General features: G+C 39.6%; 46 protein-coding genes and 1 tRNA gene (1 of these 47 cut by a window edge). 23 read left to right on the plus strand and 24 right to left on the minus strand.

The window, feature by feature from the left end; all coding sequences use genetic code 11:
- The 3 genes from QXL17_00260 to QXL17_00270 form a co-directional block, all read left to right on the plus strand.
- On the plus strand, positions 1–669 hold the 3' portion of the coding sequence (locus QXL17_00260) for an ATP-binding protein (protein ID MEM4257573.1). The gene continues 615 nt to the left of window position 1, outside the view; 669 of the gene's 1,284 nt are visible here — the last part of the coding sequence; its start codon lies off the left edge, out of view; its stop codon occupies positions 667–669.
- Between the two features lie 279 nt (positions 670–948).
- On the plus strand, positions 949–1,374 hold the full coding sequence (locus tag QXL17_00265) for a DUF86 domain-containing protein (GenBank protein ID MEM4257574.1): 426 nt from the start codon (positions 949–951) through the stop codon (positions 1,372–1,374).
- Positions 1,347–1,721 carry a nucleotidyltransferase domain-containing protein gene (locus QXL17_00270; protein MEM4257575.1) on the plus strand — a complete coding sequence of 125 codons (375 nt, stop codon included), beginning with the start codon at positions 1,347–1,349 and terminating at the stop codon, positions 1,719–1,721. Before QXL17_00265 ends, QXL17_00270 begins: the two co-directional genes overlap by 28 nt.
- A gap of 47 nt (positions 1,722–1,768) precedes the next feature.
- Here QXL17_00270 and cysC read toward each other — a convergent pair whose 3' ends face one another.
- Genes cysC through cysD form a run of 4 tightly spaced genes read right to left on the minus strand, consistent with a single transcriptional unit; the run spans position 1,769 to position 5,516 of the window.
- Positions 1,769–2,302: an adenylyl-sulfate kinase gene (gene cysC / locus QXL17_00275; GenBank protein MEM4257576.1), complete on the minus strand. Its 534-nt coding sequence runs from the start codon at positions 2,300–2,302 to the stop codon at positions 1,769–1,771.
- Complete coding sequence (locus tag QXL17_00280; GenBank protein ID MEM4257577.1) at positions 2,299–3,312, minus strand: DHH family phosphoesterase; 1,014 nt, start codon at positions 3,310–3,312, stop codon at positions 2,299–2,301. Before QXL17_00280 ends, cysC begins: the two co-directional genes overlap by 4 nt.
- A 24-nt stretch (positions 3,313–3,336) precedes the next feature.
- Entirely contained in the window at positions 3,337–4,602 is a 1,266-nt protein-coding gene (locus tag QXL17_00285) for a GTP-binding protein (protein MEM4257578.1), read from the minus strand.
- Positions 4,603–4,604: 2 nt separating this feature from the next.
- A complete protein-coding gene (cysD, locus tag QXL17_00290; GenBank protein ID MEM4257579.1) occupies positions 4,605–5,516 on the minus strand; it encodes a sulfate adenylyltransferase subunit CysD in 912 nt (303 codons plus the stop codon).
- Positions 5,517–5,659: 143 nt separating this feature from the next.
- Here cysD and QXL17_00295 point away from each other — a divergent pair, with 143 nt between their 5' ends.
- From QXL17_00295 to QXL17_00315, 5 genes are all read left to right on the plus strand, one after another.
- The gene (locus QXL17_00295; GenBank protein ID MEM4257580.1) at positions 5,660–6,385 is read left to right on the plus strand and encodes an A24 family peptidase C-terminal domain-containing protein; all 726 of its coding nucleotides are present in this window, start codon (positions 5,660–5,662) and stop codon (positions 6,383–6,385) included.
- 58 nt (positions 6,386–6,443) lie between these two features.
- Positions 6,444–7,547 carry a molecular chaperone DnaJ gene (gene dnaJ, locus QXL17_00300; protein MEM4257581.1) on the plus strand — a complete coding sequence of 368 codons (1,104 nt, stop codon included), beginning with the start codon at positions 6,444–6,446 and terminating at the stop codon, positions 7,545–7,547.
- Between the two features lie 183 nt (positions 7,548–7,730).
- Positions 7,731–8,237: an ArsR family transcriptional regulator gene (locus QXL17_00305; protein MEM4257582.1), complete on the plus strand. Its 507-nt coding sequence runs from the start codon at positions 7,731–7,733 to the stop codon at positions 8,235–8,237.
- A gap of 51 nt (positions 8,238–8,288) precedes the next feature.
- On the plus strand, positions 8,289–8,882 hold the full coding sequence (locus QXL17_00310) for a CDP-2,3-bis-(O-geranylgeranyl)-sn-glycerol synthase (GenBank protein ID MEM4257583.1): 594 nt from the start codon (positions 8,289–8,291) through the stop codon (positions 8,880–8,882).
- Positions 8,883–8,940: 58 nt separating this feature from the next.
- Positions 8,941–9,279 carry a hypothetical protein gene (locus tag QXL17_00315; GenBank protein ID MEM4257584.1) on the plus strand — a complete coding sequence of 113 codons (339 nt, stop codon included), beginning with the start codon at positions 8,941–8,943 and terminating at the stop codon, positions 9,277–9,279.
- On the opposite strand, the gene QXL17_00320 is transcribed toward QXL17_00315, so the two are convergent.
- From QXL17_00320 to QXL17_00330, 3 genes are all read right to left on the minus strand, one after another.
- Complete coding sequence (locus QXL17_00320; protein MEM4257585.1) at positions 9,248–10,660, minus strand: CoA-binding protein; 1,413 nt, start codon at positions 10,658–10,660, stop codon at positions 9,248–9,250. The genes QXL17_00315 and QXL17_00320 overlap by 32 nt on opposite strands.
- A 115-nt stretch (positions 10,661–10,775) precedes the next feature.
- Complete coding sequence (locus QXL17_00325; protein MEM4257586.1) at positions 10,776–11,291, minus strand: DUF367 family protein; 516 nt, start codon at positions 11,289–11,291, stop codon at positions 10,776–10,778.
- 3 nt (positions 11,292–11,294) lie between these two features.
- Complete coding sequence (locus QXL17_00330) at positions 11,295–12,131, minus strand: class I SAM-dependent methyltransferase family protein (GenBank protein ID MEM4257587.1); 837 nt, start codon at positions 12,129–12,131, stop codon at positions 11,295–11,297.
- Between QXL17_00330 and QXL17_00335 the strand changes: the two genes are divergently transcribed.
- The gene (locus QXL17_00335; protein ID MEM4257588.1) at positions 12,111–14,225 is read left to right on the plus strand and encodes an ATP-dependent DNA helicase; all 2,115 of its coding nucleotides are present in this window, start codon (positions 12,111–12,113) and stop codon (positions 14,223–14,225) included. The genes QXL17_00330 and QXL17_00335 overlap by 21 nt on opposite strands.
- Here QXL17_00335 and QXL17_00340 read toward each other — a convergent pair whose 3' ends face one another.
- From QXL17_00340 to hsp20, 3 genes are all read right to left on the minus strand, one after another.
- The gene (locus QXL17_00340; protein ID MEM4257589.1) at positions 14,226–14,396 is read right to left on the minus strand and encodes a methytransferase partner Trm112; all 171 of its coding nucleotides are present in this window, start codon (positions 14,394–14,396) and stop codon (positions 14,226–14,228) included.
- Positions 14,397–14,399: 3 nt separating this feature from the next.
- A complete protein-coding gene (locus tag QXL17_00345; GenBank protein ID MEM4257590.1) occupies positions 14,400–15,491 on the minus strand; it encodes an HD domain-containing protein in 1,092 nt (363 codons plus the stop codon).
- A gap of 106 nt (positions 15,492–15,597) precedes the next feature.
- A complete protein-coding gene (hsp20, locus tag QXL17_00350; protein MEM4257591.1) occupies positions 15,598–16,158 on the minus strand; it encodes an archaeal heat shock protein Hsp20 in 561 nt (186 codons plus the stop codon).
- Positions 16,159–16,299: 141 nt separating this feature from the next.
- On the opposite strand from hsp20, the gene glnA reads away from it, so the two are divergent.
- Positions 16,300–17,595: a type I glutamate--ammonia ligase gene (gene glnA, locus QXL17_00355; GenBank protein MEM4257592.1), complete on the plus strand. Its 1,296-nt coding sequence runs from the start codon at positions 16,300–16,302 to the stop codon at positions 17,593–17,595.
- 14 nt (positions 17,596–17,609) lie between these two features.
- Here the strand turns inward: glnA and QXL17_00360 are convergent, their stop codons facing one another.
- Complete coding sequence (locus QXL17_00360; GenBank protein ID MEM4257593.1) at positions 17,610–19,046, minus strand: hypothetical protein; 1,437 nt, start codon at positions 19,044–19,046, stop codon at positions 17,610–17,612.
- Positions 19,047–19,224: 178 nt separating this feature from the next.
- Between QXL17_00360 and QXL17_00365 the strand changes: the two genes are divergently transcribed.
- Together QXL17_00365 and QXL17_00370 are read left to right on the plus strand one after the other, a co-directional pair.
- Positions 19,225–19,812, plus strand: coding sequence for a hypothetical protein (locus QXL17_00365; GenBank protein ID MEM4257594.1), 588 nt, complete (start codon positions 19,225–19,227; stop codon positions 19,810–19,812).
- Entirely contained in the window at positions 19,784–19,975 is a 192-nt protein-coding gene (locus tag QXL17_00370) for a hypothetical protein (protein ID MEM4257595.1), read from the plus strand. The genes QXL17_00365 and QXL17_00370 overlap by 29 nt, the downstream gene beginning before the upstream one ends.
- 218 nt (positions 19,976–20,193) lie before the next feature.
- On the opposite strand, the gene QXL17_00375 is transcribed toward QXL17_00370, so the two are convergent.
- The 6 genes from QXL17_00375 to QXL17_00400 all read right to left on the minus strand — a co-directional run bounded on the left by QXL17_00375 (position 20,194) and on the right by QXL17_00400 (position 26,283).
- The gene (locus tag QXL17_00375) at positions 20,194–21,501 is read right to left on the minus strand and encodes a right-handed parallel beta-helix repeat-containing protein (protein MEM4257596.1); all 1,308 of its coding nucleotides are present in this window, start codon (positions 21,499–21,501) and stop codon (positions 20,194–20,196) included.
- A 59-nt stretch (positions 21,502–21,560) separates the two neighbouring features.
- Positions 21,561–21,635, minus strand: a tRNA-Arg gene (locus QXL17_00380).
- A gap of 218 nt (positions 21,636–21,853) precedes the next feature.
- Positions 21,854–22,630 carry a TraB/GumN family protein gene (locus tag QXL17_00385; protein ID MEM4257597.1) on the minus strand — a complete coding sequence of 259 codons (777 nt, stop codon included), beginning with the start codon at positions 22,628–22,630 and terminating at the stop codon, positions 21,854–21,856.
- Between the two features lie 239 nt (positions 22,631–22,869).
- The gene (gene ahcY / locus QXL17_00390) at positions 22,870–24,288 is read right to left on the minus strand and encodes an adenosylhomocysteinase (protein MEM4257598.1); all 1,419 of its coding nucleotides are present in this window, start codon (positions 24,286–24,288) and stop codon (positions 22,870–22,872) included.
- Positions 24,289–24,312: 24 nt separating this feature from the next.
- Positions 24,313–24,969 carry an acetate--CoA ligase family protein gene (locus QXL17_00395; GenBank protein MEM4257599.1) on the minus strand — a complete coding sequence of 219 codons (657 nt, stop codon included), beginning with the start codon at positions 24,967–24,969 and terminating at the stop codon, positions 24,313–24,315.
- Between the two features lie 3 nt (positions 24,970–24,972).
- The gene (locus QXL17_00400) at positions 24,973–26,283 is read right to left on the minus strand and encodes a phenylacetate--CoA ligase (protein ID MEM4257600.1); all 1,311 of its coding nucleotides are present in this window, start codon (positions 26,281–26,283) and stop codon (positions 24,973–24,975) included.
- Between the two features lie 228 nt (positions 26,284–26,511).
- On the opposite strand from QXL17_00400, the gene QXL17_00405 reads away from it, so the two are divergent.
- Positions 26,512–27,099 carry a 50S ribosomal protein L15e gene (locus QXL17_00405; protein MEM4257601.1) on the plus strand — a complete coding sequence of 196 codons (588 nt, stop codon included), beginning with the start codon at positions 26,512–26,514 and terminating at the stop codon, positions 27,097–27,099.
- A gap of 31 nt (positions 27,100–27,130) precedes the next feature.
- Here QXL17_00405 and QXL17_00410 read toward each other — a convergent pair whose 3' ends face one another.
- Entirely contained in the window at positions 27,131–27,538 is a 408-nt protein-coding gene (locus QXL17_00410; protein ID MEM4257602.1) for a universal stress protein, read from the minus strand.
- A 3-nt stretch (positions 27,539–27,541) separates the two neighbouring features.
- The gene (gene cysS, locus QXL17_00415) at positions 27,542–29,038 is read right to left on the minus strand and encodes a cysteine--tRNA ligase (GenBank protein MEM4257603.1); all 1,497 of its coding nucleotides are present in this window, start codon (positions 29,036–29,038) and stop codon (positions 27,542–27,544) included.
- Between the two features lie 121 nt (positions 29,039–29,159).
- On the opposite strand from cysS, the gene fbp reads away from it, so the two are divergent.
- The 8 genes from fbp (at position 29,160) to QXL17_00455 (ending at position 37,088) form a co-directional block, all read left to right on the plus strand.
- On the plus strand, positions 29,160–30,275 hold the full coding sequence (fbp, locus tag QXL17_00420; protein ID MEM4257604.1) for a fructose-1,6-bisphosphate aldolase/phosphatase: 1,116 nt from the start codon (positions 29,160–29,162) through the stop codon (positions 30,273–30,275).
- Between the two features lie 97 nt (positions 30,276–30,372).
- Positions 30,373–30,828 carry a 30S ribosomal protein S15 gene (locus QXL17_00425; protein MEM4257605.1) on the plus strand — a complete coding sequence of 152 codons (456 nt, stop codon included), beginning with the start codon at positions 30,373–30,375 and terminating at the stop codon, positions 30,826–30,828.
- A 58-nt stretch (positions 30,829–30,886) separates the two neighbouring features.
- Complete coding sequence (locus QXL17_00430; GenBank protein MEM4257606.1) at positions 30,887–32,236, plus strand: DHH family phosphoesterase; 1,350 nt, start codon at positions 30,887–30,889, stop codon at positions 32,234–32,236.
- Complete coding sequence (locus QXL17_00435; GenBank protein MEM4257607.1) at positions 32,233–32,457, plus strand: KEOPS complex subunit Pcc1; 225 nt, start codon at positions 32,233–32,235, stop codon at positions 32,455–32,457. The genes QXL17_00430 and QXL17_00435 overlap by 4 nt, the downstream gene beginning before the upstream one ends.
- Before the next feature lie 26 nt (positions 32,458–32,483).
- Complete coding sequence (locus QXL17_00440) at positions 32,484–33,986, plus strand: serine--tRNA ligase (GenBank protein ID MEM4257608.1); 1,503 nt, start codon at positions 32,484–32,486, stop codon at positions 33,984–33,986.
- Between the two features lie 80 nt (positions 33,987–34,066).
- Positions 34,067–35,266: a hypothetical protein gene (locus QXL17_00445; protein ID MEM4257609.1), complete on the plus strand. Its 1,200-nt coding sequence runs from the start codon at positions 34,067–34,069 to the stop codon at positions 35,264–35,266.
- Positions 35,267–35,269: 3 nt separating this feature from the next.
- Positions 35,270–36,331 carry an archaeosine biosynthesis radical SAM protein RaSEA gene (locus QXL17_00450; protein MEM4257610.1) on the plus strand — a complete coding sequence of 354 codons (1,062 nt, stop codon included), beginning with the start codon at positions 35,270–35,272 and terminating at the stop codon, positions 36,329–36,331.
- Positions 36,315–37,088 (plus strand): tRNA (adenine-N1)-methyltransferase, encoded by a 774-nt coding sequence (locus tag QXL17_00455; GenBank protein MEM4257611.1) that lies wholly within the window; start codon positions 36,315–36,317, stop codon positions 37,086–37,088. Before QXL17_00450 ends, QXL17_00455 begins: the two co-directional genes overlap by 17 nt.
- Before the next feature lie 16 nt (positions 37,089–37,104).
- Here QXL17_00455 and QXL17_00460 read toward each other — a convergent pair whose 3' ends face one another.
- The 4 genes from QXL17_00460 to QXL17_00475 form a co-directional block, all read right to left on the minus strand.
- Complete coding sequence (locus QXL17_00460; GenBank protein MEM4257612.1) at positions 37,105–38,067, minus strand: lysylphosphatidylglycerol synthase transmembrane domain-containing protein; 963 nt, start codon at positions 38,065–38,067, stop codon at positions 37,105–37,107.
- Between the two features lie 27 nt (positions 38,068–38,094).
- Complete coding sequence (locus QXL17_00465) at positions 38,095–40,029, minus strand: right-handed parallel beta-helix repeat-containing protein (protein ID MEM4257613.1); 1,935 nt, start codon at positions 40,027–40,029, stop codon at positions 38,095–38,097.
- Between the two features lie 179 nt (positions 40,030–40,208).
- On the minus strand, positions 40,209–41,780 hold the full coding sequence (locus tag QXL17_00470; protein MEM4257614.1) for a hypothetical protein: 1,572 nt from the start codon (positions 41,778–41,780) through the stop codon (positions 40,209–40,211).
- A gap of 222 nt (positions 41,781–42,002) precedes the next feature.
- Positions 42,003–42,959, minus strand: a complete 957-nt coding sequence (locus QXL17_00475) for a sulfotransferase (protein ID MEM4257615.1) — start codon at positions 42,957–42,959, stop codon at positions 42,003–42,005.
- A gap of 68 nt (positions 42,960–43,027) precedes the next feature.
- On the opposite strand from QXL17_00475, the gene QXL17_00480 reads away from it, so the two are divergent.
- Both QXL17_00480 and serC read left to right on the plus strand, forming a co-directional pair.
- Positions 43,028–44,467, plus strand: a complete 1,440-nt coding sequence (locus tag QXL17_00480; GenBank protein ID MEM4257616.1) for a hypothetical protein — start codon at positions 43,028–43,030, stop codon at positions 44,465–44,467.
- Between the two features lie 128 nt (positions 44,468–44,595).
- Entirely contained in the window at positions 44,596–45,705 is a 1,110-nt protein-coding gene (serC, locus tag QXL17_00485) for a 3-phosphoserine/phosphohydroxythreonine transaminase (GenBank protein MEM4257617.1), read from the plus strand.
- A 38-nt stretch (positions 45,706–45,743) separates the two neighbouring features.
- Here serC and rnhB read toward each other — a convergent pair whose 3' ends face one another.
- On the minus strand, positions 45,744–46,400 hold the full coding sequence (gene rnhB / locus QXL17_00490; protein ID MEM4257618.1) for a ribonuclease HII: 657 nt from the start codon (positions 46,398–46,400) through the stop codon (positions 45,744–45,746).
- Between the last annotated feature and the right edge of the window lie 145 nt (positions 46,401–46,545).

Here is a 46,545-nt window from a genome sequence, read left to right on the forward strand (position 1 = left end):
ATAACTCTTGAAAGAGATAAAGAAAAGAAAGAAGAATTGTTACGCTTTTACTTTGAATCAATCCTCTATAGAGATGTCGTAAAAAGAAAAAATATTAGAAATGTCGAAAAACTCGACCGACTGGTAAGATGGCATTTGCAAAATACATCTGCCTATGCAAACTATGAGAAACTTGGCAAGTATTGCGAACTATCAACAGATACGACAGGAGAATACACGCGATATCTTGAAGACGCCTATCTCATTTTTGTTGTAAATATTTTTGCTTATTCGCTAAAGAAACAATTCGTTAATCCGAAGAAAGTGTATTGTATCGATCCTGGTATACGAAAAATCGTCGGATTCATCTTTTCTCAGGATAGCGGAAAAATGTATGAGAATATAGTGTTTATACATCTCCGACGGACCGGAAAACAAATTTTCTATTGGAGCGAGAAACACGAATGTGATTTTATCATCCAAAATAAAATGAACATCGAAGAAGTGATTCAGGTTTCATCTGATCTTCAAGAAAACAAAGAACGGGAAGTGAACGGTTTACTCGAAGCCATGAAACATCTCAACGTTCTAAAAGGAAGTATCATTACGAAAGATTACGAATCGAAAGAAATCATCGATGAAAAAGAAATTCGATTTATCCCTCTCTGGAAGTGGCTCCTTCTTCGTTGATCTTTTTTTGTTTCTATATACGACTGCAATCATGGAGACGAAGTACTTTTCAGGACCAGCTAGAGTAGTGTACCAACTCTAGGCATATCGACTGATCTTGTAGATTTCATTCCAAGAGCAAACATGATGGTGACGTCACTTTCCAAAACGTCACCTAAAAAACCATTTTATCCGAATATTACCACACAACAAACCCCGTTATTCCTTGTGAATCTCACCGAAAAAAAACACAGTATTCGAGAGAAAACCATATATCTACGGTAGCAATACTCTCTATAGATGGATACAGAAAGGCGTGATCGATACAAGGATAAGCTTGAACTCATTGAAAAAAGACTCCAAGAAATAGAAGAGTGGACAAACATATCCTCGCAAGAGTTTATCTCAGATGAAAAAACGAAACTCGCAACATATAAAGCGTTTCAAGAACTAGCAGAATCCTGTATGGATATCGTTGCAATGGCATGTAAAGATTTAAAAATTCTGCCGAAAGATGATTACACCAATGTCGAAAAACTTAGTCAAAAACTGAACATCAATAAACGAATGCTCCAAGAAATAAACGGACTTAGAAATAGGTTGATTCATCGATACAACAGCACTGATGATACCGTAGCTTTTGAGAGTATCCACGAGCTAATGATAGAAATCAATACATTTATAGACGTGATTAAACGATGGATAAAAAAATCATTAAAAAAATAAAAAACGATTTCTCACCATTCCACAATAGAGTATTGGGCATAGTACTCTATGGCTCACACCAGAAAAGAACTCAGACAGCTCGGAGCGACATCGATATCTGTATTATAGCCCCCGGTGAAAATCACAAAAGACTGTTTAAAGAGATGCTTCCCCTCAACTATGACATTAAGATTTTTGAAACAATGCCGCTCTTTCTAAAAATACAAGTTATTCACCATCATAAGATACTGTATACAAAAGATCGATATGCACTCTACGAGTATTTCTATATTTTTAGAAAACTCTGGAATGATCAAAAAGAAAGACAGCGTCTCACTAAAAAAGAAGCACTCTACCTCTTTAGTTAAACAAAGAGATGCTGTACCTTTGACTTAAGATTCCTTTGTAATTGATCCTATATATATTTTAATTCTTTGAGTTTTTTTATGACGTTCTGAGTGCTTTCGTCAATTGTTTCTTTATCAGAATAAAGAATCAAATCAGGATGTTTCGGTTCTTCGTAGACATCATCAACTCCAGTAAAATCTTTAAGTTCACCAGTACGTGCTTTCTTATACATCCCTTTTACATCTCGTTGTATACAAACCTCAAGAGGGCATTTAACATAAATTTCAACAAAAGAACCAAGAATACGTCGAGCATACTCGCGATGTGTTTGATACGGAGAAACAAAGCTTGCTACCACAATAACCCCATGCCGCGTTAACAGTTTTGCAACAAAAGTAACTCGTCGTATATTCTCATCTCGGTCCTTTTTTGAAAAACCAAGATCACTGCAGAGCTCCTTTCGAACGTTATCCCCGTCGAGAACCTCAACTGCATAACCATCTCCTCTCAATATATCAGCAACACGATGTGCAATTGTAGTTTTACCAGAACACGGTAAACCAGTAAACCATACTGTAAACCCTCGTTGATTTTCCCTCATCGGTTAACCTCACAACCAGTATCAGTTAAAAAATCTATAATTTTTTCAACAAAAAGATGAGTTTTTTCCTTGGGAACAATAGCACCAAGTACCTCTGCCTTCCCACCGGTTTTAAAACCATACTTCTTTCCAAGTTGAATTAACGGTTCAACATTCTTATGACTCCGAACATAAATCTGATCCATATCTTTAAAAAAACCGGTATTAATAACAAGTGTGTTTTTCCCAGATTGCCATGCAATTTTCCGGGTGATCGTTGAAATAATATTATACGTCGTATCAATTTTTTTAACCACGACGTCTTTAATTATCTCCTGGGGTTGACGAAGACACAATGAAATTTCTTCGTCGAGTTTGATGAGGTTTTTTTTCCATTGTGAATTCTGAAGAATCATATCACCATTGGTATAATCTAATAAGCGGCGGGGCGCTTCCTCGACTTGTTTCTTATCGCCGATCTTATAACACGAATCAAGTAAATACACCATTCGAAGCATCGTATCAAAAGAGATACCATACAAGGAACAATACTGCTCAATACGTGGGTACATTGCGTTATTACCCAGAATTTTCTGTTCATGATCACCGACAACACCAAGTAACGCCCATAACGTAACCTCCTGTTTCAGAAACTCATTCACAATCCAGCTTGTAGATGGATATAGATCAGGATTTTTACCACGACTAATCGGGTTATAATGGTGAACCGCAGGAATGATGTTTTGAAGATGATGATCAAAAATAAATATTTGTGGAATGGTTTTCGACAAACGAAGAATGTTTTCCTCAGGGAGAGCCATATCAACTATGATAAGAAAATCATACTTCGAATAGCAAGTCAATTCAGCCTCCGTAAGAAAATAATTTCCCAACTCTGGAGTAACATTGGTAATGGTTTTATCATGTAAAAATTCTAATATCAGACGTGCTGAACAAATGCCATCGGTATCCCAATGATGGAGTAAAAGCCCCTCCCCCAAAAGATGAATCAAATCCTTTTTTTCACACATACAAAACCTTTTTACTCTTCATGTTTACTCTCTGATCATCCCAGCACCAACTGTCTCATTTGTCTGCTCATCAATAAGAATCAAAGAACCTGTAGAACGATTCCGTCGGTAACTATCAAAGAACAACGGTTGCGAAGTATGAATCTTGATCCGACCGATCTCATTTAAACTAAGCTCCTCAACCTGTTCAACGCGATGCAAGGTGTTGATATCAATTTTATAGTAAATCGACGTAACTATTCCTTTAACCTCTCGAGTTGTATGGCGAATACTATACTTTTTCCCAGAGATCAACGGACGTGTACTCATCCAACATACCAACATATCAATATCTTGACTGACAGTTGGTAGATTATGCTCACGGACAATCATATCTCCACGACTCACATCAATATCATCTTCAAGCTGCATAACAACTGACATCGGTGGAAAAGCTTCCTGAACACACCCAGAAGGGGATTCAATTGTTTTAATTTTAGTTGAAAAACCGGACGGCAATACCTTAACACGATCCCCGGGTTTGAACACACCACTTGCGATTTTTCCTGCATACCCTCGATAGTCATGATACATTTCAGATCGAGGGCGAATCACGTATTGTATCGGAAATCGACAGTCAACCAAATTCTCATCACTACCTATATGGATATTTTCAAGCAGATACATAAGTGTTGGACCTTTATACCACGGCATATTCTTGGAGGGTTCAACAATGTTATCACCATGCAACGCACAAATCGGGATAAAAGAAATATCATTTACCTGAAGTTTTACGACAAAATCCTCAATATCCTTCTTGATCTTTTGATACACTTCCTGTTGATAATCTACTAAATCCATCTTATTGATACAAATCACAAAATGAGGTATCTGCAATAATGCTGCTATGAAAATATGTCGATGAGTTTGCTCAACAACACCATTTCGAGCATCAACTAAAATCACAGCAAGATTTGCCGTTGATGCACCAGTAACCATATTTCTGGTGTACTGGATATGTCCTGGTGTATCAGCGATGATGAACTTACGTACCGGCGTAGCAAAATATCGATAGGCAACATCAATAGTAATCCCCTGCTCACGTTCTGCCCGAAGACCATCGGTTAACAATGCAAGGTTTAATGTTTCTCCGCGCTGCTCACAGAGTCGCTCAAGATTTCTGAGTTGATCCTGAAAAATAGTTTTACTGTCGTATAACAATCGCCCAATCAACGTACTTTTCCCATCATCAACACTTCCTGCAGTGGTAAACCGAAGTAACTCCATTTCAGCATAGTTTCGCTGAGTCATTATTAGAAATATCCCTCCTTTTTCCGATCTTCCATTGAATTTTCAGATCTCAGATCATCACCTCGACTCACCCGTTCTGACTGCCGAGATTGCGCAATCTCATCAACAATTTCTCTGATGGATACTGCTCGTGACTGGATCAAACCAGTACATGTCATATCTCCAACGGTACGACAACGTACAAGCATTGATTTCACATTTTTCTTCTCATGATCATCAAGATGTAGGAACGGAGACAACGCATAAATGACACCGTCTCGAATAATACACTCTCGCTGATGAGCAAAATAAATCTTGGGTACTTCGATATTTTCCCAAAGAATATATTGCCAAACATCAAGCTCAGTCCAATTACTTAACGGAAAGATTCTAAAATGTTCCCCGGCATGTTTTCGTCCGTTGTATAGATCCCAAAGTTCAGGACGTTGATTCTTTGGATCCCATTGACCAAAATCATTTCGATGAGAAAAAAATCGTTCCTTTGCCCGTGCTTTCTCTTCATCTCTTCTTCCTCCTCCAATTGCTGCATCAAACTTATACTGATGGATCGTATCAAGCAATGTCGTTGTTTGTAACAGATTTCTACTCGCATACCGACCTGTTTCCTCATGAACTCGTCCTGCATCAATTGATTGTTGTACTGATCCTATAATCAACCGTACTCCCAGTTTTTTGACGAATGCATCTCGAAACTCTATGGTTTCTGGAAAATTATGACCGGTATCGATATGAACAAAGGGAAAAGGAATGGGTGCAGGATGAAATGCTTTTTTTGCCAGAATTCCAAGGACAATTGAATCTTTTCCCCCTGAAAATAACAAACAAGGGCGTTCAAACTGTGCCACAGTTTCACGAAGAATATATATTGCTTCTGACTCTAGTTTCTCCATATGATTTAAAGTATATCGAGTCATAATTTGCCAGTACTTCAGTATCAACATATTTATATATGTTTGTTTTTTGTAAAAAAAAGCGCATTTCGACAACTGAAAACGTCTTGCCAAGCCCACCTCCAAAAAAGGTATCTTAATAATCCAGAAAAACTATACAAGGACCTATGACAAATGAACTGATGATACTAAACATCATCCGATTTATAACAGGATCGCTCGTACTTCTCTACGCATCGTACACCGATATTAAAACCAGGCGGGCAGCAAATTATCTCTGGGTCATCATCGGAGGGGTTGGAACGATTCTGCTCATCATCCAGTATATCATGATTGGTTTTGACAATATCTTTATGCTCATCTTCATCCCTCTCTTTATCGGCCTTATGTATCTTCTGTTCCAACTTCGAGTAATTTTCGGAGGAGCTGATGCAAAAGCATTTATGGCGCTTGCAATCCTTGTCCCTATTCAACCGGTCATCGCATCATTTCCAATTCTTGATAGCGGGCCAATAACTATGCCAGGATCCTGGATCATCTTTTCAAATTCGGTACTCCTCTTTCTGATAATCCCTATTAGTTTATTGATCTATAATACCATAAAGAGAAATCTCCAATTCCCCTATTGTCTGCTTGGTTATCAAACATCGGTCGAACGGGCACGGCAAACATTTGTCTGGCCTCTCGAGAAAATAGTCGACGGAAAACGAAAATTCTCCTACAAACCACAAGAAGAAGACATTGAGGAACATCTTAAAAAGTTCGACGAACAAGGAATCAAAACACTCTGGGTTACCCCAAAAATACCATTTATGATTCCGATGCTTGCTGGTTTTATCACCACTTTTATCCTTGGAGACCTTCTATCAGCTTTGATATATTCTCTTGTATAACAATAACAACAAGAAGAACATACATATATACCTTTTTTTCATTACCAGTCTGCGAGCTATGACAAAACGAGATTACTATGAAATTCTTGGAATCGACAGAAATGCTTCAAAAGAGGACATCAAAAAAGCATACCGTAAACTCGCATTAAAATATCATCCTGATAAAAACAAAGAAAAAGATGCAGAAGAAAAATTCAAAGAGATTTCTGAAGCATATGCTGTTCTCTACGACGATGAAAAACGAAAAATGTATGATACCTATGGTCATGCAGGAATTGATCAGCAATACACACGAGATGATATTTTCAGAGGTACCGATTTCAGCGATATTTTCAGAAGTATGGGATTTGATTTTGGGTTCAGTAGTTTTGATGATATCTTTGAACAGTTTTTCGGTCAACGCCGGGGATACAGTCGACAAGAACGAGTTCGAAGAGGATCTGATCTCCGGTATGATATCGAAATTACGTTAGAAGATGCATATCGTGGGATGCAAACAGAACTTGATATCCCCCGTTCAGAACCATGCGACACATGTGGCGGAAGTGGTGCAAAACCAGGGACAAGTCCACAACGATGCACCCAATGTGATGGGACCGGGCAGATTCGACGATCCCAGCGTACTGGTTTTGGTTTATTTACCCAGGTCACCGTATGTCCTCGATGCAACGGTCAAGGTACTTTTATTGAACAACGATGCCCAAATTGCCGAGGACGCGGCGTCGTACAAAAGACTCGTAAGATAGAGATTACCATACCTCGCGGTATTGACGACGGCTCGCAACTTCGACTTGCGGGACAAGGAGAAGCTGCACCAGGTAACGGTGTAAACGGCGATTTATACATTGTTGTTCACATCAAAGAGCATCCGTTTCTGACACGAAGAGGATCTGATTTGTATCAGAAAGTAAAAATTAGTTTTCCCCTTGCGGCTCTCGGCGGTAAAAAGATGATTCCTACATTACAAGGTTCTGAAGAACTTCGGATCCCCGAAGGAACTGAGAGTGGAGATATGTTCAAATTAAAGGGAAAGGGCATGCCGTACTTACGGGGCAGTGGTTTTGGTGATATGTATGTTGAGGTTCATATTGAAACACCAAAACGGTTATCCCGGAGAGCTCGTATGCTCCTCGAAGAATTTGACAAAGAGTGTTCTGAATAAAGCAGTTTTCTTTTACACAACGGTTTTCTTGAAGTATATTTTCAGACAGAGCTGTTTTTCGTTATTCTCTATATAAATATAAAATTAAAATAATATTTTTTAAATAAATTTAATATGATACAAAAACTATAAATATGAGAGATAATGATTTACTATCGCAACCAGATATCCAGATGATGAGGTATGATTCGTACAAAAGTGATTAATGATTCTGTTGATCTTGTCTCGATAATTCGAGCGTTTGACTCTCCCGTCAAAAAAGAAGTATTCTACGAAATTTTAAAAGATTGGACCCCGACAAGCATGATTGTTGAAAAATACGGCGAAGAAGGAAGAGATGCTCTAGAATTTTTTGATAAAATGAAACTAGCAGAAACAAAATGGACAACCCCTGATGAAGGAATCGAAGGAAAACCACAAAAGATGTACCGCTCTTTTTATTCCCTTTTCAACATCAACATATCTTGCCCGGTAAACGAGATAAGTGAAATATTTAACATCTCTTCTCTTGACGATAAACAATTCGAAGAACTCGAATCAAAAATCTATGATTTTATCGGAGAAACTGGAGCATTTGGAAATAAAGTTTCAGAGGCATTCAAAATATCAAATACCGCATTAAAAGCATTGGTCAAACGATCAAATAAGTTCAACTATACCGGACTAAAGATAACGAGAAAACAAGAGTGATGCTAATTTTTTTAACAACACTTTTAAAACCATATCTGATTATCCTACGAAATGGATGTAACAACCATACTCATACAAACCTTCTGGATCATCATCCCTGTGTATGTCGCCAATGCAAGTGCTGTTTTGGTCGGTGGTGGAACGCCGGTTGATTTTCACAAAATATGGCGTGATGGAAAACGTATCCTTGGAGATGGAAAAACCTGGAGAGGCTTACTGCTTGGCACCTTCCTTGGGATGATCGTCGGTTTCGCTCTCTCCATAGCAGCATTTTACATCAATCAAACTGAGTACTCCTACTTGCATCTAACTGATTTTTCTGCATTTCCCCTCATGATTCCTATCTTGTTTTCACTTTGTTTTGGTGCGCTCCTTGGAGATATCGTCGAGAGTTTTTTTAAACGGCGACTCGGCAAAGAACGAGGATCCGACTGGATTCCTTTTGACCAACTCGACTTTATCCTCGGAGCATTAACACTCTGTTTTATACTCAGTAGTATACTTGCTATTACGGGAGTCACCAAAGAAAATTGGTTCACGAGCAACCTTACCGTCGGGCATATCGTCATTCTCTTAGTAGTAACACCGTTTATCCATATAACTGCAAATGCACTCAATAAAAAAATACGAACCTCAAAAAAATAAACATAAACTATAAGAGGATGAATACTGTTTTTCCATTGGTACAATTCTCGGGAGGAGTATGAGTAGACAAACGAAAAAAAGCCAGAAAAAGACCACAACAAAACAAGCGATGAACGAAGCATTAAAACAATGGCTCTCTGAAACAGATCAACAAATCCTATCACAGAAAATTGAACATCACCTCGAAGGAAGAAAACCAGAAGGAATGTGTCGGGCTTGCGGAGTTAATCAAGCAAAAGCAATATGTATCAAATGTGGTAACTCTGTGTGCATTTCTTGTTACTATAGCATCATCGGACTCTGCCGAAATTGCATCTCTAAAGAAACCGTAAACCAGTGGAAAGCAAAAAAACCAAACTGGAAAACTATCCTCGGCGTCGACTGGGTGGACGAGTAACACCACGTTCGTGTTTAATTCGTTCGCCTTCTAAAAATAATCCAGTCATCGCTCGAGCACACCGCCATGAAGAAGGATAAATTGGAACACCTGCAGATTTCAAATCAAGGACAAGGTCTTCAAATTCTTTTCCACCAACCCAACAGCCAAGAATTGGTTTCTGATACTCTTCATGGAGTTGCTGTTCTTTAATCATTTTCAAAATCGCACCAGTATATTCACGTGGTCGAGCATACCCCGCATGAACCGATGCAACAATAACACCATCAATATGCGGATCTTGAAGTAAAGCAAGTGTTGATTCATAGTAGCGATAAAATCCTGCATCAGCAACCAGATCAACAGGGTTGTTCGGATTCACCAAGGGTGGCAATATTTTTTGAATTTTCTTATAGGTTTTTGATGAAAGTTTTGGAATCGTTAAACCATTTGCCTCACAAGCATCGGTCAGCATAATCCCAAGACCACCGCCGTTGGTAACAATACCTATGCGGTTTCCCCACGCAGGCGGTTGGCCATCGAGTGCACGTGCCATATCAAAGAGTTCGACGAGATCACGACATCGAATACCACCCGCTTGCTTAATTGCAGCACTGTACAACTCATCGCTACCTGCCATAGAACCGGTATGCGAGGCAGTTGCACGAGCACCCGCCGCGCTCCGTCCTGCTTTCACGACTAAAACAGGTTTGTCACAGGCATGAATACTATTCATGAATTGCCGGCCGTTTTTTACTGCTTCAATGTACATACCGATAACTTTCGTTTCAGGGTCTTTACTGAAATAATCGATAAGATCAACATCATCGATATCGATTTTGTTGCCGACACCGATAATTTTTGAGAGTCCAACGAACTCATTATTGGCAAGGTAGATCATACCCATACCGAGGGCTCCACTTTGACTAATCAAAGCAAGCCTTCCTTTCCGGGGCATACCAAAAACAAACGATACATCCAAACTATCCGAAGCGTTTTTATAACCCATGGTGTTTGGCCCAAGGATACGAATGCCGGTTCCTTCAACGATTTTTTTGATTTCTTCTTCTTGAGCATGGTTGCCAATTTCACTAAAACCTGAGGAGATGATGATAATATATTTTACCTTTTTTTGGACACAATCCCTGACAACATCGGTAACAAACGGAGCAGGAACTGCAATCATAACTAGTTCGACCGGACCTGGAATATCCGTCAATTTTTTGTAACATTTTAGACCAAGAATCTCTGCTTCATTTGGATTCACCGGATAAAGCTTACATGAATATTCTGAAATGAGGATGTTTTTTAAAGATGCATGTCCGATTTTTGTTGGATTTTTTGATGCACCGACAACAGCTACACTTTTTGGTTTAAAGAATGATTCGAGCGGTATTTTCATTACTTGATTTCCTCCTTTGTATCTCGTACACTAAATAACCTAGAATAATTACAAACGACAACAGCTCTTATTACTTAAACATACTGAAAAAAGATATATATTCATATATCTCTGTTTAAAGATATGATTTCATAAGCTGAACAATTTCTGCGCTTGTTTTCGCCCTCCGGTATCCCTCGAGCAACTCATGGTTCAACACCAAAAACTGAGGACCCCATTTGTATAACGAAAGAAGCAACCGAGAAAGATCAACATCTCCAAGAATATACGCTGCTGCAGCAAACGCCTCAACTGTTGATAATTGAAACGGTTTTCCATAATTCACGGGATTCGCAGCAAGAAGAAACGGCAACGCTCGAGAAGTACACCGAACGTCAAGAATAGAAAACGTATCTTCTACATGCTTCCATGAACAATCCACAGCAACAAGACCATGGCGAGCTGCGGCCAAACGATCTTCAGCTGAAAAACATTTCTGCGCAAACGGATTCAACACCACCGCCTTCCGAGGAATACCTGCCATTGTTTTCTCTAATGTAACATACCCAAAACGAGATAGCTTTTTCGCAGTACATTTCTTCGGATCGTCTTCATCTGCATGATACACAATCAGACGGAATGGTTGATTCATAACCTATCGTATCTCCACATCAAGCACACCATGAATAACACCAGGAGCATAGGATTTTACCACATACTGTCCAAGTAACGTTGCTTGTTTATGATTTTGACGTGCAACTTCTTGAATATATGAAAACGGTTTCATAGGTACCTCTTCATCAGAATAAATACCGTGAAAATGAATAACCCCACCAGATGGCTTCAAACAAGACAATGCAACCGACAAAAACCGATGTGTACCATGAAGATACCCCATGATCACACGATCAGCACACAGTCGTGGGGCGCACGTCTGATTATCCCCGAAAACTGGTTTCACAATTTCAGTAACATGATTGAGAACAATGTTCTCACGTAAATACTGAAATGCAATAGGGTTGATCTCACACGCAATAATCCTCCAAGGTTTGCTAAATTTTGCCATAGGTAGTGAAAAATAACCAATCCCTGCAAACAAATCAACAACACATTCTGAAGGGTTTGAAATATATGCCATCCTCCGACGCTCATGCATGTTTCCTGAAGAAAACATAACCTTTTGAGGATCAAGCTTAAAACGGATGCCGTGCTCCCGATGAATCGTCTCGGTATCAGGAACGCCATACAATAATCGTACCTGCGGCTCACGATACACTCCAGATATACCGCCAACGTCATCAAGCACTGTTTTACAGTGCAACACCTCTGCATACACCTTACACACCTGCTCCTCATATCCCTTTAAACATGCAGGATATTTCACGAGCAACACATCACCAATTTTTTCCCATCTCCGAGGTAAACAAGAAATCTGATCATCAGAAAGCTGTGATCGCAGTACCTTTTTAATATGTTCAAACGGAGAATCCATACACTTCAAAATTGCGAATCGAAAACACTTATAAAAAGTCTTCAAAAGAAATCATCACCACCTCCAACAACTCTTATGTATAGCATTACTATTCCACCAAGAGTTATGCAGCTATTTCCCTACCAGTTCCGAAAATATCAACGAGACATCATCAACGATATCAGCAAAGCACTCCAGACAAAAAACCATCTTGTCTTTGAATCAGGAACCGGTTCAGGAAAAACAATATGTGTCCTTGCAGCAACAGTAACCTACGCATTAGAACACCAAAAAAAGATTATCTATACCACACGAACCAATGCACAACAGCAGCAAGTCATCCTCGAAGTTCGAGCAATCAAAAAGAAAAAACCAGCAACCCAGGTATATGCAGTTGCACTCCAAGGACGAGCAAACCTATGTATCCTTGCACAAAAAGATCAAGAACTCAGAAATGGAACATCTGAAGAATTATCGAAGTTTTGTGCAGAACAAAAGAAAAAAACACTTCAAAAAAAGAAAAACACCGGCTGTCCCTATTACAAAACATTTATTGGAAATCAAGAAAAAATCGACGAAATTCTCACCTATACACACCAGCATTTACCTACAGCGGAGGAATTTGTTGCATACTGTGAAAACAAAGGAATCTGTCCTTACGAACTCAATAAACTACTCATTAAACATGCAACGGTTATTGTAGTTCCCTACATCTACATTTTTGATACAGCCATTCGAATAAAACTTTTTGACTGGTTATCGATCTCAGAACAAGATACGATACTCATTGTTGACGAAGCTCACAATCTCCCAGATTATCTACGAGAGCTCTTCTCAGCACAACTCAGCATGAATATGCTCAAGAGCTGTACGTACGAACTCGAAAAATATGGAGATCCAACACTTCTCAACGGATCGATCTCTGTTTCACAGTTCTGTTCAACCCTCCAAGACATCATCAATGATCTCCGTTCAACGTACATCTATAAAATTTTAGAAAACGACCTACGAAAAAACGCTAAATTTGAAAATAAAGATGCTTTTATTCCAACCCATGAACTCGAAGCAGAACTACTCTCCCGGTTCAAAATAACCAGTACGAGCCTGCAGGACATTATCAGCGACCTCATCGCCTATGGAGAAAAAATCCAGGAATACCGACAAAAAGATGGAAAACTCCCACGGTCATATCTCCACAAGCTCGGTATCTTTTTATCGTTTTGGACAACTCTAGAAATGCATCAGTACATCAAACTGATTGTCGATTCAGAGGATGGTTTAAATCCCCACATTGAAGCGTATTGCCTTGATCCATCTCTTGGAACTGAAATCCTTAATCACTTTCATACTTCAATTCATATGTCTGGAACACTCAAACCACTTGAAGAATACCGTGATTCCCTGGGGTTGCCAAAAAACACCTCGCTCATGATCTATCCATCACCCTTTCCGAAAAAAAACCGAAAAATACTCTACACCAGCGATGTGACAACACGGTATGAAGATCTCGCTCGTGATAAAACTATCCTCCCGCGTATCTGGAGCTATATCACTGAAATCTGCAATACATTCCCAAAAAATACCATCGTCTTTTTCCCAAGTTTCAATACGCTTGCAACGTTTAAGAATACAGGTTGTCTAAATGACATCAAACGACATATCTTCATCGAAGAGCAAACCATGTCTCAGTATGCACTTATGGAACTAGTAAGCGAGTTTAAAATCTGCGGACAACAAAAAAGAAACCGAGCAACCATGTTTTCTGTGATGGGAGGGCGCATCAGCGAAGGTATGGATTTTCCTGCGGAACAACTTGAAATTGCAATCCTTGTTGGAATCCCCTACCCAAAACCAACAGCACGGCAACGTGGTTTACAACAATACTATGAATTAAAATTTAGAAAAGGATGGGAGTACACAGTTGAAGCGCCAACGACTCGTAAAATCCTGCAAGCAATCGGCCGACTCATCAGAAATGAACACGATCGCGGTGTTGCAGTCATTCTCGACAAACGCGCAGTCAGATTCAAACGATATCTTGACGATCTCACAAAATCAGAAAACATAACCCAAGAGATCCATGAGTTTATCAATGAAAAAACCCCTAAAAAATGATCAACGGGGAAGAAGATCAGGAATACCGTCAGAAATCGGATACGAAACATTACAGGTTTCACAAAAAAAAGACCCTGACAGTATCTCATCATTTTCCTCACAAGTAACCGTTAATGTAAGATTGCCTTTACAGACCGGACAACACAAGATATCAAGAATCTCTTTTCTCATGTACTACTCTCCTCCTTTGACATCACCGAGGTAGAATGCTCGTTTTTTTCCAAGATCAGAATCAAAAATATACGTCCAGTCTTCATCAGAGTTTTTCCTTGCCTCATCAAGATTTTGCATGAAATTCTTCACTTGGGAATCCATCAGATCAGCATAATGCAACACACAAGCCTCAATGGTTTTCGGTAATCGCGGTGAACCCCATTCATATCGACCGTGATGCGCAAGGATGAGATGACTCAAATGATTTTCTAAATCTTCAGAAAAAACTTTTTTCTGACTTCTGAGCAGAGCTATTTTTTCTCGGATTAACCGATCACCTATGATGATATGACCGATGAAAATCCCCTGATCTGATTTATCAATCGCTGCACCATACTTATATTCCTTTATTTTTCCAACATCATGCAGAATCGCACCAGTAATCAATAAATCTTTGTTTATGCTGGGATACATATCAACAATATGTTTACATAACTGGAGAACGCCCACCACATGTTGGAGATTTCCTCCAACATAGTTATGATGGTTGGTAATCGCGGATGGGGCATGGATATATTCCTTAACAAAGACGGAATCATCAAAAAACATATGGAGTAAATTTTTTAACTGTTCATTCTTGATTTCTTTGATCTCTTTTTTGACGATCTCATATAACGATGCGATCTGATTTTCATCAAGAGAACGAATAAAATCACTAACATCGTATTCAGAAAGGGAACACCGGCGTATACCGCCCGTATTCTCATTAATTGATATCTGTGGTTTCTCTTCATATAGTTCAGTCATACCAGAACGAATTTGAACAACATCACCGACTGAAAAACTATCAAAAATCCGTTTCACACGCTCTTTATTATCTCCACCCCAGAATTTCACAGGTATTTCGCCGGTTTTATCAGACGCGATAAATTCAAAAAACACTCCTTTTTTATAGGATCTTGGTGGTTTCTTCAGTTTTACTGCAAAAAAATCGTTAATTGCGTCACCCTCTCGTAAATTTTCGATGAATTGTTCTTTTTTCCGTCGACCACTATCAACGTTAATAATGGTCTGTTCATCCTTTTTCTTATCATAATGGTAAATGTCGGTCATTCCTCTAATCTCCACAGATTCATAGCATTGTTGAAAAGAACAGTAGTTTAAACACTTTTCCTTTACCGCCAAGAACTAATAAAAAAAGAAAAGAAAATGGTTGTTGTTATTCAATGCTGACCTTGTACCCAGAACCGCCCTTTTTCTTATCTTTCTTCTCAAGAACAATATCAAGGACGCCGTTTTTATAGGTCGCTTTGGTTGATTTTGGTTTGACTTTACTGGGAAGATCAACGATTTTATGATATTTCCGCTGAGGTGCTCGAACATCGATCTCGACAGTATCTTCACTGACATTCAGATCAATATCATCTTTATCAACACCGGGTACTTCGACGGTGATAGCAATATCATCGTCACATTCTATAATGTCAGTTAAGGGTTCTTGTTCCGGTGACAGCATTGGCTTGCCACCGCCTGTTTTGACGGGGATATTACCAAATTCCTGGATTTTTGGTTTTCCATCAGGACCAATGTTGATACTAAACCCATGAATGAATCTCTTATTCGGATCGAAATTACTCTTAAACATATCTTCAATCATCTCTTTAAAATTGGTCGATTCAAATATCTTTTGTACTTCATCAAAGATACGTTCAAAGTCATCGTCATTCATGAAATCAAATGGATTTTTTCGTTTGCGATCATCATCTTCAAAAGGATCCATAGTTCTTGCCTCCTGTCTTGTTTTTTCGATATAATACTTATAAGAACTTCTATTTAAACCTTCCGATCGTTCTTTTGTAGCTTTTAAATATAAAGCTCTATAAAAACTTATGTATCACCATCTTAATACCAGGGAACTACTATGACCGAAACCGCACATGAAAAACAGATCAAGCAGCATAACATCCAATGGATACAACTCCATTTTACCGATTTGATCGGTCGACTGCGAGTATTACATATCCCGGTAGAACGCTTTCTAAAAGAAGTTATCCCTGATGGCATTGGTTTCGATGGATCCTCAGTTGGTATGGCAAAGGTTGAAAAGTCAGATATGTTGATCATACCTGATCTGTCAACATTTTTAGTTCTGCCTCATGAACAAGGAGAAGCACGAGTTATCGGAAACGTCTATGACACAACAAAACAACCTTTTTTTGGAGATCCTCGATTCATCCTCCAGAAAGCAAAAAACAACGTGATCCAGAGTGGATTTGATGAGATTAAATTTTCCCCTGAAATGGAATTCTATGTTTTTGATGAGCATAACGATGAACTGTATGAAACAAATGAAAAACAAGGATATTTTACCTCGTCTCCTTTTGATAATGTAAAAACCTTCAGAAAAACAGTATCAGAATATCTCCTCGCAAGCAACATCAACGTCAAATATCATCACCATGAATCAGGAAAACATCAACATGAAGTTGAAATAAAATCAATGGACGTTCTCGACGCAGCTGATTACTGCATCTACTTCAAATTTCTCACAAGAGACATTGCTCAAAAATTTAACCTTGTCGTTACCTTTATGCCGAAACCATTTTCAACTGATGCTGGAAGCGGTATGCATGCTCATGTTGCACTTTACAAAAACCAAAAAAATATGTTTTACGATGAATCAGATCCCTATCACCTCAGCCAAACCGCACGCTATTTCATCGGGGGAATCCTTGACCATTCTCGAGGAATGGCAGCAATTGCAAATCCAACATTAAATTCATACAAACGACTCATCCCAAATTTTGAAGCCCCAATTTATATTGCCTGGGCGCAACATAACCGAAGTAGTCTTATTCGCATTCCTGCTCGAAAAAACATTGATGTTGAGATTCGAAATGGTGACCCTGCAGCAAACCCATATCTCTTCTTTGCCACAATTCTTTATGCAGGTTTAGACGGTATAAAAAAGAAGATAACTTACGAACCCATTGAAAAAAACATCTACAAAATGAGTGAAGAATCACTCAAACTTGGTATTAAAAAATTACCAACAAATCTCCATGAGGCACTCGAAGAACTGCAGAGTGATTCAATCATTACGCAGGCACTTGGAAAAGATGCTGTTGAATTATTTGTTGAAACAAAAATCAAAGAATGGCAACAGTACATCGCTGAAATTACCGACCTTGAATACAAGTTATATTTCCACTGCTAACAAAGCAAGAAGAGTCACCAGTTTCGCTCAAAATAGATTAAATCCATTCTCTCCCAGTCATTAAAATCATTCACCGGCCGTGAGCCATCTGAGTAATCAACCATTTGATACATGTATCCATAGTTCATGCAGCTTTTATACGGACGCCATTTCCACCAGCCAAGCTGCCAGGGATACTTACTGTTTTCATCATGGCCACCAATTGGATAAAAACCAAGCGTATGTCCGGTTTCATGCATGTAGGCGCTTGCATAAACAATATCACGACGTAAGAGCGGTAACGCTGCTTTTTCCTCAAGAAACTTTGCAGAGATTTGAAAACGATTCGAACCAAACGCATTCCCACCCGCAACAACACAATTATACACAAGAACACCGTAGTGAAAAACACCGCGCCGCCAGTTATCCCCAGAACCATGCAGGAAATAGTTATAGTAGATCATATCAAGATCATCCCAGTTACTTGCTGCTTGATACGGAACCATTTCAGACCCAGTTTGATCCCACGACCCATCATCAAGATGATACACGATATTGTAGCGATTATATGCAGTATACAGCAGTTCTTTTGCCTCCGGGGGAAAAACAAGTCGTATTCCATCAGGTCCTGCCATCTCATCAAGTTCAACAAAGAGGTCTTTTCGAAATGGATCTGAACCCCATTGAAAGGTGAGATACTCTTCAATATTGTTTAAACTATCATGATCAGGATCCATTGTCTGATGATTTTCAGCAGTTCCAGGGTTATAACCCCAATAATGTTCCCAGGAAAAAAGAACAGCATCATGATCAATATCAGTAGCACGATCATCTATCTCAGGATTGGTTGAATATTCATAAACCTCCACCCAATACGGTGCACTATCACCATCAAAATCATTTTGAAAAATGGTAAACCAGAGTTCAGCATCTCGTCGTCCTCCGTAAATATGCCCATCATCGCAGCCATTCAAACGACCGTATCCACTTGGATCTCCATACCTATCATCACCAGTCCAACGACCGGTCTTGATACTATAGCTAAGGGTCACATCATCGGTTTGATTGCCGATATCGCAAAGTACATCCCCATCGTCATTCCAATCCCACAACTGAATTTTAACAGTTACAAATTCTTGATCATCAGGAACATTAAGCGTTGCTGAAAAATCAGGTTCGTAGATATATGTAGTATCTCTCCAGATAGTACTCACAAATTCAACATCATTAATGATAATCTTTACACAGAAATCAGGATCACTGGTTCGGTCAACATACGATCGCTGGAATACCTGGAAATCTTGTTTATCCAACGCACGGATTTTTTGGATTTGAACAGTTACTTCAACATCAACTAAAGGATCATAATCCTCAGAAAAACATGGTTGGACAATCTGTTTTGAGGAGACACTCAGCACCCCAGGGAAAAAACAAACCACAATACTAACCCAGAGATAGAACTGATGTTTCATTGTTGATAAACCCCCTACAACATAGTATTTATCATGAAATTGTTTATATTGTTTTTGATACCTCATATATCTTCTGAGAAAAGATACTCGTGAAGCTGACATGTAATGAACCTCTACATCGTAAGAAAATATCTTGAATAAACAAATTCATATATGGAATCAATCTTACAACATTGACATGAGATTTGAGAAAACAAAAATTACCATTGACCGAGAATTATCTGATCTTGACCGATTTGCCATCCGATTTACAGAAATTCTTTATCGCCACACGCCGTACGTTATTGTCAGCGGGTATGTTGCAATTCTTTTTGGACGAGCTCGAGGAAGCGAAGATGTCGATATTATCATCCCAAAACTCAACGATCAGAAATGTCACTTGTTATTAACTGAGTTACTCCAGCAGAGCTATTATTGTTTGAACGCTGATTCTGAAAAAGACATCGTTGAATCTCTCTCTGAAAATCTTCCCGTACGATTTGCTCAAAAGGATACCATCATCCCAAACATTGAATTGAAATATGCGAGAACACTCTTTGATGAGATTGCCGTTGAAAAAAGAATACCTGTGTATATCGATACAAAATGCTTGTTCATCTCTCCGCTGGAATTACAAATTGCATTTAAGGAAGCAGTTTTACAATCACCTAAGGATTTAGAAGATGCACGACATATGAAAAAGGTTGCCGAAGGTCATATAGACAATCGATTGATCCATAAATTTAAGGAGATGCTCTATGACTTTTATCAAACAAAACCAAAATGATCGATTTAAGTTTATCGACCTCTGGGCAGATTTTGTCAAAAATCATAGCGATAAAGAATGGTCACAGCAACAAAATCGCATCATTAATTCCTGTCTCCGCTCTGCATCAATGACCAAAGAGCAATTTTTGTACATGAAAAAAGAAACGTACAAGCAGTACTAATTTTATGGACCCTGCAGGTGGGAACAAACCAACAGGAGAAAGTCCACTCGAACTTTTAAGGTTTTTACGTAGTTTAGTTGTAGCAAAATTTTTTCACTAAAACTTATCCTCTTTTTCTAACAAGAGTAAATAGAACACATGTTATTAAATCAGCATACCCGACATTCCGAAATCTGTTTATTTGTTTCTGTGGTATGTCGAAATTGTCAATTCTTTATCTAGTTATATAACCATCTAAAACCACTCCAATCCGGCCCAGCACCACTGATCTCCTGCAAAGCAATCGGCTCATAATTTACCTCAACTCCGTTCTCAACATTCATCGTCAAAAGAACCTGTTCTGAACTACCCCACCAGTTCTCTCTGGCATCAATCGGTTCGTCATACACAATAACAGTATCCTCTCGTCCAGGCTCAGAATACAGTCCTCTGACAACGAGATTATTATCAACATTATCATGAATATTATTGTAATTGATAATCGGATTGCCTCCTTGTAACTCTATCCCTACGTTGTTCCCAACGATCGTATTGAAGGATATTTTTGGCTTCGTCGCTGTAGTGATACCGATACCTGAACATCCATGTTTAGGTCGTTCTTTCTCGATCGTAGAATCGTACCCGGAAGACAAGAAATTATGCTCTACGGTTCCGTTCCCACCATGTAGATCCAAAGCGCCGTTCTCTCCTTTTGAAAGATACTCATATAGCTCAGAATCATTTGTATTTCTTTGGATAAAAATATTGTTAGAGATCAACGGCTCAGAATAGAACGATTGTACGGCCATATGACCAAAATTGTACATGTAATTGTACGTTATGTTGGGCGACACTGACTCACCTTTTATACCAGCCTCAGGCCAAGAACCGAACATAACACCCTGGCTCAACATATCCCTTATCAGACAATGAGATATCGTAACATCAGATGATTCTATAGCCATGCCAATACCATACTCTACAACAGCGTATTCAAGAACACCTTTTTTGAACACTATCTTCTCCCAGTCGGCAAGCCATGGATCATCAGAAGTAGAGGTGATAATAATTGGTTCATCCTCAGTACCTCTGGCGATCAGCTCATCACGTACCTGGATGAAGATGTGATGAAAAGAATAATTCTCACCGAGGAATTCATGGGGATTCATTGGGTCAACTGTAGACACCCAGCCATTGTTCTGATCATCAGAATGAGCATCAATGAAGACAATGGTACCTGGTTGGATTGTCAAACGACCTATGTGCATATCACCAGTTACCCGAACGACACCTGACCATGAATCAAACTCCATGTTCCCTGTTTTATCCATAGCTTCATGTAACTTATCCAAAATGCTTGCTCTCGTCCATCCAGCTGGATAGAAACCCTCTGACAAGCCAGCTATCTCAGCCGGAAGCAGATCCCTGTAACTAAATAATTCAGAAACGCTACTAGAATCGTTATCTGAAAGATCGTTATTTTCGACGCAGCCATCTAAAAAGAGAATAAAAACAAAGACAGAAACAAACAAGATTTGTATTTTCATATCTTCCTCACACATACTAGAGAACAACTAATCGTTAATAAAATGATGACATGTATGTACGGACCTGGCGGGATTCGAACCCGCGATCTGCAGCTTAGGAGACTGCCGCCCAATCCAGGCTAGGCTACAGGCCCATAAAGACCAGCAAGAACATCAATGACTTACTTTTAAAAGTATGCAAAACATGTTCTCCATTTTCTAGTAGAGATTTTTAACCGTTTTTTTGAATGTAACCTGAGAACATGTGATACCAAACAGAAACACAAAGATAGGACTGCCCGAAATTGAGTATACCTGCTGAAAAATAAGTAGCTGGGCATACACCTACGAAATATCGACTTTTTCGATAAAACTAGGTTTGGTCAAATGAATAATGAATTGAGAAATGAGCAGAATTTGAAGTACCGGGCGCAGAACCGTATTTTTGTAATTCGTAGAGACGAACCGTTTCAAAAGAAATATTTTTCTGTTTCAGAAGAGTTGACATTCCAGGGATATGCCCATCACCAATACATGCAACAATTGATGAATACTTTTCTAAAAGCGTAGTCAAACGTTGGGCGATGTGTTCATTTCGTTCGTCGATGAGTACTCGTTTAATCGTTGGAAATTTTTTTCCAATCTCTGTTAGATAGTGATCTAGGTTTTCTTGAATGTGTTGTATTTCTTGTTCAACATGCTTTTTACTGACGAAAAGGCTGCCAAATCCTGAAAATAACAATTTTATTTTTTCTCGAAACGGCATCGTCTTCCACATGTTAATGAATATTTCATGTGCATTAACATCAAGAAATTCTAAGGGTATCTGATGATTTGAAGCATAGGTGATTGCTACAAGCATCTCATCACCAGCGTTAACCCCGTATTCCTGTGCCATGTCTTCTTGAAAACGGGCGAGTAGTTGATAGATCAGAGGCATGTTTTTTCGTGATTCCTGGTAGAGATGAGGGTTGTTTTTCCGGTTGATGAGCGCTTGATATCGGTATGGATCAAGTTCAACACCGATAACCTCTGGTTTTTTTTCGTCAAAAATCGTCTGTAATGCATGGGATAGATCAAATATATGTCCTGTTCCGATAAGAGTTATCATGAAGATCGTCGTCCTGGTTTTTTTGGTCAGGTAATTTATTTGGTATACTTAATGGATGCGTTTGTATCCCTCACGCCAGATATTCGACAATTGACGATTAAAATATCGACAATTTTAAATACTTTGAATCATACTTATACTAATCATGTGTAATGTAATTGACGACTACCGAGAAGAGGATTTATCCGAATCTTGGAAAAAAATAGAACGAAGAATGAGACTCTTCTAACGCTCCTTCTTCCCCTTCTTCCTTCTTTTTTTATTTAGAATGTAACTCATTAATACCGATAGTGTTCAGGCTTATACGGGCCATCAACAGATACACCAATATATGCTGCCTGTTCCGGAGTAAGTCGAGTAAGTCTTACCCCAAGTTTTTCAAGATGCAACCGAGCAACTTCCTCATCAAGAATCTTCGGCAATCGGTAGACGCCAACTTGATACTTGTTCTTCCACAACTCTAACTGCGCAAGAACCTGATTGGTAAACGAATTACTCATCACAAAACTCGGATGACCATGCGCGCATCCGAGATTTACAAGTCTTCCTTCCGCAAGAATAAAAATCTCATGCCCATCTGGAAAAACATACTTATCAACCTGAGGTTTAATATTGATTTTTTTTATTCCTGGATACTTATTGAGCTCGTTTACCTGAATCTCATGGTCAAAATGACCAATATTACAGACGATTGCTTGATCCTTCATTTTTTCCATATGCTCAACCCGGATAACATCTACATTACCAGTTGCTGTCACATAGATATTCCCCTCACCAAGCGTATCCTCAACGGTTTTCACTTCATATCCTTCCATTACTGCTTGCAAGGCACAAATAGGATCAACCTCAGTCACAATTACCCGGGCACCAAAACCACGCATCGACTGACAACATCCTTTCCCAACATCGCCGTACCCACAAACAACCACGGTTTTACCAGCAACCATCACATCAGTCGCTCGTTTGATACCATCAGCAAGGCTCTCACGACAGCCATATAAATTATCAAACTTAGATTTCGTCACCGAATCATTCACATTAAACGCAGGAAACATCAACGTTTTCTGCTCCATCATCTGATACAACCGATGTACTCCTGTTGTCGTCTCCTCAGAAACACCTCGAATATCCTGAACAAGATGAGACCAATACCTCGGATTCTCCTGATACGTTTGTCGCAAACATGCCATCAGCTCTCGAAAATCTGCACCCTCGTTACTATAATCTCTGTCGAGTAATTTCGGATTCTTTTCAATCTCAACACCCTTATGAACCATGAGTGTTGCATCTCCACCATCATCAACAATCAGCTGTGGCCCTTTTCCGTTGCCAAAATCAAACGCTTTTTTTGTACACCACCAATACTCCTGCAACGTTTCTCCTTTCCACGCAAATACCGGAATACCTGCCTTTGCAATTGCAGCAGCTGCATGATCCTGTGTTGAAAAAATATTACAGCTTGCCCAACGAACCGAAGCCCCAAGTGCAACCAATGTTTCAATGAGTACTGCTGTTTGCACCGTCATATGTAAACTCCCGGTGATCCGTGCCCCTTTCAATGGTTTTTTTGGACCGTATTTCTCCCGAACCGCCATCAACCCAGGCATTTCCTTTTCAGCAATACTAATCTCTTTACGTCCCCACTCAGCAAGTGAAATATCCTTTACCTTATACTCATGTTTTGTTTCAACAGCCATCATCATCTCAACCCTTTTTTTTCTTTATTTTAAAATCAACTTCGCATCAACAACACAAATGTGATCTTCATAAACAAAAACTGGATTTAAATCCATCTGATCAATACGATCCATGAGTTCTTGACCAAATTTCGACACTTTTAAAACGAGATCAATCACTAGGTTTTTATTAGCTTTCATATTTCGAAACCCTTCAAACAGCTTTTTTCCTTTCAACTCTTCAATCATTTGCTCAGCATCATACCGATCAATCTCAACCACCCGAAATGATACATCCTTATACAACTCCGTAAAAATACCACCGATGCCACACATAATCGTCAATCCAAAAGTAGGATCCTGAACTAAACCAACGATGACCTCAACTCCTTTTTCAACCATCTCATCGACAAGGAGATGTTCCTTAGGGAATCGTTTTCGAAACTCGCGGAATGCCTTCAGGAGTTCCTCTTGATTTTGAATATTCAGTTTGACACCACCAACGTCGGTTTTATGTAAAATCTTCGATGAACATACCTTTAATGCAACAGGAAATGACAAGTGCACCGCTTCGAGATCTTGTTCAGTATCAACAACAACATAGTTTGTTGTTGGGATACCATACGCTTTCAAAATATCCTTAACCTCATTTTCAGCAAGAGCACCGCTTCGATTCAGGAGTTTTTTTATTGATTCTTTCATAATTTATTCCTTCTTCCTATTGTCGATAACACGTTTTGCTTTTAAACCTGTTTCTGGTATTGTATTCGGCGGTAACACCTCAACCTGAGGGGAGAATACAATCACTGATTGAATATCGTTTTTTAATTTTTGAGCAAGCAGATCAGCATCAGCTGTGCTCAGTTGCTGTTTTGTTTCAACCTCAACAGTGAGCATATCAACCTCGTGTTCAGTTGATAATACCATCCGCCAGTTTCCACCAACCAACGGATGTTTCATCAATACAGATTCAATCTGACCTGGATATATATTCGTACCACGGATAATCACCATATCATCAGAACGACCTTTAATCATCGAATGCTTCACATGAGTCCGACCACAATCACAAACACCACTGTCAAATATCTTTGCAATATCTCTTGTTCGATACCGAAGCAACGGCATACCCTCCTTCGTTAACGTAGTTAGAACTATTTCACCTTCTTCTTCAGCTTCAACTGGTTCTAAAGTCACCGGATCAACAATTTCAATAAAAAAATGATCCTGCCAGAGATGCAAACCATCATGGACATCACAATCAGCAGAAACACCAGGACCACACATCTCAGTTAAACCATAGATATCATGGACATCCATATCCCACAGTTCCGTAATTCGTTTTTTCAAACCAGCAGTGAACATCTCGGCTCCAAACAAACCATTCCGAACCTTGAGTTTCTTCGGATCGACACCCATCCCCAAAGCAACCTGGCCAAGACGCAACATATATGACGCAACACCTGACAGAAACGTCGTCCCATAGTACTCCATCAGTTTAATCTGTCGCTCAGACTGGCCCTGCCCAGATGGAATCACCAACGCACCAACTTTTTGAGCGCCGTAGTGAAAACCAAACGCACCAGTAAACGTTCCATACGGAATCGGATTTTGAAAAATATCATGTTTGGTCAAACCAGCCATGGAAAGACATCGCGCCATCATCTCAGACCAGATATCGATATCATGAGGTGTATAGCACACGGTCACCGGTATCCCTGTTGTTCCTGAAGATGCATGCAACTCAATACATTGTTCAAGCGGAACCGCCAGCAGTCCAAACGGAGCTGTTTTCCGTAAATCATCCTTGGTGGTAAACGGAAGTTTTTTGATATCCTCAAGGGTCTTAATATCCTCAGGTTTCAACCGAACTTCTTTCAATTTTTGCCGATAAAACGGGACATGCGAATACACATGATCCACGGTTTTTTTCAGTAACTCAAGCTGCAGTGCTTCAAGTTTTTTCCGAGGCATCATCTCCATTTTTTTGTTAAATATCGAAACCATAGAAGTCATAGAGCCTGAAAGAAAACCTATTTTATTAATCTTAGGAAAATATTCTAAAAGAAACGTTGAAATCGCATGATAGTGTCAACGTAAGACCGTCTCAACACAAACTATCAGTAGAGAAGACGTGCGATTAAATCCTTAAGTTGACAAACTCAATCGCATAACAAAAAGTTTTAAATAACAATTTCCCTTCCATAGCCCCTACCAAGATAAAAAAGACAGGTGTTCCTACATATGGTAAAAAGCATGTACGATTATGTTGGTGATATCTGGAAAAAACCAGATACGTCCTATCAATCACCTCAGAAAAACCGATTCATCCAATGGCGGCAAGAAGAAAACTTCCTACGAGTTGACCGACCGCTCCGTATTGATCGCGCACGATCTCTTGGCTATAAAGCAAAACAAGGGTTTGTCATTGTCAGAGCGCGTGTCAGACACGGAGGTCTACATCGACATAAAATAAAAGGTGGTCGAAAACCATCAGCTCGAGGAACAAAAAAACTCACCATGGCAAAGAATACTCAGCGGATTGCTGAAGAACGAACTGCAAAACGCTTCCCGAATATGGAGGTACTCAACTCCTATTGGGTTGGTAAAGACGGTAGTTATCACTATTATGAAGTAATTCTTGTTGATCCAGCACATCCATCAATTATCAATGATCCAAATATCAATTGGATCTCAGCGATTCCAAACCGAAGGCGGGTACTCCGCGGGAAAACCAGTGCTGGTCAAAAAGGTCGAGGACTTCGGCATAAAGGAAAAGGTGCTGAAAAGATCAGACCAAGTATCCGCGCCCATCACAACAAAGGAAAGTAAACCTATTACCACTTTTTTACTTCTTTTTATCTTATCGTACGACCATAACTGGTTTATGAGCATACTGGACAACCTTATTGGCAATACTTCCAAGGAGGTAGGTCCCCAGTTCACTTGTCCCTTTACTGCCAAGAACTATCAGATCACAGTGGAGCATATTTGCTACATCAATGATCTTGCCAGCAATATCTCCTTCGACAACCATGCCGGTGACGGTAAAATCATGTTCTCCAATATCTTTGATCACCGCATCAATCAACGCCTGTGCCTTTTTCCGCAGGAATTCAGTTGTTTTTGGATCAACAAAATTAGTATCAGAAGGTGTGGGAACCACGGCAAGTAAAACGATCTCACCATCCTCACTGATTAGCATCATAGCTTTGTTTAACGCGTTTTCAGATCCTTCAGAGCCATCAAATCCAACAAGGATACGTTTCATAGTTTACGTTTTCCTCCAGTGCGGACCGCTACTGGTATCTTGAATCTCATATCCGAGTTCTAACAGCTGAGATCTGATGAAATCAGCTTTTTTCCAATCTTTTTCTTTTCTAGCTTTTTCTCGTATCTCAAGCAACATGGTCAATATTTCCTCAACGGTTAATGAATTTTCCGCTGATTGAAAGGCCGTTAAAAGAGTGTAGAGTTTTTTATGAAGAGCCTGATCATGTGCTGATTTTTTTCCCTGTGGTTGAAACAAAGTTAAAATGGACCCCAGTTTTTGAATCGTATCATATGCCTCAGTGCAGAGTCCCGGCGATGGATGTGATACTGCCTCAAAAAAACGATTTGTACGATTCACAAATTCAAAAAGCTCAGCAGTTGCTTTTGCTGTGTTAAAATCATCATCCATCGCATGTTCAAAGTTATTTCTGAACTGTACAATCGCATCGTGAAACTGCTGCTCTTCAGATGGCCGCAGTTTGCTGACATGACCGCGGGGTCCTTGTTGTACATATTGTTTCAGTTTTTCGATCGTTCTATAAATACGTTCTAAACCTTTTTTTGCATCATCGAGTGCTTTCTCGGTAAAATCAGGAGGGCTTCGGTAATGGTTCTGAGCAAAAAAGAATCGAATCACCTCTGCATCCCACTGTGTAAGTAACTTTCGGATATTGACAATATTACCAAGAGATTTCGACATCTTTTCTCCCTGAACCGTGAGCAGACCAACATGCATCCAATACCGAGCAAAAAGCTTCCCTGTTGCTGCTTCTGCCTGAGCAATTTCATTTTCATGATGGGGAAAACGAAGATCCATACCACCACCATGAATGTCAAACGGAAGTCCAAGATATTTGCTACTCATTGCTGAACATTCAATATGCCAACCAGGTCGACCTTTCCCCCACGGTGAATCCCATGCAGGTTCACCAGGTTTTGCCTTTTTCCATAACGCAAAATCAAGCGGGGCACGCTTATGTTCACCTGGCTCGATACGAGCACCAGCTTTCATCTCTTGGATCTGCTGACCTGAAAGCTTTCCATACTCTGGAAAACGATCGACAGAAAAATACACATCTCCATGTGACTCATACGCATATCCTTTATCGATCAGCGTACAAATCATCTGAATCATATCAGGGATTGTCTCTGATGCTTTTGGATATATATCAGCTCGTCGAATCCCAAGTTGGTCAAGATCCTTCAAACAACGATCCGCATACCGCTTGGAATATTCTAAAGGATCAATGCCTTCTCGTTGTGCAGCAGCGATGATCTTATCATCAACATCAGTGATATTTTGCACGTAGATTACCTTGTATTTTTTATATTCAAGATACCGTCGTATAATATCAAACGCAAGATATGTCCGTGCATGTCCAATATGAGCATCACTATACACCGTCATCCCACAGACATACATGCTAACTTTATCAGGATGAACCGGTGTAAATACTTCTTTTTTCCGAGACAATGAGTTATAGATTTTCAATGGCATACCAACATGGTTCCTAACTTTTTCTAGGCTTTATTTTTTATTCGTAAACATTCATCAGTTACTTAAACTTGTTTTCCAAATTATTTATATATACTTGCAGGATACCACAACACGGAGGCTTATGACAAAAACAACATTTAGTATTATTAAAGCAGATGTCGGTGGATGGCCAGGACATGCATATGTTCATGCAGACCTAAAAGAAATTGCATCTATGCAACTCAGAGATGCACAAGTATCTGGACTTATCAAAGATTTTCATGTCACGAACTGCGGTGATGATCTTGAACTCATTATGACGCATACCCATGGTGTCGATGCAAAAGAAATCCACAACCTTGCCTGGAACACATTTTGTGCTGCAACCGAAAAAGCCGCAGATCTTGGTTTGTATGGAGCTGGACAAGATCTTCTCTGCGACGCATTTTCAGGAAACATTAAAGGTATGGGGCCTGGTGTTGCCGAACTTGAATTCACAGAACGAAAATCAGAACCCATCATCGCGTTTATGATGGACAAAACAGAACCAGGAGCATTCAACCTGCCAATCTTCAAAATGTTCGCTGATCCATTTAACACTGCTGGCCTTGTCATTGATCCATCGATTCACGATGGATTCATTTTCGAAGTTTGGGATATCTTAGAACACAACAACGTTTTTATCAAAACCCCTGAAGAAATCTACGATCTTCTTGCGTTGATCGGAGCGAAATCACGGTTTGTCATCAAACGAGTATTTCCGAAGAAAACATCAAAACTTCCTGATGACGAAGCAGTTGCTGTGATCTCAACAGAAAAACTCTACCAAATCGCAGGTGAATACGTCGGAAAAGATGATCCGGTTGCTGTCGTCCGTGGCCAATCAGGATTACCTGCAGTTGGAGAAATCCTTGAACCTTTTACGCATCCTCATCTCGTGTCTGGTTGGATGCGTGGTTCCCATAACGGGCCACTCATGCCGGTTGCTCAAAAAGAAGCAAAATGTACACGGTTCGACGGTCCACCCCGAGTGATTGCGCTTGGTTTTCAGGTGAAAAACGGAAAACTAACTGAACCCGCAGATATGTTTGACGATCCAGCTTTTGACAAAGTCCGCATCGAAGCACAACACATTGCTGATTACATGCGACGACATGGACCTTTTGAACCACATCGACTCCCCATGGCAGATATGGAATATACAACTCTTCCGAAAGTTATGAAAAAACTTGCGCCACGGTTCAAAAAAATCCAATAATCCCTCATTTTTTTCTTTCGGTCAAGTTAACCTTTAATTTTATATAGAGGTATTTGATTAGGTGTTTCCTTATAAAAAACAACGGGAGTCATAAAGCATGGCACGAATACATGCACGACGAAAAGGAAAAGCCGGTTCAACACGACCAAAACGAGCAAAACATCCTGAGTGGAGTTCATTAAATCCTCGAGAAATCGAACCTCGCGTTGTTGAACTTGCAAAAACCGGGAAATCAACCAGTGAAATCGGCATGATTCTCAGAGATCAATACGCCGTTCCTGACGTTCAAGCAGCAACAGGGAAAAGGATTGGAAAGATCCTTGAAAGCAAAAACATCAAACCCGAAGTTCCTGAAGATCTTCGAAATCTAATCCATACAGCACTAACCCTTCAGAAACATATCCTCATGCATAAAAACGATTTAAAAAATAAACGAAACCTTCAACTTACTGAATCAAAAATCCGCAGGTTGACTAAATACTATCACAATCAAGGGCGATTACCGAAAGATTGGAAATATTCAATCGAACAGGCAAAACTCATGTTTGAATAACCCTGAAAAATAACCATTAGCTTTTTAGAGTGGTTATGCTTCTTTCTTTTCTATTTCTATGACTGATACACTCAAAAAACTCTGCAGGAGAGCAGCAGAACAGATTCATGCACTGCCAAAAAATACCAAAGTCCGTGTTATTTCTCATTATGATGCTGATGGTGTCTCCGCAGCAGGAATCCTTTGTCAGATGTTGTACCGTGAAGAACTACATTTTCATGCTACGCTCATGCGGAATCCCTTCACCAAGGGATTCGAACGATTAACCAAAGAAAAAAATAAATTGATTATCTTTGCAGATATGGGGAGCGGACAGCTTGACAGTATCCAAAAACTCAACACCCCTGCAATCATCCTTGATCATCATCAGCCAATAACCGATGATACTCCTGATGAGATTCTTCAAATCAATGCAAACCTCTGCGGCATCAATGGAAACTATGAAGCATCAGGGGCAACATTAAGTTATGGTCTTGCATCAACGGTCAATCACAACAATACTGATCTTGCCGCATTAGCGTTAACAGGAGCAATTGGTGACAAACAATACATAGGTGGAATCAGAGGATACAATGCAACTATTCTTTCTGAGGCGCTCCACCATAACGTCATCCAGGAATATACTGGAATTAAACTCAGTGGTCAAACCATTTTGGAATCACTGGTTGACTCAATTGATCCATATTATCCAACCATTTCTGGCAACCAGAAAAACTGTGAACACCTCCTCGAAAAACTTGGCGTCAAACCAACCACACCAGTTGAAGAACTCTCTGAAGAAAACATGATCAAAATACATTCATTTTTGCTCTTGTTGTTAATCAAAAACGGATGCCATCCTTCGATCATCGACACCGTTATCAGGAAACGGTATCGTGCATCTGTCCTCGGTTTTGAACTGGAACGATTTGCAGATCTCCTTGATGCCTGTGGGAAAAATGACCAACGCGGTCTCGCACTTGCTTTGTGTCTTGGAGATAAAAAACTACTCGCTGAAGCAATTGTAGTTGAAAAAGACTATAAAACAAAAATCGTAGCAGGTCTTCAAACAATTGAAAACGGAAAGTTCATGGAAAAACAATCAATACGATATTTTTATAGCGAGAGTTCTTCTCTCGGAGGAGTTATAGCAGGTATCGCGACCAATTATCTTTTTGATACAAAAAAACCTTTATTTGCACTTACCCGAAAAGACGATGAACTCCACATTTCCTGCAGAGGAAACCAGCAGCTTGTCGCACAAGGTCTTGACCTCGGAGGAGCACTCAATCAAATCGCCAGAAAACTCCATGGCTTTGGCGGTGGTCATAAGATTGCTGCAGGGGCAACCATTGCACTCAGCCAAGAACAAGAGTTCCTAGATCAAATTGATACCATCATAACAGCACAGTTGGAGAAAAAAACATGAATATCACCTGCAAACTGCACATCACCTTTCAATCAAAAAAACAAGCTGAAAAAATTCTTGCTTCAATCAAAGTCGATGATTATCATTTTGTCACATCGCGTCAACACGACAACACCATCCACGCAACGATTACGAGTACCTCACTAACCTCACTGATTCATACCCTTGACGATTATCTTGCTTGCATCTCAGTTGCAGAAAAAATTGTTGACAAACATTAAGAACACTGAAGAGATACCCATCTCGTATGATCTTTAACCTTAAAGTACAATACCACCTTAGCACTGATGCTACAGCATTTACCAAAGAATTACAAGATTTTTTCACGAACATACACTCAACTCTTTTAAAAAAAGATGCAGAAAAAACCGCAGACATCATCGATCGTCATTTTGAGAAACATATTGTTTCACTTACCATACAATCAAAAAGTAACCTCCGACCTCACAACGTTCTCCTGCAGATAAAAAATGAGTTTATCAAACAATTTGGCAAACATCATCATGTCGGCATCAGAGAAATACTCATCCCTCAATATACGATTGAATTTGACCTTGACAAAAAACCACTTCACCCGATAACTATACCGTTTGCAGAGGTTACCATCCATGATACAAAAGCAACTCTGGTCCTGACGAATGTTTCTGATGAGTTTCTCCAAAAAAACTATATTGATCGTATGATCAACCGAGTGAAAGAAAAAGTCAACAATCAATACTACGAGGGAAAAGCAGAATTTTGGAAACTAATTTGGAAATCGCCAGAAAAAAAACACCACATGCAAGCTGACCCAACAGAGGAGATGTTGAAAAAAGGTTGGCTGAAACAAGGACCAACTAAAGGAAAATGGTTTTATTACCCACAAGCAGCCGCAATTCTCAAAACCATGGAACGTATTGCTCTTGAAGAAATTCTCAAACCTTTAGGATTCCAAGAAGTAATTGAATCCCATATCAAACCCTTTGACATCTGGTTGAAAACAGGACATATGGAAGGGATGCCTGCAGAGTTTTACTACGTCTCAGAACCAATAACACGAGATGTCAAACAATGGGAACAGTTCATTGATCTTGTTAAAATCACGAAAGAAGTACCAATAGATGAGTTGAAAAAGAATCTCAGCCCCCCGTCCGCTGGTCTTTGTTATGCTCAATGTCCCATGATCTACTGGTCACTTAAAGGAAAAACTATTGCAGAACAATCACTACCTGTACTGATCTATGACAAAACAGCGATATCTTGCCGTTATGAATCAGGAGGTAGACATGGAATTGAACGGGTAGATGAATTTCATCGAATAGAACCAGTATATATCGGAACACGAGAACAGCTCATACACCTCAGAGAAAAACTCATCGAGCGATACACACATGTGTTCAACAATATTTTCGACCTTGAATGGAGAATGGCGTGGGTGACACCATGGTATCTTCAACAAGCAGGAAAAAAAGATGCACAATCAGAACAGGAAACTGGAACCATTGATTTTGAAGCATACATGCCCTACCGAGGGAGCAGAGAAGATTCAGAATGGCTTGAATTTCAAAATCTAAGTATCCTTGGAGACAAATACATCCAAGCATTCAATATCAAAACCCAACGGCAAGAACTCTGGAGCGGTTGTTCAGGAATCGGACTGGAACGATGGATGGTTGCTTTTCTCGCACAACATGGACTTAACCCAGACTCCTGGCCTACCGGGTTTCAAAAATATCTTAACAAACTACCTCAAGGGATTATTTTTCTTTAAAGAAACACCAGATATGATACTGTACGACGTTTTTCCCTGCGTAAAAAACCTTTAAAAAGGAATGCGACATCCTAACCCGTATGGCAAAGAAACGAAAAGAAGCATCTGAAGAAGAAGAACTTGATTTTACCATACCTGAATTCGACGAAGAAAAATTCCTGAAACGTGAGCGGCAAAATATCAAAACCATGCTCATTGCATTTGGTTTTGGTATTCTCATCAGTCTCATATCATTTGGTCTCTGGGCACTCATGAGTGAGAGTAATTTCAGATGGATGCTCGTCCTTATGTTCGGTGTGGTCTGTGGCGTCTGGATACGATACCTGTTCCTACGGCTCAACATTGATCTCACCGATTTTGGAAGACGTGGTTGGTTCAGTAGCCTTGCAACCTACTTTGTCACTTGGCTTATTGTCTTAGTTGTACTCGTCAACCCACCGTTCTACGATGGAGAAAAACCCTCTGTTGACGTCGCAGTACTTCCTGGGATGCAAGAACTTGGTGGAACTGTAAAAATCGTTGCCCATATCATCGATAATGTTGGCGTCCACACCGATGGTATCGATTTTACCGTTACCTATCCAAATGGAACAATGATACACCCTGCATTTAGTTATACGAACAACATCTTTGAATACGTCTATGAAAATCCAGAAAATATCCTAGGGCAATACACCTTTTCATTAACGGTTACCGACGTTAACGGCCATATCAACGATACCTATGTCAATAAAACCTTTGAATATAGCAATAATGCACTTCAGATTATCAGCTCAAGTACTACCCTTATCAGTGGAGATCTCATTCTCATTAAAGCAGATAAAAAAATTAACCCTGATAACAACTTCAGAGTATATTATACGGTAAACGACGGTGCTCAGATCAACACCAACCGCCGTGACCCTAAAGACAAAGAAGAATATGAAACCAGTCCAAAATACAAAGGATGGCACCAAGAAAGTAATCACACCATCAAGATTTACGCAGAAGTAACCCATTATTTCACCAATCAACATACCAAATACAGTAACATCGTCAAAGATACGACAACCTATCTATATACAACAAAAACCGATCCAAACATTGGAACTACAGAACCATTGAAAACCTACAACTGCACCCTTCCACTGCTCATGAAAAACCAAGAGGAAAACACGATCAATTATGCACTTCCCTGCCCCCATACTGTTGTTGCAACACCAGGTTTTGAACTGCTGGCAAGCCTTCTTGCGATAGTATTTGTGCTCCTTATCTACAAACGGCGAAAAAAAGAACGGTAACATATGCAGGAACTGAATCAGTTTTGTACAAATTTTCGGAAAGATTTTTATCCAACGCAACAAGATCCAAATAAACCTGTGAGTTTCTGGACTGAAAAAGAACTCTTGCATCGAGAAATCGTCGATGCATTTGTCATAATACTTCGAACTCAGGGCTGCAGCTGGGGGGTTCACTCAGGATGTACGATGTGCGGGTATCATGCGGATAGTATGCTTACAACAGTTACCGATAAACAACTCCTAGCACAAATAGATCATGCACTTACAAACTATACCAATCAACCAGTTGTAAAAATATTCACCTCGGGAAGTTTTTTTGATACCCGGGAAATCAGCATGCATATTCAAAAAAAAATTTTCGAAAAACTCAGAGAGAAACCTGTTCAAAAAATATCAGTTGAATCACGACCTGAGTATATCACTGATCACACCCTTTCCCATGCAAAAGACAACCTTCAACAGACATCTTTAGAAATTGGAATCGGACTTGAAACAGCCCATGATCTCATACGAGAATACACCATCAACAAAGGATTCACATTTTCAGCATATCTTCATGCGACAGAACTTATGAAAAAATACAATGTTCAAACAAAAACATACCTGCTCATCAAACCACCATTTGTCACAGAATGGGAAGCACTCAATGATACCCTCCAAAGCATACAGAAGATTGCAGAAACCACTGATACCATCTCACTTAATCCAACCAACATCCAACGATTTACCGTTGTTGAATTTCTCTGGAGACGTAAACACTATCGTCCACCATGGCTGTGGAGTATCATTTCGATACTACACCAAGGAAAAAAACTATTTCCAGGTATACTCAAATGTGATATAACTGGTGGTGGAACACCGCGAGGAGCACATAACTGCGGAACATGTGATCACAGAATTCTTACTGCAATCTCTGCGTTTTCACTCAACCAAAATACCGATATATTCAACGACCTATCGTGCGACTGTCAAACGCTCTGGCAAGATCAACTTGACGTAGAAGCATTCAGTTTCCAATCATATCCTGATTTTTCAGAGGAAACTCCCTATGCATACCGTTGTTAAAAGAAACGACGTCGTCGTTTTAATCGATCAAAACCATCACAAATACCTTGTTGATACAGCTGCAAAAACCGATAAAATCAAAGGAGTTGGCGTGCTTGATCCTCAAAGTCTCATCGGTCGAGAATACGGCACGATACAAACCATTGGAACAAAACAATTCTGGATACTTCAGCCATCACTCCAAGATAAACTCCACAGTTTAAAACGAAAGGCCCAAATTATCCTCCCACGAGACGCTGCTCAGATCCTGATGTACTGCGCAATCGAATCAGGACAAACCGTACTTGAAGCAGGAATCGGATCAGGATCATTAACTATTGCACTCGCAACAGCAGTCGCACCATCCGGGAAAGTAATCTCCTACGATACTAGAGAAGATTTTATTGAACACGCATACGGCAACCTCCGCAGAGCACACCTCGACCAATATGTCTTTGCAAAATGTAAAGATGTTACAACAGGTATCGATGAAAAAGATCTAGATGCCATCATTCTTGATATCCCAAACCCCTGGGAAGCAGTTGATCATGCTTGGAGGGCACTTAAAGTCGGTGGTTACTTCTGTTCATATTCACCTCTCATATCACAAGTCGAACACACCGTAAAAGCCTTACAAAAACATCCATTTATCGAGCAGAAAACCTACGAAAATATCCAACGAGAAATGATCGTTTCACCACAGGGTACTCGACCAAGTTTTGACATGCTTGGACATACAGGATACCTCACATTTGCAAGAAAAGTACTCAGCAATTGAAGTATCTGAGATGTTGTTATGTTGAACGAAGAATCTTTTTTGTATCAATTTTTTTCTGTTCAATGAAGGCAACACCAGACCCGATGATGCTTGGAAGTAACCATACAATTGCGAACCAAAACAAAGAAAGACCAAGAACTTCATCTCGCGAAATCTGGTACATACCAAACAATGCAACCAATGTTGCCTCCCGAGTACCTAAACCATAAATCGAAATTGGAAGCGATGCAACAACATCAGCAACAGCAATCATAAGAATGCCATACAGCAAGGGGAGATGCAGAGAAAACAAACCAGCGATACTATACAACAAATAGAACCGTATCAACCAACCAAAACCTGAGACGAAAAAAATCGGAACAACCTGCCGAATGCTTGGAAGATCATCGTAGAATGAATCGAGAGGATCATCTAAATGATGCTGGAGTGTTGTAAAAATCTGAGATCTGATGATTTTTGAAAACAAAATTTTTGATTTTTTCTGCGTTAAAAAAAAGACAAACAACGCTATGATAACAACAAATAGTATCAAAATCGGAATGAAAAGATACGGAAAATCATTGCTCAGCAGAACTGCTCCAATCGCACCAAAAAATAACAAGGTGATATAATCAATGGTGTTAAATGTAATAATATTTGCAACGCATTTCGGTAACGGCTGCTGACTTTCAGCACTCAGGTGTAGAGAACGGATATAAGCACCCAAGCCACCGGGCGTGATAAACCCGTAAAAATAACCGAGAAAAATATTTTTCAATGAGGCCCAGAAACGAATTGGTATCTTCTGCTGACGCAGCAACATCTGCCATTGAATATTCGAAAGAAGAAGGATCGGAATTATCGAAAAACATGCAAGCAACGTATAGATAAACGATACCCGCATGAACATTGAGCCCATCACATGAATATCAATTGTTGACAACAAATAGAGAAGAATGCAAAAACCAATGATGGGAAGAAGCTTTTTGACAGATATCATGATCGTGAACACAAATAGACTACTAGTTTATGTATCTTCTTTCAGCAAAGGCCACGGAAACTTGCTGTTTTTAAAAAAGTCATACTGCAGAGAATTCCAATCATTAAAATCATTTCTCCCTCGTGACCCATCAGAATAATCAAGGAGCGTATACTTATAATAGTAATTCATGCAGCTTTTGTAATTTCTGTATTTCAACCATTCAACTGAAAACGGTTGCAACGTGAGAATATTGTCAATTCCATCAAAAGTATCAGCAAGGAGATTCATCGTATGACCTAAATGATGTATCATTCCACCAATAATGATTCGTTCTTTTGGAACTTGTGGTAGTTGTTCCGCAAGTTGCTGTGCCGATATCAAGAAAGCATCGAGGTGATTCCAACCGACAAACGGGAAATTAACATCTGGTCCTCTATCGCAAATCAACCCGTAGTGGAAAATCTGTTTACGCGGGTTGTTCATATCATTGTGGAGAAAATAATCCCAATACAAATCAACCAGTTCAACAAAAGAAAAAGTAGTATTCAATGGTATTTCTTCGCCGCCACCGAGGAGTCCGACGTCGACGTGAAGGGTGATATTGCGGGCAGAAAACATCGCAACCGCTGCTGCAATCATATCATCAGATGGTTTATTTGAAGATATTGGATTCGATGATTTCATATAATCGATTTCAACAAAGATATCTTTCCGAAATGGATTTGCGTCCATGTAACATTCTTCAACATTTGTCAACGCATCGCCATCGGTATCAAGATGTAGATGATCATCCCAAACCAAAGGATCGTATCCATACCGTTGTTCCCACTGATCAGAGGCACCATCAGCATCAGAATCAGCATCAGAACTAGTAATTGTTGGAACAAGAGGATCACGAACAGGTTTCAACAGATATGACGGCGTATCAGTCCAACTAGCACCATATCCACTCTGTTTCCGTAGATGCCAGGGAAACGCATGCATTCTTGAGGGAAAATAGTACACTGCATTCCCTTTTCCACCAGGAGAAATAGATGGACCAAGCAAAGACCCCCAATAGTTCGTTGAAATGATTCCTTGCGAGTTTTTGCTATAGAATCCATAGAGTCCATTTCTAATGATTGTATTGTGGATCACCTGAAAAGAACACTGATCAACCACATAGATTCCGAAGCGATAGTTATCAGTGATCATACAATAATGAATATTAATTTTGATTGAATTTTGATGAATCCATATCCCAAAATGGGTATTCAAAGATAAACGACAAAACGAGATATCAACATTCTGTGAAGATTCAATACTTACGCCAGCCCCGTTATGACAGATGATTGAATCATTGATGGTAATTAATCTGCTCTGTTCAATGAATATTCCTCCGTGATTAACGCTATTGTCAGAAATATTACAGTGATCAATTGAAATCATCTGAGCATTATGGATATACAACGCCCGGCCGTTGGTATGAAGGTACGAATGAGATAGCGTAATCTTTGAAGTATCCTGAATGGTAATGCCGATAGCGTTATGTGCAAACGTACACCCTGAAAGAGTAGACTCTGTTGATGTGATAAATTTGATACCAAAACCGGTAGTATGAAACGTACAATTATCGATAGTTACTACGGATGCATTGACAACTAAAACTCCAACTCGAGCTCGGTACACAGAACAATTTTTCAGCGTTGTAAAGGAAGCTACCTGCAGTCCTGCATCATCAAAATATCCTCCTGAGCATCTCAAGGTTATCTGCTCAAGGATAACCCCGGAAACTAAGATGGTACAAACTGTTCCTATGTTCATTCCATCGATTATTGTTGTTGTGCTGTCTTCACCGGAAATATGTAGTTTTTTATCAATAACAAGATGCTCATAGTACACCCCTGCAGCTACAAGAATCCTATCGCCATCAGATGCAGAACGAACAGCATCGTTGATATGACAGTACGGATGTTCAAAACTCCCTAGCCATGGACCCATGACATTGTCATCATCAACATAGATTGTAGCTGAAACATTTGGTAAAGAATATCCTTGTCCATTCCAGAACAAAAGAAGAAGAATACAGAAACACCATAAACTCCTTTTTCTTATGAACATATTCTTGTGACGATGCGCATTAAACGCATATTGTTTTTATCTTTTATCATGACGTCGTATCACCACATTGGTCGTTGAAACAAAGTAAGATCAATACGAGCCCAATCATTAAAATCATTTCTCCCTCGAGACCCATCAGAATAATCAACGATTTTGTACATATAGCCGTAGTTCATAACACTTTTATACGGACGCCAGATCCAAAAATTCTTCTGCCAAGGATATTTTCCATTTTGATCATCACAACCAGGAGTATTACCATTAAAAATACCAAGTGTATGTCCACATTCATGCATCAAGGCACTCGCATAGACAATATCACGCCGATGTTGTGTTTTTGGTTTTACTTTGTCACTTTCAAAAAGATGCGTTGATAACGAAAATGCATCAAGATACGGACCAACACCACCCCAGAAGACAAAACCACCCGGTGGTGAATAATAGACAAGCAGACAATAATGAAATACCCCTCGCCGCCAGTTATTCACATCACCGTGCAGGAAATACTCCATATACATTGCTTGTAGTTCTTCATACGTCGTTTGAGTTTTAAATGGAAACAGCTCACCACCGCCACCGTAGAAACCATCATCATCGAGATAAAAAACAATATTCCTTCGATCATACGCCGTCCGAAGAAGCTCTTTTGCATTCGCAGGAAATGTTGACCATTCGCCATCAGGATTTGGTTCCATGAGATCGAGTTCAACAAACAAATCTTTTCGAAACGGATCAGATCCCCATTGACTGGTGAGATATTCTTCATAGTTTGATACACCGTCTGAATCAGGATCAAGCGTCATATGATCATCCCAAATCGTTGCATTGTAAAACCAGAAATGTTGTTCAGACCAAGGGCTAAAGTAATGTCCAAAACGATGCTCCCATTCAATCGGACAACCATCATGATCAGAATCATCACCGCGATTATCAATCATCGGATCCGTACCATACATATATACCTCGGCCCAGTAGGGCAGAGTATCATGATCAAAATCATTTTGGCAAATGTTAAACCACAGTTCACAATCTCGTTCAAAAGAATAAATACTCCCATCATCGCAGCCGTTCAAACGACCGTACCCACTTGGATCCGCACTCAACGGATCATTATCGGTATAGTCATCACCCCACCACGTTCCTGTTTTAATGCTATAGATCATCTCAGCATCACACGAATCTACATATCCTTGACCGGTATCCCTGCTTATATCGCAGATGCGATCACGCCCAAAATTCCAATCCCACAACTGAATTTTAACAGTTACAAATTCTTGATCATCAGGAACATTAAGCGTTGCTGACCACTGGATGTTATAGAGATATTTTGTATTCCTCCAAATGTCACTTCGAAATTCAACATCATTAATAAATACCTTAACATAGAAATCAGGATCACTCCACAGATCAATTTTTTTCTGAGAAAACTCTTGAATATCAAGTTTATCGAAAGCACGGATCGCACGTAGTTCAACATTTACAACGATATCAACCAGAGGATCAAAATCAGTATTGGCAAGACCCGTTGTTGAATGGTTTCGAGTTGGTGCTTGGTATGCCCCTGCTGGAATAACAAGAAAACAAGTAACACATAGTGTACACAATAGTTTGACGATGGTTGAATTCTTCATATTTTTCCCCTTACGAGTAGTGGATACTGTTTTATCTGTTTGCCGTTATATATGTAGATTCACACTATATATATAGTTTTTTATCTGTCTGGCTTTGCACATAAATATAGGGGTTTATGTGCAAAGCCTATCTGTCTTATTGAGAAAAGATCAGATGTAATTATATCAAAAAATAACCTTGAATGTCTCAAAAAGGTATAAAAAAACTTTATTGAGCACCTGTTATGAAAGATAATTATTATATTTTCGATATGAAGACAATACCTTCTTGATATATGGTGTATACTGTTGTACAATCGGCAGGAGTTTTTGTTCTCGAGGTTTAATCTCTTTATGCACATCAACAGTCATTGGCAACCCAAGAAAATCCATAATACTTCTGATGCATTCATTTGGATGTAGACATAAATCCTCATAACGTAGTGAGATATAACAATGCTGGTGAAGATATCTAACGTGTTTCAGATAATATGAAGTCATCTTCTTTGCCTGGTGAACTATCCCTAAAAAACCAAAGGGGATGTTCGAAGAGTAATACCAACACAAGAGAGAATGATATAATGGATTTTCAAAAATTTTTTCATATTGCCGAGAAAATAAAACAGTATATGGGTTTTTCTCTGAAAGTAAGGTATGCCATGCGCGTAACGTCGAATCAATAACTTTCACTGGTTCTCGATGGATAAAAATAAAACGAGCTGAGGGATACAGGTTTTTCAGAACCATAAAATTTCCAAAATCATATGGATTTTTGACAAGAATCGGCTTGGTATTTTCTGAAATATATTGAATTTTTTTACACAACAAATCAAAAAAGACATAGTTTTTGTTCGTTATCTTATTGGCCGAACTTTTCTTGGTAAGAAGATACACATATTCCTGAGCAAAATCCGGAGTTATTTGGAGATGATCTATTTTTCGAGTGGTAATCCCGAGATCCTGAAAAAGCTGCTGAAGTTTCAAACGTTCTGCTTCTTGCCGATGAGTGATTTTATCAGAGAGCAACTCATCAAATCGAAGGATATGATACGTTGAGACCGTATTGAAACAACCGGTTTCTGCAAGCATTTTATATAATATGCTCGTTCCTGATCGGTGCAACCCTAGGATAAAAATCGGTTGAAACGATATGCCTTCAATGAGATGAAGATAAGGAGTATCATGAGTCGATAAGGTCATTTCTCAAAAAATCCAATAAAGTTATTTACTATATAATCATATTGACACGTATTAACTGTTGATTGCATATGCATCCGTTATTAAACCCGGTTACTGCGATTCGCTGTTATACAATTCTGAAACGATATCCTAAAAATCTGAGGATGTTCTCTCAGGCTCAAATGCAAAAATTTCAAACAAAATCATTCGTCAATCTTCTTAGATATGCTTCCCACGTCCCAGTGTATCGATCTTTGTACACCCAAAAAAATATCAAACTCAGAGAAATTAAGAATCTCACTGATATTACAAAACTCCCACTCGTTTCAAAAAAAACAATTATGGATGCATATCCTACTCAAAGCATACCGGAAAAAAGATATTATCAGAAACATGTTCACCCTCTAAGTACCAGCGGATCAACAGGGAAATCAATAACGTTTTATACCGATTTTTTAGCCATGACCTATGGAGCTAGCTTGTATCTTCGAGAGCTCTCTGAATTTGGTTTAAACTGGAAAACAACCCGTTTTGCCCACATTGGAAACTTTACACCTGGAAAAGCAGATAGTACCTTTGATCAAGGATTCACAAAAAAAATGGGCTTTTTCATCTTAAAAAACACTACGCTCATCTTAAATGCATTTGATCCTCTCAAAGATACTCTCAACCGTTTAAATACTTTCAAACCTGATCTCATCATGTCGTATCCGGTAACCCTGCAACATCTTGCGTATGCAAAAATGAAAGGATTGGGTGAACAGATTAACCCAAAGATAATCGCCGTCGGAGGGTATGTTCTTGATGAATACACCCGCACCTACATCAAAGACGCATTTCACTGTCCAGTTCTCAATGTGTATGCCTCTGCGGAATCAGGCGGTGATATTGCTTTTGAATGCCTCCATGGAACCTGGCATGTAAACTATGATTACTACCTCATTGAGGCTATCGACGATCAAGGCAACCGTGTCTCCCCTGGTGAAATCGGGCACATCGTACTCACACGACTCTTCGGACGAGGAACACCATTTATCCGATATACCGGGATGGATGACTGGGTGAGCATCATTGATGAGTATGCATGTCCGTGTGGACTCACCACTCCGATATTACATGGAGGCGTTGCTGGACGCGCCAACACAAGCATCATTCTCCCTGATGGCAGATTGTTTCCAGCAGCTTCGTTTGCAATTCTCTCCGTAGTTCTAAAAGAGCTGAAAACCAATAAAGTGAAACAATTTCAAATAATTCAACAAACCCTGAACAGGATTGATATTCTCCTCGTCATTGACCCGGATCTTCGAGACGCGGATCCGCCAGTTGACGTCCTCATGCAGAAGATACAAGAGATTTATGAAAAAAAAGTCGGACCAGAAGTCACTATCACAGTTAAAGAGGTTGAAAGTATCCCATCTCCTAAAAATAAACCTGCTCCTCTGGTGATCTCCCATGTACCCCAAGAACAACGATACAAGATTATCGCATGGGGATCAGAACAACAATTTGCTGCTCAAAAAAAGCAATAAACCGGTACCATATCATAGCCTTCTGCCCTTTAACCGTTTCAATCTGAGATAAAACTTTTGCCGAATGCTTTAAATCCCTAATATAGATACACAGCCACCAGATATAACAACAAAGGTGATACTAAACTATGACAAAACGCGTGTATAATTTTTATGCAGGGCCTGCCACGCTTCCACTTCCTGTGTTGAAACAAGTTCAAGAAGAACTTCTTGATTTTCATGGAACTGGGGTGTCAATACTAGAAATCTCCCATCGGTCAAAAGAATACGGAGAAGTACATACCAAAGCATCAGAACTCCTCAGAGAACTGATGGGTATTCCAAGCGACTATAAAGTGTTATGGCTACAAGGTGGCGCATCATCACAGTTCTTCATGGTACCACTGAACCTTCAAATCAAGGGAAAACCAATGGAATACGTCAATACCGGAGCATGGGCAAAAAAAGCAATCAAAGAAGCAAAACTTTACGGAGATGTTTCCATTGTTGCCTCATCTGAAGATCAAAAATTTACCTACATCCCAAAAAACGTTGCTTTTACCGAGAATGCAGCATATGCACATATCACCGGCAACGAAACCATCGGCGGTATTGAATGGTTTTACACCCCAAAAACCCCGGACAATGTTCCCCTTGTCTGCGACATGTCATCGAACTTCATGGATAAGGTAATCGATGTTAAAAAATATGCTGTAATCTATGCAGGTGCACAAAAAAACCTTGGACCTGCTGGCGTCACCGTAGTTATCGTCCGCGAAGATCTTCTTAACCGTGTTCCTGAAAGCACCCCAACCATGCTGAAATGGAAAACCCATGCAGAAAAAGATTCACTGTACAACACCTGCCCCTGTTTTGCAATTTACATCTGCGAACTTGTCCTAGAACATTTGAAAAAACTTGGTGGCATTGCTGCAGTTGAAAAAGTTAACCGGAAAAAAGCAAAAATCATTTACGATGTCATCGATAAATCCAATGGATTTTACCGCGGTGTCGCCCAGAAAGACTCACGATCGCTGATGAATGTTACGTTTAATCTGCCAACTCCTGAGCTTGAGGAACTCTGTGTTGCTGAAGCGAAGAAAAAAGGATTGATTGGTTTGAAAGGACATCGTGATGTCGGCGGTATGCGTGCATCGCTGTACAATGCGATGTCACTGGAAGGGACAGAAGCCCTCGCTGCATTCCTTACTGAATTCAAAGAACAACATGAAAAAGCAACAGTGAAACAGGTAAACTAGATCCTCTCCGCTCTGTTTCTTTTACTTTCTTAACTTTCTTAATATTCATCAAGTTTTTTCATGTTCGTGTGCATGATGATATCAGCGATGGTTTGCCATGATTTTCTGACAAATGGCGGAAACTCACGGTATGTTTCATACCACGTCGTTAAAAACTTTTTTGTCACAGGATCTGCAGGATAGCCACTCCCCATGGGGATGCCGAGTTTTTTTTCAAGTACCTCTGCAATTTTTCGAACTTCTGCATCACGAATTGTTTTGGCAAGAATCGATGCTGCACTAACAACTGGATACCTCTCATCTGCTCTATGCTTTGAAATAAGAGTTGGGGTATAGGATAGATTCGCAAGAATATCTCTGCCAAATCGCTGTTCATTTACATCTGCAGAATCAACATAACAGATAGGCGGTTTCAGCTTCTCAATTATTTTACTGAAAAGATGAACTTCGAGTTCGTTTAACGTCATAGTTTTCCGAAGATCATCAATATCTGCTGCTGGAACAATAAGATATTCATACCTATGAGCTTGTTCTTTGATTTTTTGTGCAAGTATTTCTCGTCTTTGTGGTGACAGTTTTTTCGAATCACGAACCTGCATCTTGATAAACTCAGAATCATTTTCAACCGTCAGGCCAGCAACTACAAGCGGTCCGATACAGGGGCCGCGTCCTGCTTCATCAACACCACCGATCATACTTCTTGGGTAATTCGTTGTAAGTAAAAAGATGTTACGGATGTTCTGGCTTCATCCCGAAATAGATAATTAAGGAAGAAACATTCATTTTTTCATTGGATGGGACGCGCAAAGAAAAGGATTAATCCAACAGTTGCGAACCATG

The sequence above is a fragment of the Candidatus Thermoplasmatota archaeon genome (genome assembly GCA_038884455.1).
Classification (GTDB): domain Archaea; phylum Thermoplasmatota; class E2; order DHVEG-1; family DHVEG-1; genus JAWABU01.

Bases quoted from the DNA above. Each gene is read 5' to 3' on its own strand.
- fbp (MEM4257604.1), top strand. From the start codon at position 29,160: ATGACAAAAACAACATTTAGTATTATTAAAGCAGATGTCGGTGGATGG.
- QXL17_00480 (MEM4257616.1), top strand. From the start codon at position 43,028: ATGCATCCGTTATTAAACCCGGTTACTGCGATTCGCTGTTATACAATT.
- QXL17_00425 (MEM4257605.1), top strand. From the start codon at position 30,373: ATGGCACGAATACATGCACGACGAAAAGGAAAAGCCGGTTCAACACGA.
- serC (MEM4257617.1), top strand. From the start codon at position 44,596: ATGACAAAACGCGTGTATAATTTTTATGCAGGGCCTGCCACGCTTCCA.
- QXL17_00320 (MEM4257585.1), bottom strand. From the start codon at position 10,660: ATGAAAATACCGCTCGAATCATTCTTTAAACCAAAAAGTGTAGCTGTT.
- QXL17_00335 (MEM4257588.1), top strand. From the start codon at position 12,111: ATGTTCAAACGGAGAATCCATACACTTCAAAATTGCGAATCGAAAACA.
- glnA (MEM4257592.1), top strand. From the start codon at position 16,300: ATGACCGAAACCGCACATGAAAAACAGATCAAGCAGCATAACATCCAA.
- QXL17_00340 (MEM4257589.1), bottom strand. From the start codon at position 14,396: ATGAGAAAAGAGATTCTTGATATCTTGTGTTGTCCGGTCTGTAAAGGC.
- QXL17_00375 (MEM4257596.1), bottom strand. From the start codon at position 21,501: ATGAAAATACAAATCTTGTTTGTTTCTGTCTTTGTTTTTATTCTCTTT.
- QXL17_00280 (MEM4257577.1), bottom strand. From the start codon at position 3,312: ATGTGTGAAAAAAAGGATTTGATTCATCTTTTGGGGGAGGGGCTTTTA.
- QXL17_00475 (MEM4257615.1), bottom strand. From the start codon at position 42,959: ATGACCTTATCGACTCATGATACTCCTTATCTTCATCTCATTGAAGGC.
- QXL17_00435 (MEM4257607.1), top strand. From the start codon at position 32,233: ATGAATATCACCTGCAAACTGCACATCACCTTTCAATCAAAAAAACAA.
- ahcY (MEM4257598.1), bottom strand. From the start codon at position 24,288: ATGGCTGTTGAAACAAAACATGAGTATAAGGTAAAGGATATTTCACTT.
- cysC (MEM4257576.1), bottom strand. From the start codon at position 2,302: ATGAGGGAAAATCAACGAGGGTTTACAGTATGGTTTACTGGTTTACCG.
- QXL17_00330 (MEM4257587.1), bottom strand. From the start codon at position 12,131: ATGGATTCTCCGTTTGAACATATTAAAAAGGTACTGCGATCACAGCTT.
- QXL17_00285 (MEM4257578.1), bottom strand. From the start codon at position 4,602: ATGACTCAGCGAAACTATGCTGAAATGGAGTTACTTCGGTTTACCACT.
- QXL17_00360 (MEM4257593.1), bottom strand. From the start codon at position 19,046: ATGAAACATCAGTTCTATCTCTGGGTTAGTATTGTGGTTTGTTTTTTC.
- QXL17_00395 (MEM4257599.1), bottom strand. From the start codon at position 24,969: ATGAAAGAATCAATAAAAAAACTCCTGAATCGAAGCGGTGCTCTTGCT.
- QXL17_00310 (MEM4257583.1), top strand. From the start codon at position 8,289: ATGGATGTAACAACCATACTCATACAAACCTTCTGGATCATCATCCCT.
- cysS (MEM4257603.1), bottom strand. From the start codon at position 29,038: ATGCCATTGAAAATCTATAACTCATTGTCTCGGAAAAAAGAAGTATTT.
- QXL17_00465 (MEM4257613.1), bottom strand. From the start codon at position 40,029: ATGGGTCCATGGCTAGGGAGTTTTGAACATCCGTACTGTCATATCAAC.
- QXL17_00305 (MEM4257582.1), top strand. From the start codon at position 7,731: ATGATTCGTACAAAAGTGATTAATGATTCTGTTGATCTTGTCTCGATA.
- QXL17_00445 (MEM4257609.1), top strand. From the start codon at position 34,067: ATGGCAAAGAAACGAAAAGAAGCATCTGAAGAAGAAGAACTTGATTTT.
- QXL17_00265 (MEM4257574.1), top strand. From the start codon at position 949: ATGGATACAGAAAGGCGTGATCGATACAAGGATAAGCTTGAACTCATT.
- QXL17_00450 (MEM4257610.1), top strand. From the start codon at position 35,270: ATGCAGGAACTGAATCAGTTTTGTACAAATTTTCGGAAAGATTTTTAT.
- QXL17_00345 (MEM4257590.1), bottom strand. From the start codon at position 15,491: ATGACCGACATTTACCATTATGATAAGAAAAAGGATGAACAGACCATT.
- QXL17_00270 (MEM4257575.1), top strand. From the start codon at position 1,347: ATGGATAAAAAAATCATTAAAAAAATAAAAAACGATTTCTCACCATTC.
- QXL17_00440 (MEM4257608.1), top strand. From the start codon at position 32,484: ATGATCTTTAACCTTAAAGTACAATACCACCTTAGCACTGATGCTACA.
- QXL17_00370 (MEM4257595.1), top strand. From the start codon at position 19,784: ATGACTTTTATCAAACAAAACCAAAATGATCGATTTAAGTTTATCGAC.
- dnaJ (MEM4257581.1), top strand. From the start codon at position 6,444: ATGACAAAACGAGATTACTATGAAATTCTTGGAATCGACAGAAATGCT.
- rnhB (MEM4257618.1), bottom strand. From the start codon at position 46,400: ATGATCGGTGGTGTTGATGAAGCAGGACGCGGCCCCTGTATCGGACCG.
- QXL17_00470 (MEM4257614.1), bottom strand. From the start codon at position 41,780: ATGAAGAATTCAACCATCGTCAAACTATTGTGTACACTATGTGTTACT.
- hsp20 (MEM4257591.1), bottom strand. From the start codon at position 16,158: ATGGATCCTTTTGAAGATGATGATCGCAAACGAAAAAATCCATTTGAT.
- QXL17_00325 (MEM4257586.1), bottom strand. From the start codon at position 11,291: ATGAATCAACCATTCCGTCTGATTGTGTATCATGCAGATGAAGACGAT.
- QXL17_00455 (MEM4257611.1), top strand. From the start codon at position 36,315: ATGCATACCGTTGTTAAAAGAAACGACGTCGTCGTTTTAATCGATCAA.
- QXL17_00295 (MEM4257580.1), top strand. From the start codon at position 5,660: ATGACAAATGAACTGATGATACTAAACATCATCCGATTTATAACAGGA.
- QXL17_00405 (MEM4257601.1), top strand. From the start codon at position 26,512: ATGGTAAAAAGCATGTACGATTATGTTGGTGATATCTGGAAAAAACCA.
- QXL17_00460 (MEM4257612.1), bottom strand. From the start codon at position 38,067: ATGATATCTGTCAAAAAGCTTCTTCCCATCATTGGTTTTTGCATTCTT.
- cysD (MEM4257579.1), bottom strand. From the start codon at position 5,516: ATGACTCGATATACTTTAAATCATATGGAGAAACTAGAGTCAGAAGCA.
- QXL17_00430 (MEM4257606.1), top strand. From the start codon at position 30,887: ATGACTGATACACTCAAAAAACTCTGCAGGAGAGCAGCAGAACAGATT.
- QXL17_00365 (MEM4257594.1), top strand. From the start codon at position 19,225: ATGAGATTTGAGAAAACAAAAATTACCATTGACCGAGAATTATCTGAT.
- QXL17_00315 (MEM4257584.1), top strand. From the start codon at position 8,941: ATGAGTAGACAAACGAAAAAAAGCCAGAAAAAGACCACAACAAAACAA.
- QXL17_00400 (MEM4257600.1), bottom strand. From the start codon at position 26,283: ATGACTTCTATGGTTTCGATATTTAACAAAAAAATGGAGATGATGCCT.
- QXL17_00410 (MEM4257602.1), bottom strand. From the start codon at position 27,538: ATGAAACGTATCCTTGTTGGATTTGATGGCTCTGAAGGATCTGAAAAC.